The sequence below is a fragment of the Marivita sp. S2033 genome (assembly GCF_046592965.1).
In the GTDB taxonomy this organism is placed as follows: Bacteria; Pseudomonadota; Alphaproteobacteria; order Rhodobacterales; family Rhodobacteraceae; genus Marivita.
The window spans coordinates 335,022-391,014 of record NZ_JBISBV010000003.1; the positions used below are offsets into that span (position 1 = coordinate 335,022).

The following is a 55,993-nucleotide window of genomic DNA, read 5'->3' on the forward strand; positions in this document are numbered from 1 at the left end:
CTCGGAGAACTGGTTCATGATGCGGATCACGCCGCGCTCGTTGCCCGGAATGGTTTTTGACGAGAACAGGAACAGATCGCCTTCTTTCATCACCATGCCGTTATACTTGCCCCGCGCCAGCTGCGCCGAAGCGGCGCGACGCTCGCCTTGCGATCCGGTCACGATGAGCATCAGGTTCTCGCGCGGCAGTTGCGCGGCCTCCTCGGGGCTGATCGTCTGCGGGAAATCCTTCAGCACACCGGTCTTGAGCGATGCCTCGATCATTCGCCGCATCGCGCGCCCCAACAGGCAGACCGAGCGTCCGGCACGCTCACCCGCTTCGGCCAACGTCTTGACCCGCGCGACGTTGGAGGCGAACGTGGTGGCAACGACCATCCCGGCCGCGTCACGCACCAGACCCTCGATTTCGGGGCCCACGGTGGCTTCGGACCGACCCGGATGCGCCGAAAAGACGTTGGTGGAATCGCAGATCAGTGCCTTGACGCCAGGTTTCGCCAGATCCGACCACATCTCGCGATCAAACGCCTCGCCCACAAGAGGCGTCTCGTCGATCTTGAAATCGCCGGTATGCACCAGCCGTCCCTTGGGGGTGTCGATGACCAGACCCGAGCTTTCGGGAATGGAATGCGAAATCGGCACGAACCCCACCTTGAACGGTCCGGCCTCGACAGTCTCGGGCCACGCAGCGACGGTCTTGACGGTCTGTGGAGATATCCCGTGATCGTCCATCTTGAGCCGCGCGATATGGGCCGTGAACTCGCGTGCGTAAACCGGCGCGCCCAGCTCGTTCCAGTAATGGCCGATTGCGCCGACATGGTCTTCATGCGCGTGGGTGATGAAGATCGCCTCGAGCCGGTCACGCCGCTCCTTGAGCCACGCCATGTCCGGCAGGATCAGATCGACGCCCGGCGTGCTGTCCATATCCGGAAAGGTGACGCCAAGGTCCACAAGGATCAAACGCTCCTTGCCGGGTTTGCCGTAGCCATAGACATAGGCGTTCATGCCAATTTCGCCGGCCCCGCCAAGCGGCAGGTAGATGATGCGTTCGCTGCTCATGTGTTATCCATTATCTTTGTTATAGGCGTGAATGACCGTCAGACCGTGCATGGTCAGGTCACTTTCGATTGTGTCAAATAGCACCTCGCCCTGTGCGAACAAGGGTGCAAGCCCGCCGGTTCCGATCACCTTCATCGGTCGGCCATATTCATCGCGAATGCGTTGGGTGATGCCCTGGATGAGGCCGATATAGCCCCAGAACACACCTGACTGGATACAGGCGACCGTATTGGTGCCGATCACCCGCTCCGGTTGGGACACATCCACATGGGGCAATGCCGCCGCCCCCTGATGCAGTGCCTCCAGCGACAGGTTCACCCCCGGTGCGATCACCCCGCCGACATAGGCTCCGTCCTCGGACACCACGTCGAAGTTGGTCGCGGTGCCGAAGTCAACCACCACGACATCGCCGCCATGCCGATCAAAGGCACCTGCCGCATTGGCCAACCTGTCCGGTCCCACGACGACACCTTCATCGACCCGTGGCGGGTTCGGCAACAGGCATTCGGGCTTGCCCACGACCAGAGGCCGCACGCCGAAAAACCGGTCTGAAAACACCCGGAGATTGAACACCACGCGCGGCACCGTGGACGAGATGATCACATCGGTGATATTCGGCTCGATCTCGTAATGTTTGATCAGGGTCGCGAACCAGGTGAAATAGGCATCGGCCGTACGCCCGTGATGGGTCGACGTGCGCAGGGTGCACAAGAACTTCGTCCCGTCCCAGATCGAAAAGGCTGTATTGGTGTTGCCGCAATCAATCGTCAAAAGCATGGCTCTGTCACCTTCAAACTGTCGCTTTCAAAAGAAAATATCCGCCGCAGCGATGGCCTCTCGTCCATGCGCGGTTTTTAGGACGATCCGCCCGTCCGCGTCCACTGTTTCGAACGTGCCAACGACCTCGCGGTTCCCCATGCGCGCCGTGACGTCCTCACCCAAGCGCCCGGCGCGCGCCAGCCACGCCTCGCGCAGCGGCGCAAATCCGTAGGTCTGGAACGTCGCCTCGCGCGCCGCATATGCCTCGGCCAGAGCGTCCAGAAACGCCTCGGGCGCAAGTCCCACACCGGTCGATGACAGTACCGACACCGGTGCCAACGCCCCTGCCTCGACCTGCGCGCCTGTCGGCGCATGGGCCAGATTGACGCCGATCCCGATCGCCAGATGGTCGCCCAGGCTTTCAAGAAGGATGCCCGCCACCTTGCCACCGTTCAAAAGCACATCATTCGGCCACTTCAACGTGATGCCATCGACCCGCCCGGTGAGCGCTGCCAGCGCATCGAACACCGCAAGCGCCGCGACGAAACTGCGCAACGCCCGCCGCTCGGCGGGGTCTCTCGTCGGCATCACCAGGGTCGCGGCGAAATTGCCCTCGGGATTGACCCAGACCCGCCCGCGCCTGCCCCGCGCTGCGGTCTGGCGTGCCGCACATATCCAGGTCGGCCCCGACAGCCTGGCCGCCTGACGCGCGGCTTCTGCCATCGTGCTGTCGACCTCTGCCAGAACCTGACGATCATATCCCGCCGGCCAGCTCAAAAAGACAATCCGCCCGCTTCATCTTGCAAAATAAACTCGCGCCGCAGGCACCGCGACCCGCAGAGCGGGACGCAAAAAACAAAGCGACGCGCCAATGGCGCGTCACAGGAGTCAAAGCTGCCGAAATCTCTATTGAACAAGGGTCGCCGCCGCGGCCGCCGCCACTCCTTCGATGCCGAACAGGTTCACCACTCCGACAACCATGATGACCGCACTGGCCATCAACATGCCCCACAGGATCGGTGACTTGCCGCCGTCCAGGGCGTCATCCCGCTCCTGTCCGAAATACATGTAATAGACGATGCGCAGGTAATAGAATGCACCGATCACCGACGCGACAACACCCGCCACCGCAAGCCACGCCAGTCCGGCGTCATAGGCGGCGCGCAAGACATAAAGCTTGCCGAAGAAGCCGACCAGAGGCGGCACGCCCGCAAGGCTGAACAGCAGGACCAGCATCGCCAGCGCCTTGCCCGGTTCACGTTTGGAATACATGTTGAGCGACGAAATCCGCGACACCGGCTGTCCGTCGCGTTCCATCGACAGGATGAAGGCGAACGTGCCCACATTCATCGTCACATAGATCGCCATGTAGATCAGCATCGCCTGCACGCCGAAGGCGGTACCGGCCGCCAGCCCCATCAGCGCAAATCCCATATGCGCAATCGAGGAAAAGCCCATCAGCCGCTTGATATCGGTCTGGCCGATACCCGCAATCGAGCCGAGGAACATCGACAACAGCGACAGGAACGCGATGACCTGTGTCCAGTCGTCAACTGCCGCGCCGAAGGCGTCATGCAACATCCGCGCAAACAGCGCCATCGCCGCCACTTTCGGAGCGGTTGCGAAGAACGCGGTGACAGGTGTGGGCGAGCCTTCGTAGACATCCGGCGTCCACATGTGGAACGGCACCGCCGAGACCTTGAACGCCAGCCCCGAGATCAGGAACACCAAGCCGAACAACAGCCCGAGCGACAGATCGCCGTGAACCGCCGTCTGGATGATTCCCGAGAACAGCGTGGTGCCGGCATAGCCGTAGACCAGCGACGCACCATAGAGGAGCAGGCCGGACGACAGCGCGCCGAGCACGAAATACTTGAGCCCCGCCTCGGTTGATTTCAGGCTGTCGCGACGCAGCGATGCGACGACATAAAGCGCCAGCGATTGCAGCTCCAGCCCCATGTAAAGCGCCATCAGGTCCCCCGCCGAGACCATCATCATCATGCCGACCACAGCCAGCGCGATCAGCACAGGGTACTCGAACCGCAAGAGCCCGCGCCGTGCCATGTAACCTTCCGACATCAACAGCACTGCGGCCGCCGAAACGAGGATCATCACCTTTGCAAAGCGCGAGAATCCGTCGTCGATGAACATGCCGTAAAACGCCAGATTGGTGCCGGATCCGTTGATCCCGATCCACACCGCCAGGGCCAGGAACAGTCCGCTGGTCGCCCAGACCAGCACCGAGGCAGCCCCGTCCTTCACGGTATAGACCGCGCCGAGCAGCGCCAGCATGGCATAAACGGCCAGGACAATCTCCGGCAGGATAACGGTCAGATCAGCCGAGAGCATATCCGCCCCCCCTTAGTGGTTAACCGCAACCTGCGTGGCCGTTTCGGCCTGCGCAAGTGCAGTCTGATAGTTGGAAACAAGCGCTTCGACCGACGGTCCGATCATATCGAGGATCGGCGCGGGATAGACGCCAAAGAGGATCGTCGCAAACGCCAGCGGCGCAAAGATCGCACGCTCGCGGCGACTCATATCGGTGATGGTCTTGAGGCTTTCCTTGATGAGATCGCCCATCACCACCCGACGATAGAGCCAGAGCGCATAGGCCGCTGACAGGATCACACCCGATGTGGCCACCAGCGCGACCCACGTATTGACCTGGAAGACGCCGACCAGCGTCAGGAATTCACCGATGAACCCCGACGTGCCCGGCAGACCCACGTTCGCCATGGTAAACAGCATGAAGATCAGCGCATAGGCCGGCATCCGGTTCACGAGACCACCATAGGCGTCGATGTCGCGCGTGTGCATCCGGTCATAGATCACGCCGACGCACAGGAACAGCGCGCCAGATATAAAGCCGTGGCTGATCATCTGGAAGATCGCACCGTCCACGCCTTGCTGGTTCGCGGCGAAAATGCCCATCGTGACATAGCCCATGTGGGCTACCGAGGAATAGGCGATCAGTTTCTTCATGTCATCCTGCACCAGCGCCACCAGCGAAGTGTAGACAACGGCGATCGCGCTCATCCACAGGATCAGCGGCGTCAGAACCTCGGATCCGACCGGGAACATCGGTAGCGAAAAGCGCAGGAAGCCATAACCGCCCATCTTGAGCAGGATCGCCGCCAGAACCACCGAGCCAGCGGTCGGCGCCTGAACGTGCGCGTCCGGAAGCCATGTATGCACCGGCCACATCGGCATCTTGACCGCAAAGCTGGCAAAGAACGCCAGGAACAGCAGCGTCTGCAATCCTCCGACGATTTGAATGCCAAGGATGCTGAATGTCTCGGACCCGAACTGATGCACCATCAATTGCTCGATATCCGTGGTGCCCGCATTGGAGAACATCGCCACCATCGCGACCAGCATCAGCACCGATCCAAGGAAGGTATAGAGGAAGAACTTGAACGAGGCGTAAACGCGGTTCGCTCCGCCCCAAACGCCGATGATCAGGAACATCGGGATCAGACCCGCCTCGAAGAACAGGTAGAACAGCACCAGATCCAGCGCCATGAACACGCCCAGCATCAGCGTTTCCAGCAGCAGGAAGGCGATCATGTATTCCTTGACGCGCGTGTCCACGTTCCACGACGCCGCGATCACCAGCGGCATCATGAATGTGGTCAGCATCACGAACAGCACCGAGATGCCATCGACGCCCATCTTGTATTGCAGTCCCAGCAGCCAGTCGGTCTGCTCGACCATCTGGAAGCCGGTGTTTTGCGGATCGAACTGGAACAGGATGAATAGCGAAATCAGGAATGTCGCGCTTGTCGCGATCAGCGACAGCCACTTGGCATTGCGATTGGCTGCGTCGTCGTTGCCGCGCAGGAAGACCAGCAGGATCACCGCAGCCAGCGCCGGCAGGAACGTCACAATGGAAAGAAGGTTATCCATCAGTTTGCTCCTCCGCTGAGCGTCATCCACGTGATGAGCGCGGCAATGCCGATCACCATGAAGAAGGCGTAGGTAAAGATGTAGCCGGACTGCGCACGCCCCGCCGCCCGCGTCAGACGCGGGATCAGGCCCATCGCGACGCCGTTGATCGTCCCGTCAATCACATTGCCATCGCCGCGCCGCCAGAGCAGTCGCCCGACGCCCTTGGCGGGTTGAACGAAGATGAAATTGTAGACCTCGTCGAAATACCACCTGTTCAGCAGGAACTGGTAAAGCGGACGCTGGTTTTCGGCCAGCTTCTTCGGCAGCGACGGATTCACGATGTAGAACAGGTAGGACAGGCCAAAGCCGATCAGCATCGCGATGAATGGGCTGACCTTGACCCAGACGGGCGCGTGGTGTGCGTCGTCCATGACGTGATTGTTCACGCCCATGTAGATCGCACCGTCGCCGGGCGCATAGGCATGGGCAACAGCGTCTGCCTCGCCATGATCCTCGCCGACAGGCTCGGTCACGGCATCGACCGCAGCGTCCACGTCGCCCTCGGCCAATGCGCCAACTGCCGCACCGACGCCTTCGGAATGATCCGCTTCGGCCACTATGCCATTGGCACCGATGCCGAAATAGGCGTTGACGCGGTCATGATCGCCAAAGAAAGACCCGTACCAGATCATCCCCGCCAGAACCGATCCGACCGCGAGAACGCCAAGCGGGATCAGCATGACCATCGGGCTTTCATGCGCGTGCTCATGCGTGTGCTTGTCGCCGCGCGGCTTGCCGAAGAAGGTCAGGAACATCAGCCGCCAAGAATAGAAGCTCGTCATCAGTGCCGCGATCACCAGCATCCAGAAGGCATAGCCGCCCTGGCTTCCGGCCCATGCACTCTCGATCACCGCGTCCTTCGACAGGAAGCCGGCAAAGCCGATATGCGTGAGCGGAATGCCGACGCCGGTAATCGCCAGCGTGCCGATCATCATCGCCCAGAACGTATAGGGGATTTTCTTGCGCAGACCGCCATAGTTGCGCATGTCCTGCTCGTGATGCATCGCGTGGATCACAGAGCCTGCGCCAAGGAACAGCATCGCCTTGAAGAACGCGTGCGTGAAGAGGTGGAACATCGCCACCGAATAGACGCCCACACCGGCAGCGACGAACATGTAGCCCAGCTGCGAACAGGTCGAATAGGCGATCACGCGCTTGATGTCGTTCTGCACCAGACCCACGGTCGCGGCAAAGAAGGCCGTTGTGGCGCCGATGAAGACGACGAACATCTTGGCCTCGGGCGCGAATTCCATGATCGGCGACATGCGGCAGACAAGGAACACGCCCGCCGTCACCATGGTTGCCGCGTGGATGAGGGCCGATACGGGGGTCGGGCCTTCCATCGCGTCCGGCAACCATGTGTGCAGGAACAATTGCGCCGATTTGCCCATCGCACCGACGAACAGCAGGAAGGCAATCAGGTTGGCCGCGTTCCATTCGGACCACAGGAACGTCAGTTGCGTTTCCGCCAGCGTCGGGGCGGCAGCGAAGATGTCGTCAAAGCGCACCGAGTCGACCAGGAAGAACAGCGCGAAGATGCCCAGCAGGAAACCGAAGTCGCCCACGCGGTTGACGATGAACGCTTTCATCGCCGCAGCGTTGGCGCTTGGCTTGCGGTAATAGAAGCCGATCAGCAGATAGGACGCAACGCCCACGCCTTCCCAGCCAAAGAACATCTGGATCAGGTTATCGGCCGTCACCAGCATCAGCATGGTGAAGGTAAAGAACGACAGATAGGCAAAGAAACGCGGCTTGTAGGTTTCGCCCTCTTTGAACTGCGGATCGTTGTCCATGTAGCCAAAGCTGTAAAGATGCACGAGCGCCGAGACGGTGGTCACGACGATCAGCATGATTGCCGTCAGCCGGTCCAGCCGAATGGCCCACTCGGTGCTCAGCGTGCCGGATTCGATCCAGCGCAGGATGTTGTAGGTTTCGGTCACGCCGTCATGCGTCAGGAAGACGATCCACGACAGGGCGCAGGCAAAGAAGAGCAGCCCCGTGGACACCCACATGGCGGCTGTCTCGCCGATGAACTTCCAACCAAATCCGCACAGCAGCGCGCCGACCAGCGGGGAAAACAGGATAAGCGTTTCCATGTCGTCAGCCCTTCATCACGTTGACATCTTCGACCGCGATGGAGCCACGGTTGCGGAAGAAGCAGACGAGGATCGCGAGGCCAATCGCGGCCTCGGCGGCGGCGACGGTCAGCACGAACATGGTGAACACCTGCCCCACCAGATCACCCAGATGGGCCGAGAACGCGACAAAGTTGATATTCACTGCGAGCAACATCAATTCGATGCTCATCAGCAAGATGATCACGTTCTTTCGGTTCAGAAACAGCCCGAAAATGCCGGTCACGAACAGCACCGCCGCCACCGTCAGGTAATGCTCAATTCCTATCATCACGTCCCCCGGGGCCTTGAGCCCTCTGGTTCTTGGTCGAACTGGCGGTTGCCAATCCCATGTTTCACTCATGCCCCCGAAGCGGCACGTTCCACTTAACTCAGAGCCCCTGCCCCGGTTTCACGTCTTTCAGCTCCATCGCCTTGGCCGGATCGCGATACATCTGCGCCAGCACGTTCTGGCGTTTCACATCCGAGCGGTGCCGCAGCGTCAGGACGATCGCCCCGATCATCGCGACAAGCAGGATCAGACCGGCAAGCTGGAACAGCAGGAAGAACTGGTCATACATGATCAGGCCCAGAGCCTCGGTGTTGTGCCGGTCGAGCGGCACCACCTGCGTGCGCAGCCCTTCGGCCGCCGCATTGCTTTCCCAAGCGCCGAAGGCCAGCGCGAACTGCATCAGGATGATCACGCCGAACAACAAGGCCAAGGGCACATAGCGCGCCATCTCGGCCTTCAATTCAGCGAAATCCACGTCGAGCATCATTACGACGAACAAAAACAGCACCGCAACCGCGCCGACATAGACGATGATCAAAAGCATCGCGACGAACTCGGCCCCGAGCAGCACAAACAGCCCTGCCGAAGACAGGAAGGCAAGAATGAGCCAGAGCACCGAATGCACCGGATTGCGGCTGATCACCGTGAACAACCCGCCCGCGATGGTGCTGAGGGCAAAGAGGTAGAAGGCAAAGACGCTCATGTCTCGTCATCCTTTTCATCGTCTTCCATGACATCGCGCGCCAGCTCCATGGCGCGGGTCATGGCCGGGATACCGGCGAACATCGACATCTGCGCGATGGTCTCGGCAATCTCGTCCTTGGTGGCACCGGCGGCCATTGCGTGGCGCACCGTCATGCGCACCTGCGTATCGGCCTGCGCGCCCTGCATCGTCAGCCCCGCCAGCGTCAGAAGGAGCCGCGTCTTGGCATCAAGCCCGTCTTTGCTCAACCCCTTGCCGAACCACATTTCCATGGCGTCCTTGGGCATGGTCGGCCACAGCTTTTCAAACCCCTTGGGATCAAAGGACGACAGCGCCGGATTGAACGCGCGCGCCATTTCCTGCGCCTGCGCCATCATCAGCTCGAACGGGGTTTTTGCATCACTCATCGGTACGGTGCATCCATTTCGAGATTGCGCGCGATCTCGGCTTCCCAGCGGTCGCCGTTGGCGAGCAGTTTTTCCTTGTTGTAATACAGCTCTTCACGCGTTTCCGTGGCGAATTCGAAATTCGGCCCCTCGACAATCGCGTCCACCGGACAAGCCTCCTGGCAGAAGCCGCAATAGATGCATTTCGTCATGTCGATGTCATAGCGCGTCGTGCGGCGCGACCCGTCATCGCGCGGCTCGGCGTCGATGGTGATCGCCTGCGCCGGGCAGATCGCCTCGCAGAGCTTGCAGGCGATGCAGCGTTCCTCGCCATTGGGATAGCGACGCAGCGCGTGTTCGCCACGGAAGCGCGGGGACAGATAGCCCTTTTCATGCGGGTAGTTGATCGTTGCCTTCGGCCCGAAGAAATACTTCAGGCCAAGCTTCATGCCGACATAAAAATCCTGCAACAGGAAGTATTTGGCAGCGCGGCCGTAGTCGATAGTCGCCATCTCTGCTCTCCTTATGTCCAGCGCGCGAAAGCGCCCCAGAACCAGTCGAATTTCGCCGCGAACGACACGAACACCACCCAGAACAGGCTCAGCGGCAGGAACACTTTCCACCCGATCCGCATAAGCTGATCATAGCGGTAACGCGGCGTGATCGCCTTGACCATCGCAAAGAGGAAGAAGAAAAACGCCATCTTCGCAATCATCCACAACACGCCGTCCGGCAAACCCGGAATGGGCGACAGCCAACCACCGAAGAACAGCAGCGAGGTCAGCGCGCACATCAGGAAGATCGCGATGTATTCTCCGGCCATGAACAACAGGAACGGCGTTGCGGAATATTCCACCTGATAGCCCGCCACCAGTTCGGATTCCGCTTCGGGAAGGTCGAACGGCGGACGGTTGGTTTCGGCAAGGCAGGAGATGAAGAACAAGAACACCATCGGGAAATGCGGCAGCCAGTACCACGAGAAGAACCCGTAGCCACCGTCTTGCGCCCGCACGATGTCACCAAAGTTCAGCGATCCGGTGGTGATGATGACGCCGATGATGATAAGACCGAGCGAGACCTCATAGGAGATCATCTGCGCCGCAGAGCGCAGGGATCCGAGGAACGGATATTTCGAGTTGGACGCCCAGCCGCCCATGATCACGCCGTAAACCTCGAGCGAGGAGACGGCGAAGATGTAAAGCACCGCGACGTTGATGTCCGACAGCACCCATGTGTCGTTGAACGGGATCACCGCCCAGGCGATCATCGCCAATACGAAACTGGTCATCGGCGCGAGGATGAACACCGTCTTGTCGGCCCCCGCCGGCACGACCACTTCCTTGACGACATATTTCAGGGCATCGGCCACAGATTGCAGGATGCCATACGGCCCCACCACGTTCGGGCCGCGCCGCATCTGGACGGCGGCCCAGATTTTGCGATCGCCGTAAACGAGGAACAGAAGGCTGATCATCACAAAGGCCAGTACCGCAAGGCACTGCGCGACGATAATAATGCCGATCCCGGCAGTCGTGGTAAAGAATTCGGCCATCACGTCCTCAAACCATCGGTATTCCGTTTTCAACGCAGGAAGCGGTCACGACTTCGGCGTCGATCGTCCGCACCCCACGCGGCAGCGCCGGCGAGATGGTGTAAACCGCATCTCCTCGCCAGAGGCCAGCCTCTTCGTCGACATTTGTGCGCAAATGCCGCGCAAACCCGTAACCCCGGATCAGGGCATATTGCGCCGCTGCACATTCGGCGTAATCCTCGACATCGCGAGGATCGCGCGCACCGCGCATCGTCACGTCGAACTTGACCAGATTGCCGTCAAGCAATGCCGTGCTCACGCCTTCATACTTCGGCGCGAATGGAATGTTGGCAGGTTGCGGCGTTTCGCAACCCGAAAGCCCACCAACCACCGCGAGCGCAACCGGAGATATGACGGCCATTCGGCGCACCCGCCCTATTCCGCCGCCAGCTTGACGTCGGCGCGGGCGCGCGCGCCTGCGGAGAGTTCAGCCATCAGCGTACTGGCGCGGGCAATCGGGTTCGTCAGATAGAAATCCTTGATGACATTGCGGAAATCGGCGTTTCCTAGCGTGTCCAGAGGCTCGGCGCGCCACTCGTTTTCCGGCACGCGGTCAATCTTGGCCAGATGCGGCACCTCGGCCACCAACGCCTGACGCAGTTGCGCCAGGGTGTCGAATGGCAGCGTCGCGCCGAGTTCGCCCGACAAGGCCCGCAGGATGGCCCAGTTTTCCTTGGCCTCACCGGGGGCAAAGCTGGCGCGGAGCGCCAGTTGCGGGCGGCCTTCGGTGTTGACGAACAGCCCCTGTTCTTCGGTATAGGCCGCGCCCGGAAGAATGATGTCGGCGCGGTGCGCGCCGCGGTCGCCGTGGCTGCCTTGGTAAATCACGAACGCACCGTCCGAGATTTCCACCTCATCGGCACCAAGGTTGTAGATCACTTCAGCGCCGTCAATCGCGGCCTCGAACCCGCCTTCGGTGGTACATCCTACATCCATCGCGCCAACCCGACCGGCCGCCGTGTGCAGAACCAGCAGTTTGGCGCCCGAAATCTCGGCCATTTTCTGCGCTGCCGCCAGAACTGCCGCGCCGTCCGCTTCGCGCAGCGCGCCTTGGCCGACCACGACAATCGTGTTCTTTTCGTCGCGTGTCTCGTCCGACACGCCCTTGTCGATCATGTCCTGCAACGCCGCACGATCCGTGCCCGCATGGTGATAATCATATGTCAGATCAACCGGTTCCCCGATCAGCGCCACTTCGGCACCAGCCGCCCACGCCTTGCGGATGCGCGCGTTCAGCACCGGAGCCTCTTCGCGCGGATTGGTGCCGATCAGCAGAACCATGTCCGCCGTATCGAGATCCTCGATCCTTGCCGTTCCGACATAGCCCGAGCGATTCCCCGCCGGCAAACGCGCGTTGTCGGTGCGGCACTCGACGTTCCCGCCCAGCCCTTCGACCAATTGCTTGAGCGCATATGCGGCTTCGACGGGCACCAGATCGCCCACCAGACCGGCAACCTTCTTGCCTGTCATCGCCTTGGCCGCAAGCGTCAGCGCCTCGTCCCAGTTGGACGGGCGCAACTTGCCGTTCTCGCGCACATAGGGTTTGTCCAACCGCTGACGACGCAGACCATCCCAGACAAAGCGCGTCTTGTCGGAAATCCACTCCTCGTTCACGCCATCATGGTTGCGCGGCAAAAAGCGCATCACTTCGCGCCCCTTGGTGTCGACACGAATGCTGGACCCCAGAGCGTCCATCACGTCGATGGATTCGGTCTTGGTCAGCTCCCAGGGACGCGCGGTAAAGGCATAGGGTTTGGACACCAGGGCGCCCACCGGGCACAGGTCGATGATGTTGCCCTGCATGTTGGATTCGAGCGTTTTGCCTAGATAGTTGGTGATCTCGCTGTCCTCACCACGGCCAATCTGGCCAAGCTCAGGAATGCCCGCCACTTCAGTGATGAAGCGCACGCAACGGGTGCAGGAAATGCAGCGCGTCATGTGGGTTTCGACAAGCGGGCCAAGATCCATATCGACCGCCGCGCGCTTGGGTTCGCGGAAGCGGGAGAAATCCACGCCATAGGCCATCGCCTGATCCTGAAGGTCGCATTCGCCGCCCTGATCGCAGATCGGGCAATCGAGCGGATGGTTGATGAGCAGGAACTCCATCACCCCTTCGCGGGCCTTCTTGACCATCGGGCTGTTGGTGCGCACCACGGGTGGTTCGCCATCCTTGCCGGGGCGCAGGTCGCGCACCTGCATGGCGCAGCTTGCGGCCGGTTTGGGCGGACCGCCGACCACTTCGACAAGACACATCCGGCAGTTGCCGGCGATGGACAGGCGTTCGTGATAACAGAATCGCGGCACTTCGATTCCGGCCACCTCACAGGCCTGAATCAGCGTCATCGCGCCTTCTACTTCAACTTCGTTCCCATCAATGATGATCTTGCGCAAGTCAGACATGCCCGAGCCCTTTGTTCTCATTTGGCTGGCGCAGTCGATGCCGTGACAATCTGGCGATCGGCTGACGTCGCCCGCCTTCTAGCGCGGCTGACACCAATAGGCCAGATCCAGAGGCAAAAAGAAAACGGGAAAATTCGACGCGGGCCGAAGGAGTTGCGTGTTCGACCCTGCGACAAAAACGAACGTGAAAGCCAAAGCGCCGCAGCTTACTTCAGCAAGCGGCCAATCGCGGTTTCGTTGGCAATCTCGGATGCGCCGAACCGGCAGAGCGCACTGGTGTCCTCGGGCACGACGCCACGCGATTTAAGAAACTGTTCCGCCTTGTCGCGCATCCGCGCTTTTTCCGCCTTGGAGGTCACATAAGCCTCGACCTCGTCGTCGCTATAGCCAAGATCGCGCGCCCTCGATTTCAGAGCGTTGAGCGCCGAATAGGCACGGATCAGACGCGCGTTGATATTGTCGCAGCTTTTGCGGATTTCATCGGCAATCGCCACGGCCATCACGCCATTGTCGATCTCGGCCACGTCCCGCAGCGGCGGCTTGGCCAGTGCAGATGTCGCAGTCAATAGCGTGAGTCCCAAGACCGAAATCAAAATGCGCATTGCTCAATCCATGTGTGTCCTATCCCCCTGATATGGGGCGACGCACAGCGGTTATTCAATATCACGGTTGGATTCTGCCTGAATTCAGCAACTTATGGCTCAACACAGCGCCCGGACAGAACGACGGAATTGTTGTCGATCAAGAGCGCCGCATCTTCTACGTCCGGTCCGTTGATCCACGCGATGTCAGAGCTTCCCAGATAGGCGATGCAATGCTGGACTGCTTGATAATAGGCCGCCCTGCGAGCGCCCTCGAGGCTGACGGAGGCAGGCCCGCCGGTGGCGACAAACGTCGCCCGGTCGCCACGCTCGGCGCGCAGATTGCCAGTGAACTGGACGCCCTGAAACGTGATCGTGTCCAGTTCACCACGACCGCAGGCGGCCAATACCAACATTATCGCCGCACTTGCCCACGTCGCCTTCATGGTAGTCCCCTCATTGAGATCGCAGAGTCTGCGGTGTCACTCGGCAGCAACCGCGCTGACGCGTCCCGATTTCTGCGCCTTGATCCGGTCCTCGATCTCGTCGCGGAAGTTCTTGATCAGACCCTGGATCGGCCAAGCCGCCGCATCGCCAAGCGCACAGATTGTGTGACCCTCGACCTGCTTGGTGACATCGAACAGCATGTCGATTTCCTCGACCTCCGCCTCGCCGCGCACCAGGCGGTCCATGACGCGCATCATCCAGCCGGTGCCTTCGCGGCAGGGCGTGCACTGGCCACAGCTCTCGTGCTTGTAAAACGCCGACAACCGCCAGATCGCCTTGATGATGTCGGTGCTCTGGTCCATCACGATCACCGCCGCCGTGCCCAAGCCAGAGCCCAGTTCGTTGCGCAGGTAGTCAAAATCCATGACCGCGCTTTTCATGTCCTCGCCGCGCACGCACGGTACGGAAGAGCCGCCGGGGATCACCGCCTTGAGATTGTCCCAGCCGCCACGAATACCGCCGCAATGCTTGTCGATCAGTTCTTCAAAGCTGATGCTCATCGCCTCTTCGACGACGCAGGGGTTGTTCACATGACCCGAAATCGCGAACAGCTTGGTGCCCGCATTGTTCTGCCGCCCGAAGCTGGAAAACCACTCGCCCCCGCGCCGCAGGATCGTCGGCACAACGGCGATGGATTCCACGTTGTTCACCGTGGTCGGGCAGCCATAGAGCCCCGAGCCTGCCGGAAACGGCGGCTTCATCCGTGGCATGCCCTTCTTGCCCTCAAGGCTTTCGAGCAGCGCGGTTTCCTCGCCGCAGATATAGGCTCCTGCGCCGTGGTGCAGATACAGATCGAAATCCCAATCCGAGTTCGCCGCGTTCTTGCCAAGCAATCCCGCGTCATACGCTTCGTCGATCGCCGCCTGAAGAGCCTCGCGCTCGCGGATGTATTCGCCACGCAGATAGATGTAACACGCATGCGCCTGCATCGCGAACGACGCGATCAGGCAGCCTTCGATCAGCGTGTGCGGATCGTGGCGCATGATCTCGCGGTCCTTGCAGGTGCCGGGCTCGGATTCGTCGGCGTTGACCACCAGATAGGCGGGCCGCCCGTCGCTTTCCTTGGGCATGAACGACCATTTGAGACCTGTCGGGAACCCCGCGCCGCCGCGCCCGCGCAAGCCGCTGGCCTTCATCTCGTCGATGATCCAGTCGCGGCCCTTTTGCATGATGCCCGCCGTGCCATCCCAGTGGCCGCGCGCCTGCGCGCCTTTCAGGCTGCGGTCGTGCATGCCGTAGATATTGGTAAAGATCCGGTCCTGATCGGTCAGCATCGCTCAATCCTCGTCAGTCTGGCGCGCGCGCCAGAGTTGGTATGTCATCCATATGCCCAGTCCGAACCCCGCCAAGGCGATCAGGTCGAACAGGGCGCGGGTCCGCTGGCTCCAGCCATATTGCGACCCGATCATTGTTATCACGATCCAGAACACGCCCACTCCGGCGATGACCAGCGCGATCCGACGTCCCTTGCGCGCCTGTTCTGAATTGCGGTCCATTTGGTCAGCCCCAGCCTGTGTTAGTACACGCCGCCCTTGTCAACGCGTTTGGAGAAGTCGGTATCTCCGCCGGACGCCAGAATCTTCGCCTGCTCGACCCAGTTGTCGCGGCTCACACGGCCCTTGAAACCGGCCAGATTGGCGTTCACCCACGCCTCTTCCTCAGCGCTCCAATTGGCGATCTGGTCAAAGTGATAGAAACCCATGCTGTGCAAAAGCTGCTCAAGCTTTGGCCCCACGCCTTTGATTTCCTTCAGGTTATCCGGCCCGCCGTCGCGAGCCTCTGTGAGCGTTTCCGGCTTTTTGCCCTCGGACGTGCCTTCCTGAACACCGTCCCCATCGTAATCGACCGGCGTTTCGGCCTGCGGCGCAGGATCGCTTGTCTTGGCCGTGCGGGACGGTGTGACCTTGGCCTTCGGGGGAGACAATTCGTCCTGCTTGGCCGCGTCGTCTTTCACAAGTGGCGTTGCCGGTGCGACCTGTTCGCCCGCCTCTGCATCCGCCGTAGCGGACGCGGTGTGAACATCGGGCAAAGCATCGGCGGTCTCCGGTGCCTTTTCCGACGGGCTTTCGCGTTCCACTGCCGAGGACGCCACGGGCTCCGACGAAAACCGCTCGACCGGCGCTGTCGAGGATGTTGCCGCAGCGGCCGCCGCCGCACTCGGGGGCGTCACTTTGGATGGGCCGGCAGAGGCGCGTTCCGCGTTCGGCGTGTCCGTCGCTGACGTTCCCTCGGCTGCGTCATTGCACAACATTCTGACCAACAGGATACCGGCAACACCAAGCGCCACCAGTCCGGCGAGCAACGCGCCGAAGAAGCCCCAATCGATCACCAGCGCCAGAATGAACACCACGAGTCCGATGCCGGACGCGATGATCCATGATTTTCTCTCGCAGCTTATTCCGGAATTCTGTTGTGGCATGTGCGCTCTCCCTGACCGTGTTCAGACGTCATGTCGTTCAGACATCACCTTTTCTGGCACGGGAAGAAAACTCTGTCTCGCCGCCTGACGCAAGGGTCTTGGCCTGATCGACCCAATTGTCGCGCGACACGCGCCCCTTGAATCCCTGCAGATTCTCATCGACCCAGGCAATTTCCGCGGCGCTCCAGTTGGCGATCTGGTCGAAATGGTAAAAGCCCAGATCGTTGCACAAGGCTTCCAGCTTCGGGCCGACGCCCTTGATCCGCTTGAGATCATCCGCCTGCCCGTCTCTGGGTGCGCTCAACGCTGCCGGCTTGCTTTTTTTCTGGGCAGCTCCCGCATCCGAGGTCGCGCCAGCGGTGTCCTTGGTGCCTTCGGCGTACTCGTCATCGTCAAGGGCAGCGCGACGGTCCGCGTCAACATCGACTTCGGGATTGTCGTTTGCCTTGTTTCCAGCCGCGCCTTCGATCGGCGGATGGCCCTTGGCGTCCACATCCGGCGCTTCGCCTGGCGCCTCGGAATGCTTGTCCGAAGAATCGCCCACGTTGCGCGGCGCGGGTTTGTCGCCCTTGGCCCGACCACCCTGCGCCCCGTCGGGGCCTTCGGGAGGCATCATGTCGTCCGGGCCGGGCTTGGGCGGCGTCGCCTTGTTGGCGGCATCGAGCCACGGTGTCAGCAGCGGTACTTCGGTGCCGTCGATCCGCTTGACCGTATCGCCCAAATCCGTGGCCAGCGTCACCGACGCGTTATATTTGTAATCGCCGGAATTATACTCTTGCAGACTGGTCAGGCCTGATTTCGGCTCTGCCGCGAACCGTCCGTTCTGCGGGCCGGGCACCGGAACCTCACCGGCAACAAGCGCGTCGATGATTTCGCCCAGACGTTCGGCGGTCAAATCCTCGTAGTAATCCTTGCCGATCTGCGCCATCGGAGCATTGGCACAAGCGCCAAGGCATTCGACCTCTTCCCATGACAACTTGCCATCGGCAGACAACATATGCGGTTTCGGCGCGATCTTGTCGCGGCACACAGACACCAGATCCTCGGCCCCGCAAATCATGCAGGACGTGGTGCCGCAAATCTGGATATTGGCAACGGTGCCAACCGGTTGCAGCTGATACATGAAGTAGAATGACGCCACTTCAAGCGCCCGCATATACGCCAGCCCCAGCATCTCGGCGACGGATTCGATCGCCGGGCGGGTCAACCAGCCCTCCTGCTCCTGCGCGCGCCACAACAGCGGAATGATCGCGCTGGCCTGACGGCCTTCGGGATATTTGGTCATCTGCGCTTCGGCCCATTCCTGATTGGCAGGCGTAAAGGCAAAGCTCTCGGGTTGTTCAGGGTGCAGGCGTCGTAGCATATCAGATCCTATTGCGTCAGTACGCAGACTACAGGGATGTTGGGAACGGAACGGTCATCTCCACCGCCATCCAGTTCCGCCAGAAGCGCGCTTTGGCGCTGGCTTTGATCGTTCGGCGTATCGAGCAGGAAGCACAGATAGATCTCGGACCCGTCGGTCATGCCGAACAACGTATTGCCCGAGCCGCCGGTGCCGAACGGCGCATAGCCCGCAGCGCTCAGGTCAGAGACAAACTGATACTCCGACCGATCAACCTCGACAGCCATCGCCACCGGCGCGACAAAAGCCAAGAGGCCCGATATCACGCCCGCGCGGATCATGCCGGCGCGCACGGCCCGGAAATCAGGCGGATGCCACCATTGTCCAGCTGCACCGCCGCGTCTGTTGCCAGACGGAATTGCGCGGTCTCAATCACCTGCTCGCGGGTCAGCCCGGTCTGGAGTTCGACCGGCAGATAATCGCTTTCGCTGACCAGATCGCAGCCGATCGACGCCACCGCCATGTCGAAATTCGCCAGATCGTCCGGCGTCACACCTTGAGGCGGCATCTCGCACGCGGCCAAAAGGCCAACGGCAGGGATCAGGGCAAGGGAACGGCTCAACGTCATCGGTCAATCTCTCCAAACACAACATCCATCGTCCCGATGATTGCGGCCACATCGGCAAGCTGGTGGCCGGTGGCAATGTAATCCATCGCCTGCAAATGCAGGAAACCCGGCGCGCGCAGCTTGGCGCGGTAGGGTTTGTTGGTGCCATCGGCGACGAGGTAGACGCCAAACTCGCCCTTGGGCGCTTCGACAGCGGCGTAAACCTCGCCGGCTGGAACGTGGAACCCTTCGGTGTAGAGTTTGAAGTGATGGATCAACGCTTCCATCGAGGTTTTCATATCGGTCCGCTTCGGCGGCGTGATCTTGCCACGGGCCAGAATATCGCCCTGCCCCTCGGGAGCGCGCAGCTTTTCGATGGCCTGCTTGATGATATGCGTCGACTGGCGCATCTCTTCCATGCGCACCAGATAGCGGTCGAAACAATCGCCGTTTTTCCCCACGGGGATCTGGAATTCGAATTCGTCATAACATTCATAGGGTTGCGACCGGCGCAAATCCCACGCCAGCCCCGAACCGCGTACCATGACGCCGGAAAAGCCCCAGTCGAGGATCTCTTCTTCGTTCACCACACCGATATCGGCGTTGCGTTGCTTGAACACCCGGTTTTCTGTCAGCAGGCCGTCGATATCATCCAGCACCGCCGGGAACGTATCGGCCCAGGCGTCGATATCGTCGAGCAGTTCGCCGGGCAGATCCTGATGCACACCGCCGGGCCGGAAATACGCCGCGTGCAGGCGCGCACCACAGGCCCGCTCGTAAAAGATCATCAGCTTTTCGCGCTCTTCGAACCCCCAGAGCGGCGGTGTCAATGCGCCCACGTCCATCGCCTGCGTCGTCACGTTAAGCAGATGGCTCAGGATGCGCCCGATCTCGGAATAAAGCACCCGGATCAGCGACGCGCGGCGCGGCACTTCCACGCCGGTCAGCCGCTCGATTGCCAGACACCAGGCGTGCTCCTGGTTCATCGGTGCCACGTAATCGAGCCGGTCGAGATATGGCAGGTTTTGCAGATAGGTCCGGCTTTCCATCAGCTTTTCGGTGCCACGGTGCAGCAGGCCGATATGCGGATCGCAGCGCTCCACGATCTCGCCGTCCAGCTCCAGCACAAGCCGCAGAACCCCGTGCGCCGCAGGGTGTTGCGGGCCGAAGTTGATGTTGAAATTGCGAATCTTCTGTTCGCCCTGCAGCGCGTCCACGCTGCCGTCGTCAAACTTGGAGCCGTCCATCATCGTCTCTCCAACTCTTGCAGTTTCATCGCCATGACCCAGAGCAGTATCACCACTGCAAACGGAAGAAATGCGACGAATGCCCAGTTCTTGTTCACCCCGAAATGGGGCAGCAACTTCATCAGCGGGATGATCGCGGCGGCGACGACCGCCAGCCAGACAATAAATCCCATCAGCCTTTCGCCTCCTCGACCTTTTCATCGCCCGGAAGCACATATTGCGCGCCTTCCCACGGCGACATGAAATCGAATTGGCGGTATTCCTGAACCAGCTTGACCGGCTCGTAGATCACGCGCTTCTTCTCTTCGTCATAACGCACTTCGGTGTAGCCCGTGGTCGGGAAATCTTTGCGCAGCGGATAGCCGCGAAACCCGTAATCGGTAAGGATGCGCCGCAGGTCGGGATGGCCCGAGAACAGGATGCCGAACATGTCGAACACCTCGCGCTCGAACCAGTTGGCGCTTGGATGAACCTCGGTGATGGACGGAACCATCTGGTCCTCGCGAATGCTCAGCCGCAGCCGGATGCGGTGGTTCTGGTACATCGACAAGAAGTGATAGACCACGTCGAACCGCTTGGGGCGATCCGGGTAATCCACCGCCGTGATGTCGATCAGGCTCGAGAACTTGCAACTTGCGTCGGTCTTGAGGAAATCGACAAAGCCCACGATGTTCGTCGGAGCGACATCAATGTTCAATTCGCCGTAGGTCACATCCCATGCGATCACGCAATCGGTGCGCTTCATCTCGATATGCTGGCCAAGTTCGTGCAAGGCTTCGCTCATGTCGTCGTCCTAACTTCGTCGCTCAACGCACAATCGTTCCGGTGCGGCGGATCTTGCGCTGAAGCGCCATCACGCCGTAAAGCAGCGCCTCTGCCGTCGGTGGGCAGCCGGGCACATAGATATCAACCGGGACAACCCGGTCACAGCCACGCACAACCGAATAGCTGTAATGGTAGTACCCGCCCCCATTGGCGCAAGACCCCATGGAAATCACATAGCGCGGCTCTGGCATCTGGTCGTAGACCTTGCGCAACGCCGGAGCCATCTTGTTGGTCAGCGTGCCGGCCACGATCATCAGGTCGGACTGTCGCGGGCTTGCGCGCGGCGCGGTGCCAAAGCGCTCCAGATCATAGCGTGGCATCGAGGTCTGCATCATCTCGACCGCGCAACAGGCCAGACCGAATGTCATCCAGTGCAAGCTACCGGTGCGCGCCCAGTTGACGATATCTTCGGCCGAGGTCAGCAGAAAACCCTTGTCCTGAAGCTCCGCATTGAGCTTTTGCGTCGCGTATTCCTTGTCCACCTGAGCGGTGTTCGCACCCGTCATCACTCCCATTCGAGCGCTCCCTTTTTCCACTCATAGGCAAAGCCGATGGTCAAAACCGCTAGGAACACCATCATCGACCAAAATCCGACCATGCTGATATCCTTGAACGAGACCGCCCACGGAAACAGGAACGCGATTTCCAGATCGAAAATGATGAACAGAATGGCCACCAGATAGAACCGCACATCGAATTTCATGCGCGCGTCGTCAAAGGCGTTGAACCCGCATTCATAGGCCGAAACCTTTTCCGGGTCCGGGGCGCGCACCGCGATGATGACGGCGGCAAGGATCAGGACAAGGCCCAACCCGATCGCGATCACCAGAAACACAAGGATCGGCAGGTATTCCCGCAACATGTCTTCCAAGACGAGGCTCCTTTTCCTTCACACGCTCCAGACAGCCGCCAGGCGGCAAAACCGGATTTAAGGTGATGTACTCCCGACACCCGGAAGGGTCAACCGCAGGGCGTCATCTTCCAAGCGCGGCACAAGCTCCGTCCGCTCAATGGTCGGCGTCGGCGAAAACCCTTGTTTTACTGGCGTCCGCCGTTGCTGGGCGGCATGCGCGCATTCCGGCCAAGCTGTGCTCCTGCGTCAAATGGGCTGCGTCAAAAGACCGGATACCGAGCGTATGCTTAGGGCAGAGCGACTGTCCGCGCCTGAACATCCCTGATTGACAGACGTTGACCAGGCGATCCCACCAATTTGCACGGAGGAAAATCCCATGCCCATCACATCCGCATCCGACCTGAGCGTCATCATCACCGGCGGCGCGGGCGGGATCGGCAGCGCCACAGCCGAATACCTCGTCGAGCGCGGCGCGCAGGTCATGATCACCGACATGAACGATCAGGCTGGCAGCGAACTGGCGGCCCGACTGGGCGACCGAGCATTCTTTCATCGTCAGGACGTGACCAACGATGCTGCATGGCGCGACACCATCAAGACGGCCGAGGACAAGATGGGCAAAATCAACGCCCTCTTCAACAATGCCGGAATCCTTGGTTACGGCGGCGTCACTGACACCAATGCCGAAGAGTTTCGCAAAATCATCGACATCAACCTCACCGGCATCTTCCTTGGCTTGCATCATGCCGCTCCGGCCTTGAAGCGCGCCGGTGAGGGTGTGGTGGTGAACACATCCTCCACGGCAGGTTTGCAGGGCTATGCGGGTCTTGCCGCCTACACCGCGAGCAAGTTCGGCGTTCGCGGCCTGACCAAGGCGGCGGCGCTGGATCTTGCGCCCGACAATATCCGGGTGGTCTCCATTCACCCCGGCCCCATCGCCACCGACATGACCAAAGACCTCAATGAGGACGCGACGGCAGGCCAGCCGATCCCGCGAATAGGCCAGGCAAAGGAGGTCGCGCGATTGGTGCACTTCTTGATGACCGAAGCCACCTATTCGACCGGTTGCGAATTCGTCATCGACGGCGGAGCCACCGTGGGCCGCGTCGAATCCCTGACCTGAGTCTGGCTTGCCCGCGCGTCACTGCCAGCCGGGTTTGCGCTTGTCGAAAAATGCGCCCACGCCGTCGCGGGCTTCCTCCGATTGCCAGCGTGTGGCCAGCGCATCGATCGAGGCATCGACCTGTTGTTGCGTCACCGGCCCGGAGAGGTCGCGCATCAGCGATTTCGCTTCGGCAACCGCGCCGGGGGCGCACATCAGATAGGGGGCAACCTCGGCGTCAATCGCGTCGTCCAGATCGTCCGGCGCGACCGTACGGGCCAGCAGGTTCAACCGTACGGCTTCGTCGGCATCGAAAATCCGCCCCGACATGAACACCTCGGACGCCCGCGTGGCGCCCATCCGCGCCAGCACGTACGGCCCGATATTGGCCGGGATCAGACCCAGCCGCGTTTCGGTCAACCCGAGTTTCGCACCCGTCACTCCAACCGCCACGTCACAAACTGAAATCAGCCCGATTCCCCCCCCGAACGCGTTGCCCTGCACCCGCCCGATCAACGGTTGAGGCAGGTCGTACAACGCCCCGAGCACGGTTGCGATCCGTCGGCTTTCAGCCTTTCGCGTCGCACCGTCCATGTCGAACTGCGCCCGCATCCACGCCAGATCCCCACCGGCGCAGAACGACGCCCCTTCTGCACCAAGAACCACAACCCGCACCGACCGGTCCTGCGCCAGGCCGCGCGCCGCGTCCTCAAGCTCGCTCATCATGTCCGCCGACAGCGCGTTATGCTTCTCAGGGCGCGTCAGGCGCAACTGCGCCACGCCGCGCGCATCCACGTCCAAACCGATCAAACTCATCCCCGCATCCCCCGTGCCATTTCCGCCGCCTGCGCCACCACCGCCATGTCAAGGCCGTGACTGTATCCCAAGTCATCGAGCCGCGCCGCCACCGCTTCGGTTGCGACGTTGCCAGCCGCGCCGGGCGCATAGGGGCAGCCACCCAGCCCTCCAACGGCGGCGTCAAAGACCCGAAGCCCAAGACCCAGCGACGCCTCGATATTGTCACAGGCAAGACCACCGGTGTCGTGGTAATGGCCCGCCAACCGCGCCGCTGGCATTTCATCCAGCACCGCGCGCAGCATGGCTGTAATGCCCTCGGGCGTCGCCCGCCCGATCGTGTCGCCAAGCGACACCTCGTAACAGCCCATGTCGCGCAACGCCGCCACCACCCGCGCCACGTCGCCGGGGGCGACATCGCCGTCATAGGGGCACTCGACAACGCACGACACATAGCCCCGCACCGGCATCCCGACCTCGCGCGCCGCTTCCACGACAGGTGCAAAACGCTCAAGGCTTTCCGCGATGGAGGCATTGATATTGGCGCGGCTGAATCCTTCGGAAGCCGACGCAAAAATCGCCACCTCATCCGTGCGCGCCGCGACAGCCGCTTCAAAGCCGCGCATATTGGGAGTGAGCGCGGCATAGGAGACCCCAGCGACACGCGTGATGCCAGCAAGAACCGCACCGGAATCCGCCATCTGCGGCACCCATTTCGGCGACACGAAACTGGCGCATTCGATCCGGCTGAAGCCCGCACCGCTCAGGCAATCGACAAGCTCCACCTTCTCATCCACGGGAATCAGCCGCGCCTCGTTCTGCAACCCGTCGCGCGGTCCTACTTCGAAAATCTCGACCCGTTCGCCCAACTCACCGCTCCCAGCTTCTTCTTCGGACATACTCGATTACCCGCGCTAGCCGGTCTGTTCCCACGCCGGGTAGAAGTCCTGATCGTAAAGCAGCGCGCCCTCACCATCAGGCAGGGATTTCTGGAATTCCGGGCGCTCGGTAATGCGATCATACCAGTCCTGCACCGCCGGATGCCCGTCCAGCCGCGCGAAATGGCGGGCCATATAGACCGCCTGTCCGACCGAGATGTCGGCCGCCGAAAAGCCGCTGGTCAGCAGGTAGTCGCGGTTCTCGACCGGTGTGGACAGCCGCGCCTCCAGAGCGTCGTAACATTTGCGCAAACGTGCGGCCTCGAGTTTCATCACCACCGGACTGCGCATGTGATCCTCGAACAGCATGATGTGCTGCTGGGTCAGCGCGGCGGAATGCTGGCTGATGGTCTCGGCAAAATGCACCCAGACCAGCCAGGCCATCCAGTCAGGATCGTTTGGCAAGCGGCCCATTCCGGCTTCTGGGAACCGTTCACACAGATATTGCGTGATCGCTCCGGTCTCGAACATCCGTTCGCCGTCGATCTCGAGCGCGGGCACCCGACCGGCGGGTGACAGCGTCAGGTATTCGGGGCTGCGCAGCGACCGGTCAAACGCCCGCAACACAATCTCGAATTCCACCTCGAGCTCGTGCAGCAGCCACAAGGTGCGCATCGATCGGGTTTGCGGACAGTGGTGCAAGCGTATCATTCGGTGTCTTCCTCCAGCCGGATGAGCGCCGCGCCCGCATCCACCTGCGCCCCGGCTTCGGCCATGACCTCGGCCACGATCCCGTCACGCGCCGCAAGCAGCGCATGCTCCATCTTCATCGCCTCCAGAATGGCCAGTCGGTCGCCTTTTGCAACCGTGTCGCCCACCGCGACGAAAACCGAGCGCACGAGACCCGGCATCGGCGCCTCGACCAGACCGCTCCCGGCTCCTGCACCCTCAGCGCGCGCCAGCGGATCGACCCGCTCGACGACCAGCGGCTCTGCTCCAAACAGCGTTACACCGCCCCCGAGAAGATATGCCGGCCGCGCCGCCTGCCCCTGATAGCGCCAGCCATTGGCTCCGAACCGCGCGACAACGCTTGTGTCCGCCACCGTCACCTCGACCTGTCCCGGACCCTGCACGGTCAGGCGCAGATCGATGTCGTCCTCGCCGACGCGCAGAGTGATGTCCTGTGCCAACGCGTCCCAAAGCGCGAACCCGTCCAGAGGCTCGGGCGCGCGGTCCAATCCGGTCAGCATCAACGCCGCCTGCGCCAGCGCCTCGGGCGGCGGAGCAGACAGATCGGTCAGCGCATCAAGGTCGCGTCCGATCAGGCCGGTATCCACCTCGCCTGCCGAAAATCCCTCATGGCGCGCCAGAGCGCCGAGAAACGCCAGATTGGTCACGGTTCCGGCCACCTCGGTCTGCGCCAGGGCCCGACGCAACTTGCGCAACGCCACCTCTCGGGAGGGTCCATGCACGATGATCTTTGCAATCATCGGGTCGTAATGCGGCGAGATCACATCGCCGCTGCGCACCCCGGTATCGGCCCGCGCATCGGGCGGAAACGCCAGATGCGACAGCCGCCCCGTCGCCGGCAGAAACCCCGCCGGCACGTCCTCGGCATAAAGCCGCGCCTCGAAGGCGTGACCGTCAATGCCAAGCTCCTCTTGCGCACGAGGCAACGGTGCGCCTGCGGCCACCTGCAACTGCCATTCCACCAGATCAACTCCGGTGATCGCCTCGGTGACCGGATGTTCCACCTGAAGGCGGGTGTTCATCTCCATGAACCAGAACCCGTCGGTGCGCAGACCGTCCGAGCCGTCGACAATGAACTCGACCGTGCCAGCACCCTTGTAGCCGATCGCCTCGGCGGCGCGCACCGCCGCGGCACCCATCGCCGCGCGTACCTCGTCGGTCATGCCGGGTGCGGGCGCTTCCTCGATCACCTTCTGATGGCGGCGCTGCAACGAACAGTCGCGCTCGAACAGATGCACGGCCCGGGTGCCGTCCCCGAAAACCTGCACCTCGATATGACGCGGGCTGGTGATGTATTTCTCGATCAGCACATGCGCATTGCCGAATGCCGCGCGCGCCTCTGATTGCGCCGAGGCCAACGCATCGGCAAAGTCGCGGGGCTTTTCGACCAGACGCATCCCCTTGCCGCCGCCCCCGGCAACAGCCTTGATCAACACCGGATATCCGATCGCCTCGGCTTCAGCCGCCAGCGCATCGGGAGCCTGCTCGGCCCCCTGATACCCCGGCACCACCGGCACGCCGGCCTTCTGCATCAAATCCTTGGCCGCGTCCTTCAACCCCATCGCGCGGATTGCCGATGCCGACGGGCCGATAAAGACCAGCCCCGCCGCTTCGACCGCGTCAACGAAATCGGGGTTTTCCGACAGGAAGCCATACCCCGGATGGATCGCCTGCGCTCCGCTCGCACGCGCGGCGTCGATGATCGCATCGCCGCGCAAATAGCTCTCTGCTGGCGACGCGCCGCCGAGCGACACGGCGTGATCTGCCATCTCGACATGGCGCGCGGTGGCGTCCACATCCGAATGCACGGCAACCGTGCGCACCCCGAGCCGGCGACATGTGTCAATCACCCGGCAGGCAATCTCACCCCGGTTCGCAATCAGAATCGTGTCAAACATGAAGCACCACCGCTCCCTTTCATCTTGCCCGGAAAACTCCGGGGGTTTGGGGGCTGGCCCCCAATCAGACCTGCGTTTGGGGGCTGGCCCCCAATCGGGTCTTCAGGCATTGCGGACGGATGGGCCGTCACATTCGCTGCGCGAATATAGCCCTGCCCACGCGCCGTGAAAGACCTGGCGTCCACGTCGATCACATCCGGAACACCCCGAAACGCGTGTCTTCAACCGGCGCATTCAACGCCGCCTCCAGCGACAATGACAGCACATCCCGCGATTTGCGCGGATCAATCACGCCGTCATCCCAAAGCCGTGCCGAGGCGTAAAGCGGATGCGACTGGGTCTCGAACATCTCTGTCGTGGGGCGTTTGAAATCGGCCTCTTCCTGATCCGACCACGTGCCGCCAGCCCGCTTGATCGCGTCGCGTTTGACCGTTGCCAAGACGCCTGCCGCCTGTGCGCCGCCCATCACCGAGATCCGGCTGTTCGGCCAGGTCCACAGAAAGCGCGGCTGGTAGGCGCGTCCGGCCATGCCGTAATTGCCTGCTCCGAAAGAGCCCCCCACCAGCATGGTGATCTTGGGCACGCTGGTGCAGGCCACCGCCGTGACCATCTTGGCCCCATGCCGCGCGATGCCCTCGTTCTCGTATTTACGCCCGACCATGAAGCCGGTGATGTTTTGCAGGAACACCAGGGGGATTTTCCGCTGCGAGCAGAGTTCGATGAAATGTGCGCCCTTCTGGGCGGCTTCGGAAAACAGCACGCCATTGTTGGCGACGATCCCGACCGGCCACCCATCGACATGGGCGAATCCGGTCACCAATGTGTCTCCGAAGCGCGGTTTGAACTCGTCGAAATAGGAGCCATCCACCAGCCGCGCGATCACCTCGCGGATATCGTAAGGCGTGCGCAGATCCCCCGGTACGACGCCGAAGATCTCGTCCGGGTCATAGGCCGGCGGTTCCGATGACTGGCGCAGGACCGGCAATCTCTGCGCGCCAAGGCTGCCGACCGCACGCCGCGCCAGCGCCAGCGCATGCGCGTCATCCTCGGCCAGATAATCCGCAACGCCTGACAGCCGCGTGTGCACGTCGCCGCCGCCCAGATCCTCGGCGGTGACAACCTCACCGGTCGCCGCTTTTACCAAAGGCGGTCCGGCCAGAAAGATCGTGCCTTGCTCTTTCACGATGATCGTCACGTCCGACATCGCAGGCACATAGGCGCCGCCCGCCGTGCAGGAACCCATGACGACGGCGATCTGCGCGATGCCCTTGGCCGACATGCGGGCCTGATTGTAGAAGATGCGCCCGAAATGGTCGCGATCGGGGAACACCTCATCCTGATTGGGCAGGTTCGCGCCGCCCGAATCCACGAGGTAGATGCAGGGCAGATGGTTTTCCTCGGCGATCTCCTGCGCGCGCAGGTGTTTCTTGACGGTCATCGGATAATAGGTGCCGCCCTTCACGGTGGCGTCGTTGCACACCACCATGACCTGACGGCCCTTCACCTTGCCGATGCCCGCGATCACACCCGCCGCCGGAGCGGCGCCGTCATACATGCCGTGCGCGGCCACCGCGCCGACTTCAAGGAACGGGCTGCCCGGATCGAGCAGGTTCGCCACCCGGTCACGCGGCAGCATCTTGCCGCGCGACACATGCCGTTCACGGGACCGCTCTCCGCCACCCAGGGCGGCAGTCTCGGCGGCGCTGCGGATTTCCGCCAGCGCCTCGCGATGTGCAGACTGGTTGGTCTTGAACTGTTCAGACGAGGGAATCGCCTGTGATTGCAGCTTCATGTCATTGTCCTCGCATATCGCGTAATTCGAGGGCACGCTGTGCCGTCATGGTCAGGTGGCAATTGGCCCCGACGATGGTGCGCAGCGTGCCGTCTTGCCAGATCGCATATCGTGCGCCGCAATCGGCGTCGCGGAACGCGATCCACGCCCGCTGCGCATCGCGCAGGGCGTCGGTGCGGACCATCCCCGCGATGACGCCCTGGCGATCCATGTCTGCCAATGCGGATTGCGTGGCCTTGTATTCCTCATTCAGGACCGCGTCCCATTCGACCGTCTCGGCCTGAATGCACTCGGAGATGCCGATTGTCGTCGATCCGCCCGGCAGCGCCTGACAGGCGGTCGCAGCCTGTCCCAGACAGGACGGATAAATCTCGCCCACCTCGGTGGCGGCGAAGCAGCCGCGCACATAGGTCCGGTCGACGCCAAGTTCCTGCGCCAGACCAAGTTGCGGACAGGCCAGAAGCGCAGCTGCAAACAGCACTTGTCTCATGGGTTTCCCTCCTCCGTCGCACGTCGCTTGAGTTCCTTGCGGATGACCTTGCCGGTCACGGTCATGGGCAATTCATCCAGAAACGTGATTTCCCTTGGGTAAGAATAGCTTGCCAGCCGTTCCTTGACCCAATCCTGAAGATCCCTTTCGGAAACGCTAATGCCGGATTTGCGCACCACATAGGCTTTGACGATCTCGGTGCGCATCGGATCGGGCTTGCCCACAACGCCACAGGTCGCGACCGCCGGGTGGGTCAGCAGGCAATCCTCGATCTCGGCCGGGCCGATGCGATAGCCCGATGACGTGATGACGTCATCCTCGCGCCCGACGAACCGCAGCGTATCGCCGTCCTTGGTCCCGCGGTCGCCGGTCAGCAGCCAGTCGCCGTTAAACTTGGCCGCCGTTTCCTCGGGCCTACGCCAGTATTCCAGGAACATCGACGCCGATCCGCGGCGCACGGCGATATCGCCCTCGCCGTCGCAGATGCGGCCATCGGGGTCGATGATCTCGACCTGATGGCCCGGCACCGCACGGCCCATCGCGCCCGGTACCGCGTCAAAGCTCGCACCGCAGGAGGACACGATCATGTTGCATTCGGTCTGTCCGTAGAATTCGTTGATCGCCACGCCGAACGCCTTGCGGCCCCAGTCCAGCATCTCGGCACCCAGCGGTTCGCCGCCACTGGCGATGGAGCGCAGGCCGTCAATACGCGCGTCTTGCGACTTCATCATCCGCAAAGCCGTGGGCGGGAAAAACACATTGCGCACAGAGCCTTGCGCGCAAATCCTCGCGCATTCCTCGACGGTGAACTTGGCCATCCGCGCCGCCACCACAGGCACACCAATCGCCAGCCCCGGCATCAGCACGTCAAACAGCCCGCCGATCCACGCCCAGTCAGCGGGTGTCCAGAGCACGTCCTCGGGCTGGCCCAGAAAATCATGGCTCATCTCGACCCCCGGCAAATGGCCGGTCAACACCCGATGGGCGTGCAGCGCGCCTTTTGGCGATCCGGTGGTGCCGCTGGTGTAGATCAGCACGGCGGCATCCTCGGGCGAGGTCTCGACGCCGGCATGGCTGGCCGAACCGGCGCCGATCAAATCGGTGCGGGTGATCGCCTTGACCCCGAACCCGGTCAGCGCGACCGCGCCTTCCAGATCCGTCACCACCACGCCCGCGCCGCTGTCCTCGATCCGTGATCGCAGGGCGTCGCGCTTGAAGAGCTTGAACAATGGCACCGAAATCGCGCCCATGCGCCAGATCGCGATATGGGCGGCGGCGGTCAGGGGTGACTGGCTGAGCAAAACGCCAACGCGGTCGCCCCGCATGACGCCGTATTTCAGCAACGTCGCCTCGACCCGCCGCGACATGTGCCACAATTGTTCATAAGTGACTTCGCGGCGATGGTCACCGGACAGATCAATCAGAGCGACCCGATCCGGCTCGGTCGCGGCCCAACCGTCACAAACCTGATGCGCCATGTTCAGCGTCGCGGGAAGATCCCAGTCGAACCGCTTGCGCAGGGTGTCGTAGGGCGCGGGGCGCAGCATCGGGCGAGTCGTCATATGGCCGGTCCTTGCGGCATCGAGACCGAGATCAGCCTGCCAAGGCGCGAGACGTGATAGGCGGTGTCGGCACAGCGCACGGTGATCCACGCACCGTCGACCTGCCCGGCAAGCCCCACGCAGTCGCTGGCGCGCGCATCCGGTCCGCCATCCTGGGTCGCGTAGCGGTGTGCCATTGCCTCAATCACATCGGTCTCCGTTATCGTGGCCGCAATCCAACCATAGCGAAACGCCATCAACGCGCCAAACACTGTTGCAAGGCCCAATGGAACGAACCAGAGCCAGCGCGGCACCGGCTCACCCCATCGCCGCCATCATCTCGCGTCCCACCAACATACGCCGGATTTCGGAGGTGCCCGCGCCAATCTCCATCAGCTTGGCGTCGCGGAACAGCCGCGCCACCGGAGCGTCGGCCAGGAAACCCGCGCCTCCCATCGCCTGCACCGCCTGATGTGCCTGCACCATCGCCTGTTCACTGGCATAAAGGCAGCACGCTGCCGCATCCTGACGGGTCACGTCGCCGCGGTCACACGCCTTGGCAACCTCGTAGACATAAGCACGGGCCGAATTCATCGCGGTGTACATATCGGCCATCTTGCCCTGCATCAGCTGGAAGCTGCCAATCGGCTGGCCGAATTGCTTGCGTTCGGCCATGTAGGGCATGATCTCGTCCAGACAGGCCGCCATGATGCCAAGGCCAATGCCCGCGAGCACGACGCGTTCGTAATCCAGACCGGACATCAGAACACGCACGCCCTTGCCTTCTTGGCCAAGGATATTGTCGAACGGCACTTCGACGCCGTCAAAGATCAGCTCGGCCGTGTTGGAGCCGCGCATCCCCAGTTTGTCGAAATGCGGGCTGGTGCTGAAACCCGACATGCCTTTTTCGATCAGGAACGCGGTGATTCCCTTGGACCCCGCGTCCGGGTCGGTCTTGGCATACACAACCAAGGTTTCGGCATCCGGGCCGTTGGTGATCCAGTACTTGTTGCCGCTCAGCCGATAATGATCGTTGCGCTTTTCCGCGCGCAGCTTCATCGAGACAACGTCCGATCCCGATCCGGGTTCGGACATCGCCAGAGCGCCAACATGCTTGCCGGAAATGAGGTCCGGCAGATATTTGTGCTTTTGCTCTTCCGTGCCGTTCAGCTTGATCTGGTTGACGCAGAGATTCGAATGCGCGCCGTAGCTCAAGGAAACGGAAGCCGAGGCACGCGCCACTTCCTCAACCGCGACGGTGTGGGCCAGATAGCTCATCCCGGCGCCGCCATATTCCTCGTCCACGGTGATTCCGTGCAGGCCCAATTCGCCCATTTCCGTCCATAATTCCGGCGGAAATTCGTTGGTTTCGTCAATTTTGGCCGCCATCGGTTTGACGCGGTCCTGCGCCCAGCGATGCACCATCTCGCGCAGCGCGTTGACGTCTTCACCCAAATCGAATTGCATGGTCGCGGTGAACATTCGCTTCTCCCCAGAGCGGATTTATTGAACGCTTGTTCAAATCTTAACGGCAACCAATCCCATCGGTCAAGCGTTGTCAGCAACAGCCGGCGATGGAATAAGCGTCGCACCGGACATTCAGAACATCAAAAAGGAACCGCCATGCGCATCGCCCTCATCGCCGCCCTTCTGGGTCTCGCCACGCCAACCGTTGCCAAGGAAGTGGGCGAAGTCGGTGTGGATTGGGTCGGCAACGACATCATCATCGAGGCGATCAACGATCCGGAAGTCCAGGGCGTGACCTGTCACATCGCCTACTTCGAACGTGGACTCATCGACCGACTCAGCAAGGGCAACTGGTTCGAGGATCCCTCGAACGCGTCGATCTCCTGCCGTCAGACCGGGCCGATCTCGATTGGCGATATCGATCTTGGCGAAAGCGGCGAGGAGGTCTTTCGCACATCGCGATCCATCATCCTGAAATCGCTGCGCATCAAGCGAATCTTCGATGAGGAAAACCAGACGTTGATCTACCTCGCCCATGCGGCCGAGTTGACTGACGGGTCGGCCAAGGTGTCGATGTCGACCGTGCCGCTTTATCAGGCGAAATGACCTAGCCCAGCAATTGCAGCGCAACCTCGGGCAATTCATCGAAATGCCCGATTATCGCTTCAGGCTCGAGCGCCGCCATATCGCCGCCGCCGGGGCCGAACCCGACCAGGACACACGGCACCTTCGCGGCGCGCGCGGTGTCGCGGTCGGTGACCGTGTCGCCGATCAGGCAACTGCGTGTCACCATCCCGCCGGCCCGCTCGACCGCCGCCACAAAGGGCGCGGCATCGGGTTTTCGCGTCGCCAGGGTGTCCGCCCCGACCAGAGAGCCGAACGCATCGCGCACGCCGAGCCGCGTCATCAACGTCTGGGCCAGACCTTCGGGCTTGTTGGTGCAGATACCGACGCACATTCCCGACGATTTCAGCGCCTCGACCGCCGCCATCGCGCCGGGATACATCACCGTATGCACATCCAGCGCCTCGCCATAGGCACCCAGCAATTCCGGATACCATTGCTCCACCAGATCGGCCGACATGCGACCCTCGCGTTCAAGCCCGAGCGTCAGCATCGCCTTGCCGCCCTTCAGCGCCGTTCCGGCGTCGCGAGATGGATCAAGCCGCGCTGTCACTCCCATGCGCTCGAAACAATGGTTCGCCGCGGCGATCAGATCGCCGCTGGTGTCAGCCAAGGTGCCATCAAGATCGAAAATCACCGTTCGCACTGCGTCTCTCCTGTCACAACCCGCAACCATGTGTGAAGCGGTGCGCCTTGCGGCATCGGTTCAGACCGATAAAAGGAGAGCAGGCAAAACACAAAGAGAAACGTACATGAGCACAGCCCTCGTCATTCTTGCGGCAGGCAAAGGCACCCGGATGGAATCGGACCTTCCCAAAGTCCTGCACAAGATCGGCGGTGCACCGCTCTTGCACCATGCGATGTTGTCGGCCTCGGCGCTGGAGCCCGAGCGCACGGTGGTGGTCACCGGCCACGGCGCTGAACTGGTGGAAGCAGCGGCGCGCGACTTTGACGGCGACGCGGTTGCGGTGCGGCAGGAAGAGCAGCTCGGCACCGGACACGCCGTAGCCCAGTCGCGCAATGCGTTGAGCGGGTTTGAGGGCGATATCATCGTGCTATACGGCGACACGCCGTTCATCAGCACGGAAACCCTCCGCACAATGCTGGACGCGCGCAACAACCACGACGTCGTCGTTCTGGGGTTCGAGGCACCCGATCCGGGCCTCTACGGCCGGTTGATCACGGACGGCAATTCATTGTTGCGCATCGTGGAATATAAGGACGTGACAGATGAAGAACGCGGCATAACGCTCTGTAATTCAGGCGTCATTTGCGCCGACGCCAAATGCCTCTTTGATCTGGTTGCCGCGATCGGAAATAAAAATGCGTCCAAGGAATACTACCTCACCGACATTGTTGAAATCGCGCGTCAACGCGGACTGACTGCCACAGCCGTCACCTGCGACGAAGCCGAGACCATCGGCATCAATTCCCGTATCGAACTGGCCGCGGCCGAAACCACGTTTCAAACCCGCAAGCGGCAGGAGTTGATAGCAAGTGGCGTGCAGATGCAGGCGCCCGACACGGTCTTCCTGTCCTACGACACCACAATCGGACGCGACGCCGAGATCGAGCCGAACGTGATCTTCGCCCCCGGAGTCACTGTCGAATCCGGCGCGCGCATCCGCGCCTTCAGCCACCTCGAAGGTGCCCATGTCAGCCGAGGTGCCACCGTCGGCCCCTTTGCCCGTCTGCGCCCCGGTGCGGAACTGGCCGAAGACGTGCATGTCGGCAATTTTGTCGAGATCAAGAACGCAGCCATCGACGAAGGCGCCAAGGTCAATCACCTGACCTATATTGGCGACGCCGACATCGGCGCGCGCAGCAACATCGGCGCAGGCACGATCACCTGCAACTATGACGGCGTGATGAAACACCGCACGACCATCGGGCGCGACGTGTTCATCGGATCAAACACCATGCTTGTCGCGCCCGTCACCATTGGCGACGAGGCCATGACCGCCACCGCCACGACCGTCACCAAAGACGTTCCCGACGGCGCAATGGCCATCGGGCGCACCGAACAGACCAACAAACCAGGCTTTGCGCGCAAGCTCTTCAGCCTCCTACGCGCCAAGAAACAGGCAAAGGGCTAGGCATATGTGCGGAATCGTCGGCGTTCTGGGGCAACACGAAGCCGCCCCGCTTCTGGTCGAGGCGCTCAAACGGCTTGAATATCGCGGCTATGACAGCGCCGGGATCGCGACTGTCAACGACGGCCACCTCGACCGCCGCCGCGCCGTGGGCAAGCTGGTCAACCTGTCCGACCTTCTGGTGCATGATCCGCTGCCCGGAAAATCCGGCATCGGCCACACCCGCTGGGCCACCCACGGCGCCCCGAACACCGCGAACGCCCACCCGCACAAATCCGGCCCTGTCGCAGTCGTTCACAACGGAATCATCGAGAATTTCAAAGACTTGCGCGCTGAACTTGCCACTCATGGCATCACCCCGCAGACCGATACCGACACCGAAACGATTGCCCTCCTGACGCACCATTACCTGCGCGAGGGACTGCCCCACATCGAGGCCGCGCGCACCTGCCTCAACCGTCTGGAAGGCGCCTTTGCACTGGCCTTCCTGTTCGAAGGACAGGACGACCTGATCGTCGCCGCCCGCCGTGGCAGCCCTTTGGCCATCGGGCACGGAACCGGCGAGATGTATGTCGGTTCGGACGCCATCGCGTTGGCTCCTTTGACCGGCACGATCACCTATCTCGAAGAAGGCGATTGCGCCGTCCTGACACGCCAGTCCGTTGAAATATATGACGATACCGGCGCCATCGTGTCGCGACCGCAAACCCATATCAACACCGATGCCACCCGTGTCGACAAAGCCGGCCACAAGCATTTCATGGCCAAGGAGATTGCCGAACAGCCCACCGTTCTGGCCGACGCCCTGCGTGCCTATCTGGACGGCAATACCATCCTGTTCCCTGACACGCTGCCCGATTTCACCAAGGTGCACCGCCTCACCATGGTGGCCTGTGGCACGGCCTATTACGCCTGTCTGACGGCCAAATACTGGTTCGAACAGATCGCGCGTTTGCCGGTCGAGGTCGATGTCGCCTCGGAATTCCGGTATCGCGAACCGCCCGTTACGGAGGGCACCGTCGCGGTGTTTGTCTCGCAATCCGGGGAAACGGCCGACACTTTGGCTGCGCTGCGTTATTGCAGAGGCAAGGCAGACACCATCCTGTCGGTGGTCAATGTTGATCAAAGTTCGATTGCCCGCGAGAGCGACGTGGCGCTTCCCATTCACGCCGGAGTCGAGATCGGTGTCGCGTCGACCAAAGCGTTCACATGTCAGCTCAACACGCTGCTTTTGCTCGCCTTACGGGCCGCTCAGCAGCGCGGTGAATTGAGCGCATCCGCACTTGCTGACCTGCTCGGCGACTTGCGCGCCTTGCCAGGTCTCTTCAACGCAACGCTGGACCGCGAACCCGCCTTGGCCGCCGCTGCACAACAGATCGCAGAGGCACGGGATGTCTTGTTCCTGGGCCGCGGCCTGATGTTCCCTCTTGCACTTGAGGGCGCATTGAAGCTGAAGGAAATCAGCTATATACACGCCGAAGCTTATGCATCAGGTGAACTCAAGCATGGCCCGATCGCGTTGATCGACAAAACAGTTCCCGTGGTCGTCATGGCGCCTCGCGATGCCTTGTTCGACAAGACAGTGTCCAACATGCACGAGGTCATGGCGCGCGGCGGGAAAGTCTGTCTGATCACCGATTCCGCTGGGGCGGACGCGGCAGGCGCGGACGTCTGGCAGAGCGTTGTGCTCCCCACCGTGAACCCCATCCTGTCGCCTTTGCTCTATGCCTTGCCCGCACAGTTGCTGGCCTATCACGCCGCCATCGCAAAAGGCACCGATGTTGACCAACCGCGCAACCTCGCGAAGTCCGTCACGGTTGAATAAATCCATCTAACCGCCCGAAAACACGTCCACATCCACCAATCCGGTCAAGGGAACACCGATCAGCCGCATTGCCGCAAGCGACATGCGGCTCCCTGCCGTTGGCGGCCCGTCAATTGGCAGCAAGTCCACCTGAGAGGCCTTGCCGGTCGCCGGATAGACCACCCGGCCCGACCCTTCGGACGATACCAGTGGCGTCTCGATCCAGAATCCGGGGCGCGCGGGATCGCCCAGAGACACCGTGGTCGATCCCAGCGCCCGCTCGCTGCTGGCCTTCGGCGCTGCGGCCGCGGCACGCTCCTGGGCTGTCGTGGTGTCAAATTCTTCGGCAGTCCGCGCCGATGACGGCGGTTTGCGCGCCGTCATCTCCGTCACCTCGGGGCGCTGTTGCGGACGGACCTGCCCGCTGTCGCCGGATGAGGGTGACAGTCCAACCTGGGCACACCCGGCCAACGTCATGCCAAGCCCCAGTAATCCAATCGCAATTCGCATATTCGCCTCCACCCGGTGAGCCCGTGTCATTTCGTCCTGCCATACTTGCCCAGCCACAAGCGAATGACTAGGGTCATTGGCATGACACCGCTAATTGACCCGTTCCAGCGCGCCATCGACTACTTGCGTGTTTCCGTCACCGACCGCTGCGATTTCCGCTGCGTCTATTGCATGTCGGAAAACATGACGTTTCTGCCCAAGAAAGAGCTTCTCACCCTCGAGGAACTCGATCGCATGTGCTCGACCTTCGTGCGACTGGGCGTCGAGAAACTGCGCATCACCGGCGGAGAGCCGCTGGTCCGGCGCGACATCATGACGTTTTTCCGCGCCATGACGCGCCATCTCGAGGCCGGCACCCTCAAGGAATTGACCCTGACGACAAACGGTTCACAACTGACGCGGTTTGCAGACCAACTGTCTGACGCAGGCGTGCGCCGCGTCAACATCTCGCTGGATACGCTGGACGAGGGCAAATTCGCCGACGTCACGCGCTGGGGACGCTTGCCGCAGGTGCTCAAGGGCATCGATGCGGCTCAAAATGCCGGATTGCGGGTCAAGATCAACGCGGTTGCGCTCAAAGGCTTCAACGAGGATGAACTGTTCACCCTCACTGAATGGTGCGCCGCGCGAGACATGGACCTGACGTTCATCGAAGTCATGCCGATGGGCGATATCGGCAACGAGGACCGGCTTGGCCAGTACTGGAAGCTCAGCGACTTGCGCGACGATCTGCGCGCGCGATATACCCTGACCGACCTGCCCGAGCGTACAGGCGGCCCGGCCCGGTATGTGCGGATTGAGGAAACCGGCCAGAAGATCGGCTTCATCACACCGCTGACGCATAATTTCTGCGAAAGCTGCAACCGCGTGCGCCTGACATGCACGGGCGAATTGTTCATGTGTCTTGGTCAAGAAGACAACGCCGACCTGCGCAGTGCGCTGCGCAACCATCCTGACAGCGACGCGCCGTTGGAAGCCGCAATTCGCGCCGCCATTGCGCTGAAACCCAAGGGGCACGATTTCGACTATTCGCGCCAGTCGGTGGATGGCCGCGTCTCTCGCCACATGAGCCACACTGGCGGCTGAGGTGTGCGCAACCAGGGGCTCCGCCCCTCGGCCAATGGCCTCACCCCGAGGTATTTTGGCCCGAAGAAACCCTTTGTTAAGCTTAACGTGCCAGCATGACCGGTGCGGTACAGGCCGAGGGGCCGATGGCCGTGCCCGAAGAAGCCTCTGGCACACACCAGCACGCTTCATGCCCGTCACGTCACTCGCGTGGCGGGCATTCCTTTAGATCACCCCGGTTTCTTTGGGCTGCAAATACCTCCGCCGGAGGCTCCGACATGTGCAAACCGCGCAAACCATCGGCAGGCCTCACACCCTCGACACCTGCCCGCCCCCGACCGGTGCGCGCACGCCCGTGGTGCCGGGGGCCGAGGTTGGCATGCCCCGCAGGACGCGCACCGCCAGATAGGCGAAGGCTTGCGCTTCCAGCATGTCGCCATCCAGACCGACGGCTTCGACAGGCTCCACCGCGCAATCGAGGGCGGTGGCCAGCATCGCCATCATCACCTGATTGTGCCGCCCGCCGCCGGTGACAAGCAAGCGCACAGGCGGCGTCGGGCAGTGCTCCATCCCCTGCATCACCGCCGCTGCGGCCATCGCTGTCATCGTCGCCGCGGCGTCTTCGTCGCTCAACTCGCGTACAAGATCCAGCATCAGGGAGAAATCGTTCCGATCCAGAGACTTCGGTGGTATCTTGCGGAAATAGCCCTCGTCCAGAAACAGTTCCAGCGCGCCGTCCACCACCTGCCCCCTGGCGGCCAATGCGCCGTCCTTGTCAAACGCAACACCGCGCCGTTGCATCATCAGGTCATTGATCGGCGCATTCGCCGGGCCCGTATCGAACGCCACCAGCGCGCCGGATGCGTCGGGGCTTGCGGAGGTCGGGTCAACCCAGGTCAGATTGCCGACGCCACCCAGATTGAGAAACGCCACCGGAGCGGTCGCGCGGATCCATTTTGCACAGGCCCAATGAAAAAACGGCGCAAGCGGTGCGCCCTGGCCGCCCATTTCGACATCCGAGGATCTGAAATCCCAGACCACCGTGCGCCCCAGCGCCTCGGCCAGTGCAGAGCCATCACCCGCCTGATGCGTGCCGCGGCCATCGGGATCATGCGCAAGGGTCTGGCCGTGGAAGCCCACGATCTCTGCGTCAAGACCGCCGAGCGCTTCGATATGGGCACGCAGAACGACGCGTGCGGCCGCAGCCACATCCTCATCCGGCCACTTTCCCAAGGCAGCGCGGATCACTGCCTGTTCCTCGCCTGAATATGCGCGATAGGCAGATGCGCCGAATTTCGAGATCGTCACCCCGTCGGTGAGCACGCAGGCTGCATCGACACCGTCCAAGGACGTGCCCGACATCGTTCCGACGGCCCAAACCGGCTCTGCGCCCAACTTGCCCTTCACCTTTTCACCTGCCCTGCTTATAGCTGCCTGCACATTCTATAACGAGGCAATGCGATGACCTACCATCCCAAATCGGACTTCATGGCGACCATGATGCAACGTGGCTTTTTGGCCGATTGCACCGATTATCAAGGGCTCGACGAGGCGTTGAGCGAGGGCATCGTGCCGACCTATATCGGCTATGACGCGACAGCCAAATCGCTGCATGTGGGCCATCTGCTCAACATCATGATGCTGCGCTGGCTGCAAAAGACCGGGCATAAGCCGATCACTCTGATGGGCGGCGGCACCACCAAGGTGGGCGACCCGAGTTTTCGCGCCGATGAACGCCCCTTGCTGACGCCGGAGCAGATCGACGCGAATATCGACGGCATGAAGCAGGTTTTTGCCAAGTACCTGACCTATGGCGACGGTCCGACCGACGCGCTGATGCTCAACAATGCCGAGTGGCTGGACGGGTTGAACTACCTCGATTTCCTGCGCGATATCGGGCGGCATTTCAGCGTCAACCGGATGCTGTCGTTTGAATCGGTGAAATCGCGACTGGATCGCGAACAGTCTCTGTCATTCCTTGAATTCAACTACATGATTTTGCAGGCCTATGATTTCCTTGAACTGAACCGCCGCTATGGCTGCCTGTTGCAGATGGGCGGATCGGATCAATGGGGCAATATCGTCAACGGCATCGACCTGACGCGCCGGGTGCTGGATCACGAGATCTACGGCCTGACCTCGCCGCTCCTCACCACCAGCGACGGGCGCAAGATGGGTAAATCGGCGGGCGGCGCGATCTGGCTCAATGCCGATATGCTGTCACCTTACGAATTCTGGCAATTCTGGCGCAACACCACCGATGCCGATGTGGGCCGGTTCCTCAAGCTCTACACAGAGTTGCCGATCGAGGACTGCGACCGGCTCGGCGCGCTGGCCGGATCGGAGATCAATGACGCCAAGATCATTCTTGCCAATGAGGTCACGACCCTCTGCCACGGGGCCGAAGCCGCCGCCGCCGCCGAAGCGACGGCACGCGAGGTGTTCGAGAAGGGCGGCGTTGGCGACGACCTGCCCACCGTCGCATTGGAGCGCTCTGAAATCGCGGAGGGCATTTCCGTGGTGCAATTGATCGTGCGAGCGGGGTTGGCGAAATCCGGCAAGGAGGCCAAGCGCCTGATCGCCGAAAACGGCGCGCGAATGGATGATGCGCCTCTTACGGATGCCGGATTGATGATCGACGCCGACGCTCTGTCGCGCCCGATCAAGCTCAGCGCCGGCAAGAAGCGCCACGCGCTGGTCAAACTGGGCTGAAAAAACGGCGCGGCCCGGGAAAGGCCGCGCCTGATTTCAGTCGGTCACGCTGACCGATGACATCACGTCCGGCTGGCCGATCACCGCACCGTTCTGGCCAGTGCCGCGTTTGATCGCATCGACCACATCCATGCCATCGGTGACTTCGCCGACAACGGTGTATTGGCCGTTGAGGAAATAGCCCTCGTCAAACATGATGAAGAACTGGGAATTCCCCGAATCGGGGTTTTGCGACCGCGCCATGCCGATGACGCCGCGATCAAACGCCAGATCGGAGAATTCCGCCGGCAGATCCGGCAAGTCGGATGCACCGCGTCCGGCCATCGCCATGTCACCGCCGTCGAGCTTGCCGAACTCCACATCGCCGGTTTGCGCCATGAAGCCGTCAATCACGCGGTGGAACACCACGCCGTCATAGGCGCCGTCCTTGGCCAGCGTGGTGATGCGTTCCACATGAGCCGGTGCCACATCTTCGAACAGATCGATGGTGACGGTGCCATTGGCCTCGCCGGACACCTCGATCTGCAAACCTGTTGCCAGCGCCGGAGACGCCAGGACACTCAAGACGATTGCCAGTTTACGCATCGGCAGCCACCTTGACCGAAATCATCCGGTCCGGGTTCGCGGGCGGCTCGCCGCGTGTCAGCGCGTCGACATGCTCCATGCCGGACACCACACGGCCATAGACTGTGTATTGGCCATTGAGGAAATTGTTGTCGGTGAAATTGATGAAGAACTGCGAGTTGGCAGAGTTCGGGTTTTGCGATCGCGCTGCGCCCAGGGTCCCGCGATCATGCGGCAGTTTGGAAAACTCGGCCGGCAAATCCGGCAGATCGGAGCCGCCTGTGCCCGCGCGGCGGATGTTGAAATTGTCCTCCATATCGCCATGCTCCACGTCGCCGGTCTGCGCCATGAACCCGTCGATCACCCGGTGAAAGGCCACGTTGTCATAGGCACCCGCGCGCGCCAGTTCCTTCATCCGCTCGGCGTGTTTCGGGGCCACATCGGGCAGCAACTCGATCGTCACGGTGCCGCCTTTCAGCTCCATCAGAATGGTGTTCTCGGGGTCTTTGATCTCGGCCATGCCGCACTCCTTTGCTTTAGAATTCTTGGCTCAAGACTTAAGCCGCGCTTGGCCGATTGCCAAGGACCGCATTGACCATTGCCGCGCGCGCCGCCATCACTTGTGCAAGTCAACCTGGAGGACATGATGGCCTGGAAAACGCTCGACGATATGGATCTGGACGGCAAACGCGTGCTCACGCGGGTCGACATCAACGTGCCGTTCGAGGATGGCCAAGTCACCGATGACACCCGCATCCAGCGCATCGTGCCGACGATCACCGACATCCTGGCCAAGGGCGGATCGCCGATCCTGCTGGCGCATTTTGGCCGCCCCAAGGGCAAACCGAACCCCGAGATGAGTTTGCGCCTTGTCCTTCCGGCGCTGGAAACTGCGCTTGGACGCGACGTGGTGTTCATGGAACGCCCGTCACGCGAAGAGATCGACGCCTTGCCGGGCGACGCGGTTGTCTTGATCGAGAACACCCGGTTCAGCCCGATGGAGGAAGCGAACGATCCGGAAATGGCACAATTCCTGGCCTCGCTGGTGGACGTGTTCTGCAATGACGCCTTCTCGGCTGCACACCGTGCACATGCCTCGACCACCGGCGTGGCCGAGCTTTTGCCGTCCTGTGCCGGTCGGCTGATGGCAGCCGAACTGCGCGCGCTGGAAGCGGCATTGGGAGATCCGAAGCGCCCCGTCGTCGCGGTTGTGGGGGGCGCAAAAGTGTCAACCAAACTCGATCTGCTGTCGAACCTGGTGGAAAAGGTCGACATTCTGGTGATCGGCGGCGGCATGGCCAATACGTTTCTGGCCGCGCAAGGCATATCGGTGGGCAAATCGCTTTGCGAACACGATCTGGCCGAAACCGCACGTGAGATTGCCGAGAAAGCCATGACCACGGGCTGCGAATTGCTGCTGCCGCGAGACGTCGTGGTGGCGCGCGAGTTCAAGGCGGGGGCCGACGCGGAGACCGTCAAGGTGGAGGATTGTCCTGACGATGCGATGATCCTGGATGCCGGCCCCGACAGCGTCGCGCATATCACTCAAGCCTTTGACCGCGCGAAAACGCTGATCTGGAACGGACCGTTGGGGGCGTTCGAAATTCCGCCATTCGATGCCGCCACCAATGCCGCCGCGGCCTATGCGGCTGGGCTCAGCCGGTCGGGCAAGCTGGTGTCGGTCGCCGGTGGGGGCGATACGGTTGCGGCGCTGAACAAGGCCGATGCCGCCGAGAGCTTCACCTATATCTCGACCGCAGGCGGGGCGTTCCTGGAATGGATGGAAGGCAAAACCCTGCCGGGCGTCGCCGCTTTGGGCTGATCCTTGCCAGCCGGGCGCGCCCTGAAAGCCACAGTCGGGGGCGGATTTGCGCAAGTCGGGAAAAACCGGCGGCAAGGGATTTCCAACGCCGAAGCGCTTGTGCCACTGTGATCGCACGCACCCGGCAAGAGGTGCGGTTCGAGGCATGACATGACACACACCCGCACCCGCCCGGCCCTTGGTGGCCTGATGTTTTTCGCAGGCGCATTTTGCGTCGGCGCCTATTTTCTGTTCGCCGCCGTTCAGGGCGATTACGGCGTCTTCCGGCGGGCCGAGATTGTCGTCGAAACGCGCCAGCTGACAGCCGAGCTGGCAGAGCTCCAGCGCGAAGTTGCGCGGATGGAAAACCTGACACGGCGTTTGTCGGATACCTATTTGGATCTCGATCTTCTCGACGAGCGCACGCGCGACATGTTGGGCATGGTGCGCGCGAACGAGATCGTTGTGCGCTGACGATAACGCCGGCGGTGTTTTCCGATCGTTCTGCGTGCTGACCTACATGAAAAGCGCCAGCAGCCCCAGAAACGGAATCGCCGCCATCAGGTCGCCCAGACCGGCGAGATCGTCGTCCCCCTCATCCTCTTCCTCATAGGCGTCCGCCTGCTCTGCGGCCAGAAACTCATCGTCGGACGGGGTGAATGGCACCGTCGGGAATTGCAGCTCGGTGTCCTCTGCTGCGCCGTCATCGGTAAACGGGTCGATCATCGGGTCCGGCAAGGCGTCGGGTGCCTCTTGGGAAATGACGTCTTGAAAATCGCGGGACGGCGTGAATCCGAACATCCGCACCTGCATGATTTCGCCTTGCGTCATTTGCACCGACAGCATCGTGCCATCCATGACCTCTGCCGGATCCAGCATGTCGACCACCGCGTCCGAACGCGTGTCGCCAATCGCATCACCCTCGGCCACACCCAGAACCGAGATTTCGACACGACCGGCATCGCTTGCCAGGCCCGAGAAATCGACGCTGGTATCGGCACCCTGTTCTCCGGTTGCCGCGACGTAGAACAAGAGCTCATCAGGCTCCCAAAACCCGTGCACCGAAACACCGTCGTCTTCGACCTCGGTATCGGCACCGGGTTCGGGCGTCAGATCAATCGCGGTCTTGCCCGGCAGCGCGTCCTGCATCATTGCGAACATCGCACCGCCCGGCGTCAGGTCGGCCTGCCCGTCATCAACGCTCAACGCATTGGGCGTATTCTGCACCAGCGGCCAGACATGCGCTTTTTCCACGTCGTAGCGCAGAAATTCCTCCATCACGTTGAGCATCTCGTGCGATTGATGCAGTCCGTAATCGGTGCTGCGATCCAGCGAATTCGTATTGCCGGCCGTGTTCCATTCTGTCACCGCGATGCGCGCGTCGGGAATGTCCTGCCCCCAGGTCTCGTCCGTGGTGTTCAGCATGAAGCTGCGCTGGCTCTCGGTGACCTGCCCGCGTGAATAGACATGCACGGCGACCTGATCGACGCTGCCCTGCTCTGCCTCGGTGTCGAATTCCGACAGGATCATCTCGTTTGCCACATGGGTCCAGTTGACCGCACCCGAGCCGAACAGGCTCTCCTCGCCCAAATCCAGGCCATAGCTGTCGTTGAGGTCGGCCAGAATATCCGCGCCTGCCATATCCTCATCGTACTGTCCCGAGAGGCGCGCGAAATTGAAGTTGGTGCCCGATTGAACGATGATATCGGCGTCGGAGTCATGCACGCTCAATTCGTCATCGACGATCAGTGCCATTTCCGATGCCAGCCGACCGTATTCGATCGACGTCATCTGGCCGCTGCCCCAGTATTCGTTGCCCAGTTCAAACGCGTCGATCTCGGCCTCGCCATGCACGCCGGTGACCACGTCGCGCACGAAACCGCGCAACGCGTCCTCGTCGATGGTGGCGAACCGGTCGCCGTTTTCGTCCGCCATGTCGGATAACAGGTTGCGCGTCGGGATCACGATGGTGACGGCCAGCCCTTCCTGTCCGGCATAAGACAATGCCTCGTCCAGCGGGATGAAATCCCGCACCTCGCCAGTATCGCGGTCGGTGACGCTGGTGGCGTTGGGATTGGTGATGTCGAAATAGCGTTCGGTCAAAGAGCCGCCGGGATAGCGGAACGACCCAACCCCCAATTCTTCGATCAGGCGATCGTAGTCGCCCCCCTGTTCGAGAGAGGAGCGCGTGGCGAGCACGTTTGCGCCGAAAAGCCCTTGCGAGGCTTCCGATCCCATGAATCCAAACGCGGCAATCTCTGGCATGAATGTGGTTCCCGAATGAGCAGCAGCCTTAATCTCTCCTCATTTATGCCACGATGTCTTACAAATACGTGAATCCTGCCCAAATTGAGCCACATTGTCCTCCTGTGATGGACAGTTCCATGCGCCAGAGTGCCATTGTTCTGCCTTAATTCGAACGCGACCTCCGGCAAGGCAGAATCAGGCCGTGCGGTTAACCAGCCCCTTGCAATGGGCCGAGCGAAGGTCGTAGGCTTGTAAAAATGGTTGAATATTAAACCATTTATCACAGGAGGCGCGTATGGCGGCACGCAAGACAACGGCCAAGGCGACGGATTTGCCAAACGTATCGGCGGACGAGTTAACCGCCTATTACCGCGACATGCTGTTGATCCGCCGGTTCGAGGAAAAGGCCGGACAATTATACGGCATGGGGCTGATCGGCGGCTTCTGTCACCTATACATCGGTCAGGAAGCGGTCGTCGTCGGGCTCGAGGCTGCGGCCGAAGAGGGCGACAAGCGCATCACCTCTTACCGCGATCACGGGCACATGCTGGCCTGTGGCATGGACCCGAACGGCGTCATGGCCGAACTCACCGGGCGCGAGGGCGGCTATTCCAAGGGCAAGGGTGGCTCCATGCACATGTTCTCCAAGGAGAAGGATTTCTACGGCGGCCACGGCATCGTCGGCGCGCAGGTGCCCATCGGGGCAGGATTGGCCTTTGCAGACAAATACAGGGGCACCGACCGGGTGACGTTCACCTATTTCGGCGACGGCGCGGCCAACCAGGGACAGGTTTACGAGACCTTCAACATGGCCGCGCTTTGGCAGCTTCCGGTGATTTTTGTCATCGAAAACAACCAGTACGCCATGGGCACGGCACAAAAACGCTCCACCTCGACGCCCGATCTGCACACCCGCGGAGAAGCCTTCGGCATCCTCGGCGAAGCGGTGGACGGCATGGATGTGCTGGCAGTCAAGGCGGCGGGCGACAAGGCCGTGGCACACTGCCGCTCCGGCAAGGGGCCCTATATCCTCGAAGTGAAAACCTACCGCTATCGCGGCCATTCCATGTCGGACCCCGCCAAGTACCGCACCCGCGAAGAGGTGCAGAAGATGCGCGAGGAACGCGACGCCATCGAACATGTCCGCGAGATGCTGCTCACCGGCAAACACGCGACCGAAGACGATCTCAAGGCCATCGACAAGGAGATCAAGTCCATCGTCAACGCCAGCGCCGATTTCGCCCGCGAAAGCCCGGAACCTTCGCTCGACGAGCTTTGGACAGACATCTACGCAGAGGAGGCGGTATGAGCAGAATGCGCTGCGCTGCGATAGCCGCAGTTACATCTGCCCTAGTTATTGGTACCGCGGCATACGCCGAAACTCCGGCAGACGTGCTCGAACGGCTCATCCCTCAAAGTGACGCGGGTGAAGATGTCCATTACTTTGTTCCTGACGTGGATTTAAAAGTCACAGGTTGCGAGCTGGCTTATATAACATTCGGCCGCGACGAAAATTTTGGTTTTGATTTTGCATCGGTGCAAACCGTCAATGCAGGCCACGTGCAGGTATCGCATGCGATGCTTGATTACTTTCAGGGTGATATAATCATGCCAATGCGCAGTGGGTTTAGAGTCATCGATGTGTCGACATACAGCAACGTATCTCCAAAGGCGCGAGAAAAGCTGGCAGCTATGTATAATATGCGATGCGAAGATACTGGCTGCATGCTCCGGCGCGAATACTCGACACTGAAAATGACGATCTACCCAGAACATCGAAAAGGCAAACCAGCGCCCCTAAACGATATTTTCGTCGCAATGAGTCAATTGGCCGAAACCTGCAGAGAGGATAGCTGATATGGCGACCGAAGTTCTCATGCCCGCCCTCTCACCCACCATGGAAGAAGGCACGCTGGCCAAATGGCTGGTCAAGGAAGGCGACACCGTTTCGGCGGGTGACATCATGGCCGAGATCGAAACCGACAAGGCGACGATGGAGTTCGAGGCGGTGGACGAAGGGATCATCGGCAAACTGCTGGTCGCCGAGGGGTCAGAGGCGGTGCGCGTCAACACGCCGATCGCGATCCTCGTGGATGAGGGCGAGAGCGTCGAGGATGCGGACGTCACCGGCCCGGCCCAGCAACCTGCCCCTGCGGACAAGGCACAAAGCTCCGAAGACCAGAAGGCGGCGGGCATGGATCACCCCGACCCTGCCCCGGCCATCGCGCGTGCAGAAGCACCCTGGCCCGACGGCACCAAGACCCGCGAAATGACCGTCCGCGAAGCCCTGCGCGACGCCATGGCCGAAGAGATGCGCCGCGATGAGGACGTGTTCCTCATGGGTGAGGAAGTCGGCGAATATCAGGGGGCCTACAAGATCAGCCAAGGCCTGCTGGACGAGTTCGGCGCGCGCCGGGTGATCGACACGCCGATCACTGAGCATGGCTTCACCGGCATCGCGGTGGGCGCGGCCTTTGGCGGCTTGCGCCCTATTGTCGAGTTCATGACGTTCAACTTCGCCATGCAGGCGATGGACCAGATCGTCAATTCCGCGGCAAAGACGCTCTACATGTCGGGCGGCCAAATGGGCGCGCCGATGGTATTTCGCGGCCCCAACGGCGCAGCGGCGCGTGTCGCGGCGCAGCATTCCCAGGATTACGCCGCGTGGTACAGCCACGTTCCGGGTTTGAAGGTGGTGATGCCCTACTCGGCCTCCGACGCCAAGGGGCTGTTGAAAACCGCGATCCGCGATCCCAATCCGGTGATCTTTCTGGAAAACGAGATCCTCTATGGCAAGACGTTCGAGGTGCCCGAAGGCGACGATTACACCGTTCCGTTCGGGCGTGCTCGCATCTGGCGCGAAGGCGCGGATGTTACCATCGTCAGCTTTGGAATCGGCATGACATATGCGCTACAAGCCGCTGAAATGCTTGCGAAAGACGGCATCGACGCGGAAGTCATCGACCTGCGCACCCTGCGCCCGATCGACTATGACACGGTGATTGCCAGCGTCCAGAAAACCAACCGCTGCATCACCGTCGAGGAAGGCTGGCCGGTCGGCGCCATCGGCAATCACCTGTCGGCCATCATCATGCAACGTGCATTCGATTATCTTGACGCGCCGGTTCTGAACCTGACGGGCAAGGACGTGCCCATGCCATACGCGGCCAACCTCGAGAAACTGGCTCTGGTCACGACCGACGAAGTGGTCGAGGCGGCAAAGCAGGTGTGCTACAAATGACGAGGTTCGCAACGTCCAAACAGCGCGATGCCGGACGCAATCCGCACGCGCCCGAAGTTCTCATCTTCCCGATCCGAGAGACCTGACATGCCCATCAACATCCTCATGCCCGCCCTCAGCCCGACGATGGAAGACGGCACTTTGGCCAAATGGCTGGTCAAAGAGGGTGACAGCGTGTCATCGGGCGACATTCTGGCCGAGATCGAAACCGACAAGGCGACAATGGAATTCGAGGCCGTGGATGACGGTGTGATCGGCAAGATCCTGATTGCCGAAGGCACCGAAGGCGTGAAGGTCAACGATCCGATCGCGGTCCTGCTCGAAGAGGGTGAAACGGCGGAGGATATCGATAGCGCCGCCCCTGCGCCCGCTGCTCCGGACTCGTCCCATGTCGCTCCGGCAGAGGCGTCCGAGGCCACGGCCCCCACCAAAGGCTACGGGCGTGGCGCTCCGCCGCAGACGCCACCTGAAGCGCCGAAGGATCGCATCTTTGCCTCTCCCCTTGCGCGCCGGATTGCCAAGGACAAAGGTCTCGACCTGAGCCAGATTGCCGGCTCCGGCCCGCGCGGACGGATCGTCAAGGCGGACGTTGAAAACGCCGTCCCGCAAGACAAGGCACCCACCGCCGCCCCTGCGATGTCCCCGGCCGCCCCTGCCGCTCCCAAGGCGCAACCTGTCGATGCATCCGCCATCGCGCGTATGTACGAGGGCCGCACTTACACAGAGGTTCCTCTCGACGGCATGCGCAAAACCATCGCCGCGCGGCTGACCGAGGCCAAGCAGACCATCCCGCATTTCTATCTGCGCCGATCGGTCAATCTTGACGCGCTTCTTTCGTTCCGCGCGCAGATCAACACCCAACTCGCCTCTCGTGACGTAAAGCTCAGCGTCAACGACTTTCTGATCAAAGCCTGCGCTCTGGCGCTGCAACAGGTTCCTGCCGCCAACGCGGTCTGGGCTGGCGATCGCATTCTGCAACTGGAGCCCTCCGACGTAGCGGTCGCAGTCGCCATCGAGGGCGGGCTGTTCACCCCGGTGCTCAAGGATGCACACCAGAAATCACTCTCGGCGCTGTCGGGCGAGATGAAAGACCTCGCGGCGCGCGCACGCGAACGCAAGCTGGCACCGCACGAATATCAGGGCGGCAGCTTCGCGATCTCCAACCTCGGCATGTTCGGAATCGAGAATTTCGACGCGGTGATCAATCCGCCGCACGGCGCGATCCTGGCTGTTGGCGCAGGAATCAAGAAACCTGTGGTCAACGACGACGGCGCTGTCGCGATTGCGACGATGATGTCGATGACGCTCTCGGTGGATCACCGCGTCATCGACGGCGCGCTCGGAGCGGAATTGCTGCAAGTCATTGTCGAAAATCTGGAAAACCCGATGGCCATGTTGGCCTAACCCGGCGTCTTCTCTGTCGAAACACGTCGGGGGAGTCGCGCGCGGCGCCCCCCAACCCTGTCCGCCTTATGCGCCGGAGCGCAAGATCTGATCCATGCTGATGGAGGGCTGATCGCACCCCGCCTCGCCGACGATCCGCGCCGGCACGCCTGCAACGGTCTTGCACGGCGGCACGTCCTCAAGCACGACAGACCCTGCCGCGACGCGCGAGCAATTGCCGACACGGATATTGCCAAGCACCTTGGCCCCCGCCCCGATCAGCACGCCGTCACCGATCTTGGGATGACGGTCTTCCTCTTCCTTGCCGGTCCCGCCGAGCGTTACGGAATGAAGCATGGAGACATTGTCACCAACAACGGCGGTCTCGCCAATCACGATGGAATGAGCGTGGTCGATCATGATCCCCTGACCGATCTTCGCCGCGGGATGGATGTCCACGCCGAACGTCTCGGAACAGCGCATTTGCACGAAATAGGCCAGATCACGTCGTCCTTGCCGCCACAGCCAGTTGCCAACGCGGTAGCATTGAATGGCCTGAAATCCCTTGAAAAAGAGCAACGGTTGCAAAAACCTGAGACAGGCTGGATCACGCTCGTACACCGCAGCGATATCAGCGCGCGCGGCCATGGCAAGCTCGGGGTCTGACGCAAACGCCTCGTCGCAAATCTCGCGCAGAATTTGCTCGGTCATCTCTCCGTTGGCCAGCTTGAGCGAAATCCGGTAGCTCAGGGCGCGATCAAGGCTTGGATGATGAAGCACAGAATAATGAATCATGCCGCCCAACAACGGCTCGTTCGCGACGGCTTCCTCCGCCTCTTTCACGATTCGCCCCCAAACCGGGTCGACAGATGCGAGCTTTGCGCGGGTTTCAGCCATTCCATGTCTCCTTTGACCCGAAGTGTATAACAGATAGGGTCGATGGGGAAAATGCAAAGCTCACGGGATCACGTCTATGAACGAGACCGAACGCGCAAGATTCCGCGCGGACATTTTGGCGCGGCTTGAAGACCTCGCCGCCGAAGACACGTTAGGGCGCGGCGCGCAATCGGTTGTGTCACTCGACCAACAGTCGGTCGGACGGCTGTCCCGGCAGGATGCATTGCTCAACCAGTCGATGGCAAAAGCCAGCCAATCGCGTCGGGACCGGTTGCGCACCGCACTTCACGCAGCCTTGGACCGCTTGAATCATGGCACATTCGGAGAATGCGAAGATTGCGGCGAGGAGATTGCGCACAAACGGCTGGAGCTCGATCCAACCGCGACCCGCTGCATTGAGTGTGCCTTCGGCTGAACAAGCCGATGTTGCAACGCGGTCAACACACATATCCACGCAGAAACTGCGTCTGGCGAAGCGAAACCCGTGCCGCCATTGCGGCTGTGCGCCAACGCCGCTGTCATCAGGCTGCCATCGCCGAACTCCGGATGCGACGCACCATGATCACGCCGGAAACGCTCCGCGGCATCCGCCTCGCTAAACAAGCGCTCGACGGCCTGCGACCGCTCGCGGGGTTCATGGCTGGCGGCATATGACACCGCCGCCAGCACATCATTGTAGATCACCGGCCTCACGCGGCGACCACGACACGCGCCACCGGCCCCGGCCCGAACCGCGCCGACACCTGCGCGACGGTGATTTCGCCCTGCCCTGTGAAGCCGTCGATGGCCTGCATCGCCGCACTGTAAACCCATGCAGACTGATCCACCTCCGCCTCCCGCAAGAGTCCCGCCGATCCGAAGACCCGCACAAGATAGGATTCCCGCTCTTCCCCAAGCGGGATATCGGGCAGTTCCCACCCGTCTGCTTCCAGACGCGCGCGCCTGACCCATGACAGGTTCAAATCGCCCTCACTGACACGGGCCTCCAGATGCACCGGACTGTAGGGTCGCAACCCGTTGCCCGCGAACGCATATTCGAGATGCCTGTAGGATGCGTGATCGAAAGGCTTGCGTGCCGGTCCGATCCGGAAATGTCGCAATTGATGACGCAGGCCGCTCGGCAGACCGATCTGGCGCGGCGTGCCGTCCAGCAACACAAACCACGCACCGGCCTCCAGGAGATCGGGCGCAAGCGCGTCCGTGCCCAATTGCCCGCGCAACAACCCGGTCAGCCGCCATGTTCGCGGCGCGGTCAATGTCGCGGTTTGGAACTGGATGACCTCCCAACTGTCGGGCGCGCCTGTCCCGATTGCTGCGAGGTTCGCACCGCTCAAAAACGCTGAATGGCTCACCGATTCCAACGCTCCCGTGGTCAAAGTCACCTCGAATCCTGCGCCGTGGTCCAGAACACCGGCCTGCCCCCGCGCCACCGGCGTCGTTGTGACCCCAACGGTCGAAGCCACCGGAACCAATGTGTTCAACGCATAGCCGTCATCCTGCGCTGAATCGAACACCGCGACGTCGCCCGGCCACGGATCGGCCGTCACTGCCAGATGCGGAGCATGGGCCACCTCATCCCCGTTCATCAGTGGCAAATCCAGAAAAAGCGGCAGGACCGGGCCGGTCGGCACAAATGGCACCGATGGTACCGGATCGTCAGGATACGCAGCAGGCCGGTAGACGTCCGGTTCGATGCGCACCGCGTCGATCAACTGGTGGGTCGTCTGCTCGACCCGGTCGATGCGCGCCGTCATCATGCCGATCTTGACCGGCACACGCACCACATCACCCGCTCCGAGTTGCTGTTGCGACAAAGGCAGCGCAAACCGCAGCGTATCGCGCGACACGCGCGCCTCGCTCAACCACCGCTCAACCGATTGCCGCCCCTCCGAGCGCGACAGCAGGATCGGAACCTCGCTTTCGGCAACGGCATGGGTTTCCTCGTCCGGCAGCACCGACTCCTCGGCGATATTGCGATAATCTCCATCCGCTTCGACAAAATTCAGGCGCACGCGCCCCGACATTTCTGCCTCCGAACTGCGCGTCTCGACGCTCTCGGTGCCAATATCGTTGTGCAACGCAAGTTGATCAGCATCGAGCGTGACGGCTCTGGCGCCATCGCGATTGCGAAACACCAAAGCGCCATCCCGCTCGATCGCATCAAACCCGAACGCAATCATCAACGGCTGCAAGGCGCGGCGCGCATCGGCCACATCCGGCACGAGATATCCGCGCACAAAGCCGAACAACGCGCTTACATCATACTCGATCAGTCCGGCCCGTTCGCAAATTTCCGCCACGACAGACGCAAGTGTGCGCCCTGATACGCGCCCGTTCAGCCAATGCCCGCGCCGGTAATTCGGCCCGTCCGACCACACGTCCTGCGCGTTGGGAAACCACGGATAAGGCCGCGCATCCCAGGCCCAGACAAAGACCCGCCCCATGTCGATCATCGGACCGCCATAAAGATCCGACACGGGATTGTTCTCCGGATCGCTCCAATACCCGATCACCGCGCGCAGGTACTGCCGCTGAATCAACTCATCTCGCAAGCCATTGGAATAACGCGGCAATGTGCTTTCCGAACTTTTCGGATCGAGAAACTTGTTCGGCTGGTTCGTCGCCTTGTCCACCGCCGCGCAGCCGATCTCGGTGAACCAGATCGGCTTTGATCCGGGCACCCATTCGGTCGGAATTTCCTGCCGCACACCGCCGATGCGCTCGTGATGCGGCTGGCCCCACCAGTTGCCGATGTCCTTGTAGCGGTAGACCCACGGCTCCCCATGCGCGCCGTCGCTGATCGGCGCGCGCTCCTGCGCATCCCGCGCCGCTTCGGACGGGTAATACCAATCATACCCCTCGCCGCCCGCCACGTTGGCACGCAGGTAATCGAGGTTGTAGATTGAACCCCAATCCGCATCCGCATGGCCCTCGCCATCGCGCCAGTCCGACAGGCTCATGTAATTGTCGATGCCGATGAAATCGATATTTGCATCCGCCCAGAGCGGGTCGAGATGGAAATACACATCCCCCGATCCGTCCTGCGGCTGATAGCCGAAATATTCCGACCAATCCGCCGCATAGCCGATCTTCACATCCGGCCCCAGAATGGCCCGGCACTCCGCTGCCAGCGCGATCAGTGCCGCCACCGCCGGAAACCCCGACGCCCCGCGCAACTGCGTCAGGCTGCGCATCTCCGAACCGATGCAAAACCCCGCGACGCCCCCCGCCAGCGCGCACAGATGTGCCTGATGAAGGATGAACCGCCGGTAGCCCCACTCCTGCGGCCCCGAATAGACGATCTGCCCATCCTCGACCGCGAAATCCCCCGCCGAGGCCGTCCCGAAAAACGCCGCAACCTCATCATCCACCGCCTGCGTGCCGCTGATATCGCCCGCCTGCCCCGGTGCCACACTCGCCGTAATCCGCCCGCGCCAGGGCAGTTTCGGCTGTTCATCGCCGCCCGTCCACGGATCGGGCAAGCCATTGCCCGGCATCTGCTCCATCAGGATGAATGGATAGTAAAGAACATCCAGCCCCTTGGCCTGCATCTCCGCAATCGACTGCAAAACGGAACGATCGCAGGGCGTTCCGCCATAAACGGGGCGTCCCTCCTCGCGCGGAACGACACCAGCCTCGGCGCGCGCCAGCCCGCCCACAAACCACGGCATTGCCTCGCTATCGAGCGTCGTCTGCTCCACCTTCGGCCTGATCTCGCACGACCCACAGCGCAGATCGCTGCCAAACCAGCTCACCACCAGCGACGCCGCGCTGCAATCGGGCACCTCCTCCACCAGATGTTTAAGCGACGTGGTGAAATCGGGCCGGTCAGACGGGCTGTTGACGTTCACAACCTTCGACTGCCCCGGCCCCGCGTTCAGCGCCACAAGCTCCGTGGCCAGCGAATACTCCCCCGTTCCGGGGATCATCGCCACACCGCGCACCGCGAACGGCACGTCCTCCGGCGCATCCTGCACCGGTCGCGTCACCTCGAAACTGAACTGAGGCACCCGGTTGCCGAACCGCTCCAGGTCCAGATCCTCAAACACGACATAGGCCGTCCCGCGATAGGCCGGCACCGCGCCGATCCCCTCGACCGCCTCCATCGTGGAGTCCGGCATCTGATCGCGAGAGCCGGGATGAACCACCATATTCAGATCGAAGACCGACACTTCGGCCCCATCCGCCCAGACCCTGTTCACCGATGTGATCTCGCCTTCGCATAGCGAGACGGCAAGGCTCACGGAATAGCTGTATTCCTTGATCGTCGGCTGTTTGCTCAGCCCCTTGCCGCCGCCGGATTTCGACACGGTCTCTTTGAATTGCGTCGCCCAGATGATGTGCCCACCGACCCGCATCCGCCCGTAAACCTGCGCAATGGGCTGGCCCTCTCCGGCAGTGCTCAGCCGCAGACGGTCGAGCCGCCCGGTCTCGATGGTCTGCCCGCCGCCGCCCAGAATGCGCTGGTCGATCGCCCGCCCCAACGTGGCGCCCGCAAATCGCCCGACAGCTGTCATGGACAGCCCGAGAACGGACCCACCGACGCTTCCGCCCAACGCCGCGCCCGCTGCAGATAATACCAGTGTCGCCATCAGTCTTGCCTCTCTCGTTGATGCGGAAACGCAAAGCGCGCCACGATACGTCGCTGCCACGGTCGGCTGAGCGATGTCTCCAGAACGCCATGCCCGCTATAGGCGTGTACGAAACTG

General features: G+C 61.7%; 57 protein-coding genes (2 of these 57 only partly in view). 13 read left to right on the forward strand and 44 right to left on the reverse strand.

Going from position 1 to position 55,993, the window contains the following annotated elements; all coding sequences use genetic code 11:
* The 26 genes from ACGKZZ_RS08390 to ACGKZZ_RS08515 all read right to left on the reverse strand — a co-directional run.
* Positions 1–1,056: the 5' portion of a ribonuclease J gene (locus ACGKZZ_RS08390; RefSeq protein ID WP_411223070.1), read on the reverse strand. 612 nt of this gene lie to the left of the window's left edge; only the first 1,056 of its 1,668 coding nucleotides appear in the window; the start codon lies at positions 1,054–1,056; the stop codon falls past the left edge of the window.
* A gap of 3 nt (positions 1,057–1,059) precedes the next feature.
* Complete coding sequence (locus ACGKZZ_RS08395; RefSeq protein ID WP_411223071.1) at positions 1,060–1,833, reverse strand: type III pantothenate kinase; 774 nt, start codon at positions 1,831–1,833, stop codon at positions 1,060–1,062.
* A 27-nt stretch (positions 1,834–1,860) separates the two neighbouring features.
* Positions 1,861–2,592: a biotin--[acetyl-CoA-carboxylase] ligase gene (locus ACGKZZ_RS08400; RefSeq protein ID WP_411223072.1), complete on the reverse strand. Its 732-nt coding sequence runs from the start codon at positions 2,590–2,592 to the stop codon at positions 1,861–1,863.
* A 129-nt stretch (positions 2,593–2,721) separates the two neighbouring features.
* Positions 2,722–4,164: an NADH-quinone oxidoreductase subunit NuoN gene (gene nuoN / locus ACGKZZ_RS08405; protein WP_411223074.1), complete on the reverse strand. Its 1,443-nt coding sequence runs from the start codon at positions 4,162–4,164 to the stop codon at positions 2,722–2,724.
* A gap of 12 nt (positions 4,165–4,176) precedes the next feature.
* Positions 4,177–5,721 carry an NADH-quinone oxidoreductase subunit M gene (locus ACGKZZ_RS08410; RefSeq protein WP_411223075.1) on the reverse strand — a complete coding sequence of 515 codons (1,545 nt, stop codon included), beginning with the start codon at positions 5,719–5,721 and terminating at the stop codon, positions 4,177–4,179.
* Positions 5,721–7,859 (reverse strand): NADH-quinone oxidoreductase subunit L, encoded by a 2,139-nt coding sequence (gene nuoL / locus ACGKZZ_RS08415; protein WP_411223076.1) that lies wholly within the window; start codon positions 7,857–7,859, stop codon positions 5,721–5,723. Before nuoL ends, ACGKZZ_RS08410 begins: the two co-directional genes overlap by 1 nt.
* 4 nt (positions 7,860–7,863) lie before the next feature.
* A complete protein-coding gene (gene nuoK / locus ACGKZZ_RS08420) occupies positions 7,864–8,169 on the reverse strand; it encodes an NADH-quinone oxidoreductase subunit NuoK (RefSeq protein WP_249501733.1) in 306 nt (101 codons plus the stop codon).
* Between the two features lie 100 nt (positions 8,170–8,269).
* Positions 8,270–8,872 carry an NADH-quinone oxidoreductase subunit J gene (locus tag ACGKZZ_RS08425; protein ID WP_411223077.1) on the reverse strand — a complete coding sequence of 201 codons (603 nt, stop codon included), beginning with the start codon at positions 8,870–8,872 and terminating at the stop codon, positions 8,270–8,272.
* Complete coding sequence (locus ACGKZZ_RS08430) at positions 8,869–9,279, reverse strand: carboxymuconolactone decarboxylase family protein (RefSeq protein ID WP_411223078.1); 411 nt, start codon at positions 9,277–9,279, stop codon at positions 8,869–8,871. The genes ACGKZZ_RS08425 and ACGKZZ_RS08430 overlap by 4 nt, the downstream gene beginning before the upstream one ends.
* The gene (nuoI, locus tag ACGKZZ_RS08435; RefSeq protein WP_411223079.1) at positions 9,276–9,770 is read right to left on the reverse strand and encodes an NADH-quinone oxidoreductase subunit NuoI; all 495 of its coding nucleotides are present in this window, start codon (positions 9,768–9,770) and stop codon (positions 9,276–9,278) included. Before nuoI ends, ACGKZZ_RS08430 begins: the two co-directional genes overlap by 4 nt.
* An 11-nt stretch (positions 9,771–9,781) precedes the next feature.
* Complete coding sequence (gene nuoH, locus ACGKZZ_RS08440; protein WP_411223080.1) at positions 9,782–10,810, reverse strand: NADH-quinone oxidoreductase subunit NuoH; 1,029 nt, start codon at positions 10,808–10,810, stop codon at positions 9,782–9,784.
* A 7-nt stretch (positions 10,811–10,817) separates the two neighbouring features.
* Entirely contained in the window at positions 10,818–11,210 is a 393-nt protein-coding gene (locus ACGKZZ_RS08445; RefSeq protein ID WP_411223081.1) for a hypothetical protein, read from the reverse strand.
* 14 nt (positions 11,211–11,224) lie between these two features.
* Positions 11,225–13,249: an NADH-quinone oxidoreductase subunit NuoG gene (gene nuoG, locus ACGKZZ_RS08450; RefSeq protein WP_411223082.1), complete on the reverse strand. Its 2,025-nt coding sequence runs from the start codon at positions 13,247–13,249 to the stop codon at positions 11,225–11,227.
* A gap of 206 nt (positions 13,250–13,455) precedes the next feature.
* Positions 13,456–13,851: a DUF5333 domain-containing protein gene (locus ACGKZZ_RS08455; protein WP_411223083.1), complete on the reverse strand. Its 396-nt coding sequence runs from the start codon at positions 13,849–13,851 to the stop codon at positions 13,456–13,458.
* Positions 13,852–13,943: 92 nt separating this feature from the next.
* Entirely contained in the window at positions 13,944–14,276 is a 333-nt protein-coding gene (locus ACGKZZ_RS08460) for a hypothetical protein (protein WP_411223084.1), read from the reverse strand.
* 36 nt (positions 14,277–14,312) lie between these two features.
* Positions 14,313–15,611 carry an NADH-quinone oxidoreductase subunit NuoF gene (gene nuoF / locus ACGKZZ_RS08465; protein WP_411223085.1) on the reverse strand — a complete coding sequence of 433 codons (1,299 nt, stop codon included), beginning with the start codon at positions 15,609–15,611 and terminating at the stop codon, positions 14,313–14,315.
* 3 nt (positions 15,612–15,614) lie between these two features.
* Positions 15,615–15,833 carry a DUF5337 domain-containing protein gene (locus tag ACGKZZ_RS08470; RefSeq protein WP_411223086.1) on the reverse strand — a complete coding sequence of 73 codons (219 nt, stop codon included), beginning with the start codon at positions 15,831–15,833 and terminating at the stop codon, positions 15,615–15,617.
* 20 nt (positions 15,834–15,853) lie between these two features.
* On the reverse strand, positions 15,854–16,756 hold the full coding sequence (locus ACGKZZ_RS08475; RefSeq protein WP_411223087.1) for a hypothetical protein: 903 nt from the start codon (positions 16,754–16,756) through the stop codon (positions 15,854–15,856).
* Between the two features lie 37 nt (positions 16,757–16,793).
* Positions 16,794–18,119, reverse strand: a complete 1,326-nt coding sequence (locus ACGKZZ_RS08480) for an NADH-quinone oxidoreductase subunit E (RefSeq protein ID WP_411223088.1) — start codon at positions 18,117–18,119, stop codon at positions 16,794–16,796.
* Positions 18,120–18,127: 8 nt separating this feature from the next.
* Positions 18,128–18,439 (reverse strand): hypothetical protein, encoded by a 312-nt coding sequence (locus ACGKZZ_RS08485; RefSeq protein ID WP_411223089.1) that lies wholly within the window; start codon positions 18,437–18,439, stop codon positions 18,128–18,130.
* Positions 18,436–18,726: a hypothetical protein gene (locus ACGKZZ_RS08490; RefSeq protein ID WP_411223090.1), complete on the reverse strand. Its 291-nt coding sequence runs from the start codon at positions 18,724–18,726 to the stop codon at positions 18,436–18,438. Before ACGKZZ_RS08490 ends, ACGKZZ_RS08485 begins: the two co-directional genes overlap by 4 nt.
* On the reverse strand, positions 18,723–19,952 hold the full coding sequence (locus ACGKZZ_RS08495) for an NADH-quinone oxidoreductase subunit D (RefSeq protein ID WP_411223163.1): 1,230 nt from the start codon (positions 19,950–19,952) through the stop codon (positions 18,723–18,725). Before ACGKZZ_RS08495 ends, ACGKZZ_RS08490 begins: the two co-directional genes overlap by 4 nt.
* Positions 19,952–20,125, reverse strand: coding sequence for a hypothetical protein (locus ACGKZZ_RS08500; protein WP_411223091.1), 174 nt, complete (start codon positions 20,123–20,125; stop codon positions 19,952–19,954). The genes ACGKZZ_RS08495 and ACGKZZ_RS08500 overlap by 1 nt, the downstream gene beginning before the upstream one ends.
* On the reverse strand, positions 20,125–20,736 hold the full coding sequence (locus tag ACGKZZ_RS08505) for an NADH-quinone oxidoreductase subunit C (protein WP_411223092.1): 612 nt from the start codon (positions 20,734–20,736) through the stop codon (positions 20,125–20,127). The genes ACGKZZ_RS08500 and ACGKZZ_RS08505 overlap by 1 nt, the downstream gene beginning before the upstream one ends.
* A gap of 22 nt (positions 20,737–20,758) precedes the next feature.
* On the reverse strand, positions 20,759–21,292 hold the full coding sequence (locus ACGKZZ_RS08510) for a NuoB/complex I 20 kDa subunit family protein (RefSeq protein WP_411223093.1): 534 nt from the start codon (positions 21,290–21,292) through the stop codon (positions 20,759–20,761).
* On the reverse strand, positions 21,283–21,648 hold the full coding sequence (locus tag ACGKZZ_RS08515) for an NADH-quinone oxidoreductase subunit A (protein ID WP_411223094.1): 366 nt from the start codon (positions 21,646–21,648) through the stop codon (positions 21,283–21,285). The genes ACGKZZ_RS08510 and ACGKZZ_RS08515 overlap by 10 nt, the downstream gene beginning before the upstream one ends.
* A 358-nt stretch (positions 21,649–22,006) precedes the next feature.
* Between ACGKZZ_RS08515 and ACGKZZ_RS08520 the strand changes: the two genes are divergently transcribed.
* Entirely contained in the window at positions 22,007–22,753 is a 747-nt protein-coding gene (locus tag ACGKZZ_RS08520) for an SDR family NAD(P)-dependent oxidoreductase (protein ID WP_411223095.1), read from the forward strand.
* Between the two features lie 18 nt (positions 22,754–22,771).
* Here the strand turns inward: ACGKZZ_RS08520 and ACGKZZ_RS08525 are convergent, their stop codons facing one another.
* The 9 genes from ACGKZZ_RS08525 to ACGKZZ_RS08565 form a co-directional block, all read right to left on the reverse strand.
* The gene (locus tag ACGKZZ_RS08525; RefSeq protein ID WP_411223096.1) at positions 22,772–23,548 is read right to left on the reverse strand and encodes a crotonase/enoyl-CoA hydratase family protein; all 777 of its coding nucleotides are present in this window, start codon (positions 23,546–23,548) and stop codon (positions 22,772–22,774) included.
* Positions 23,545–24,396 (reverse strand): hydroxymethylglutaryl-CoA lyase, encoded by an 852-nt coding sequence (locus ACGKZZ_RS08530; protein ID WP_411223164.1) that lies wholly within the window; start codon positions 24,394–24,396, stop codon positions 23,545–23,547. The genes ACGKZZ_RS08525 and ACGKZZ_RS08530 overlap by 4 nt, the downstream gene beginning before the upstream one ends.
* Before the next feature lie 45 nt (positions 24,397–24,441).
* Positions 24,442–25,116: a glutathione S-transferase family protein gene (locus ACGKZZ_RS08535; RefSeq protein ID WP_411223097.1), complete on the reverse strand. Its 675-nt coding sequence runs from the start codon at positions 25,114–25,116 to the stop codon at positions 24,442–24,444.
* Positions 25,113–27,053 carry an acetyl/propionyl/methylcrotonyl-CoA carboxylase subunit alpha gene (locus ACGKZZ_RS08540; protein WP_411223098.1) on the reverse strand — a complete coding sequence of 647 codons (1,941 nt, stop codon included), beginning with the start codon at positions 27,051–27,053 and terminating at the stop codon, positions 25,113–25,115. Before ACGKZZ_RS08540 ends, ACGKZZ_RS08535 begins: the two co-directional genes overlap by 4 nt.
* A gap of 190 nt (positions 27,054–27,243) precedes the next feature.
* Positions 27,244–28,845 carry a carboxyl transferase domain-containing protein gene (locus ACGKZZ_RS08545; RefSeq protein WP_411223099.1) on the reverse strand — a complete coding sequence of 534 codons (1,602 nt, stop codon included), beginning with the start codon at positions 28,843–28,845 and terminating at the stop codon, positions 27,244–27,246.
* Position 28,846: 1 nt separating this feature from the next.
* Positions 28,847–29,335, reverse strand: a complete 489-nt coding sequence (locus ACGKZZ_RS08550) for a lysozyme inhibitor LprI family protein (protein ID WP_411223100.1) — start codon at positions 29,333–29,335, stop codon at positions 28,847–28,849.
* Positions 29,332–30,897, reverse strand: a complete 1,566-nt coding sequence (locus ACGKZZ_RS08555) for an AMP-binding protein (protein ID WP_411223101.1) — start codon at positions 30,895–30,897, stop codon at positions 29,332–29,334. Before ACGKZZ_RS08555 ends, ACGKZZ_RS08550 begins: the two co-directional genes overlap by 4 nt.
* Entirely contained in the window at positions 30,894–31,190 is a 297-nt protein-coding gene (locus ACGKZZ_RS08560) for a hypothetical protein (protein ID WP_411223102.1), read from the reverse strand. Before ACGKZZ_RS08560 ends, ACGKZZ_RS08555 begins: the two co-directional genes overlap by 4 nt.
* 4 nt (positions 31,191–31,194) lie before the next feature.
* Positions 31,195–32,358: an isovaleryl-CoA dehydrogenase gene (locus ACGKZZ_RS08565; protein ID WP_411223103.1), complete on the reverse strand. Its 1,164-nt coding sequence runs from the start codon at positions 32,356–32,358 to the stop codon at positions 31,195–31,197.
* Positions 32,359–32,499: 141 nt separating this feature from the next.
* Here ACGKZZ_RS08565 and ACGKZZ_RS08570 point away from each other — a divergent pair, with 141 nt between their 5' ends.
* The gene (locus tag ACGKZZ_RS08570; RefSeq protein ID WP_411223104.1) at positions 32,500–32,949 is read left to right on the forward strand and encodes a CreA family protein; all 450 of its coding nucleotides are present in this window, start codon (positions 32,500–32,502) and stop codon (positions 32,947–32,949) included.
* 1 nt (position 32,950) lies between these two features.
* Here the strand turns inward: ACGKZZ_RS08570 and ACGKZZ_RS08575 are convergent, their stop codons facing one another.
* Entirely contained in the window at positions 32,951–33,613 is a 663-nt protein-coding gene (locus ACGKZZ_RS08575) for an HAD hydrolase-like protein (RefSeq protein WP_411223105.1), read from the reverse strand.
* 106 nt (positions 33,614–33,719) lie between these two features.
* Between ACGKZZ_RS08575 and glmU the strand changes: the two genes are divergently transcribed.
* Together glmU and glmS are read left to right on the forward strand one after the other, a co-directional pair.
* Complete coding sequence (gene glmU, locus ACGKZZ_RS08580; RefSeq protein WP_411223106.1) at positions 33,720–35,063, forward strand: bifunctional UDP-N-acetylglucosamine diphosphorylase/glucosamine-1-phosphate N-acetyltransferase GlmU; 1,344 nt, start codon at positions 33,720–33,722, stop codon at positions 35,061–35,063.
* Positions 35,064–35,067: 4 nt separating this feature from the next.
* The gene (gene glmS, locus ACGKZZ_RS08585; protein WP_411223107.1) at positions 35,068–36,885 is read left to right on the forward strand and encodes a glutamine--fructose-6-phosphate transaminase (isomerizing); all 1,818 of its coding nucleotides are present in this window, start codon (positions 35,068–35,070) and stop codon (positions 36,883–36,885) included.
* 6 nt (positions 36,886–36,891) lie between these two features.
* Here the strand turns inward: glmS and ACGKZZ_RS08590 are convergent, their stop codons facing one another.
* The gene (locus ACGKZZ_RS08590; protein WP_411223108.1) at positions 36,892–37,374 is read right to left on the reverse strand and encodes a hypothetical protein; all 483 of its coding nucleotides are present in this window, start codon (positions 37,372–37,374) and stop codon (positions 36,892–36,894) included.
* Positions 37,375–37,455: 81 nt separating this feature from the next.
* On the opposite strand from ACGKZZ_RS08590, the gene moaA reads away from it, so the two are divergent.
* Complete coding sequence (gene moaA, locus ACGKZZ_RS08595) at positions 37,456–38,460, forward strand: GTP 3',8-cyclase MoaA (protein ID WP_411223109.1); 1,005 nt, start codon at positions 37,456–37,458, stop codon at positions 38,458–38,460.
* Between the two features lie 288 nt (positions 38,461–38,748).
* Here moaA and ACGKZZ_RS08600 read toward each other — a convergent pair whose 3' ends face one another.
* The gene (locus ACGKZZ_RS08600; RefSeq protein WP_411223110.1) at positions 38,749–39,846 is read right to left on the reverse strand and encodes an anhydro-N-acetylmuramic acid kinase; all 1,098 of its coding nucleotides are present in this window, start codon (positions 39,844–39,846) and stop codon (positions 38,749–38,751) included.
* 54 nt (positions 39,847–39,900) lie between these two features.
* On the opposite strand from ACGKZZ_RS08600, the gene tyrS reads away from it, so the two are divergent.
* Positions 39,901–41,151, forward strand: coding sequence for a tyrosine--tRNA ligase (gene tyrS, locus ACGKZZ_RS08605; protein WP_411223111.1), 1,251 nt, complete (start codon positions 39,901–39,903; stop codon positions 41,149–41,151).
* A 36-nt stretch (positions 41,152–41,187) separates the two neighbouring features.
* On the opposite strand, the gene ACGKZZ_RS08610 is transcribed toward tyrS, so the two are convergent.
* Both ACGKZZ_RS08610 and ACGKZZ_RS08615 read right to left on the reverse strand, forming a co-directional pair.
* A complete protein-coding gene (locus ACGKZZ_RS08610; protein ID WP_411223112.1) occupies positions 41,188–41,736 on the reverse strand; it encodes a peptidylprolyl isomerase in 549 nt (182 codons plus the stop codon).
* The gene (locus tag ACGKZZ_RS08615) at positions 41,729–42,235 is read right to left on the reverse strand and encodes a peptidylprolyl isomerase (RefSeq protein WP_411223114.1); all 507 of its coding nucleotides are present in this window, start codon (positions 42,233–42,235) and stop codon (positions 41,729–41,731) included. Before ACGKZZ_RS08615 ends, ACGKZZ_RS08610 begins: the two co-directional genes overlap by 8 nt.
* Positions 42,236–42,361: 126 nt before the next feature.
* Between ACGKZZ_RS08615 and ACGKZZ_RS08620 the strand changes: the two genes are divergently transcribed.
* A complete protein-coding gene (locus tag ACGKZZ_RS08620; protein WP_411223165.1) occupies positions 42,362–43,537 on the forward strand; it encodes a phosphoglycerate kinase in 1,176 nt (391 codons plus the stop codon).
* 150 nt (positions 43,538–43,687) lie between these two features.
* Positions 43,688–43,990: an FtsB family cell division protein gene (locus ACGKZZ_RS08625; RefSeq protein WP_411223115.1), complete on the forward strand. Its 303-nt coding sequence runs from the start codon at positions 43,688–43,690 to the stop codon at positions 43,988–43,990.
* A gap of 42 nt (positions 43,991–44,032) precedes the next feature.
* On the opposite strand, the gene ACGKZZ_RS08630 is transcribed toward ACGKZZ_RS08625, so the two are convergent.
* Positions 44,033–45,781, reverse strand: coding sequence for a hypothetical protein (locus tag ACGKZZ_RS08630; protein ID WP_411223117.1), 1,749 nt, complete (start codon positions 45,779–45,781; stop codon positions 44,033–44,035).
* Between the two features lie 277 nt (positions 45,782–46,058).
* Here ACGKZZ_RS08630 and pdhA point away from each other — a divergent pair, with 277 nt between their 5' ends.
* The 4 genes from pdhA (at position 46,059) to ACGKZZ_RS08650 (ending at position 50,408) form a co-directional block, all read left to right on the forward strand.
* A complete protein-coding gene (pdhA, locus tag ACGKZZ_RS08635; protein WP_411223119.1) occupies positions 46,059–47,072 on the forward strand; it encodes a pyruvate dehydrogenase (acetyl-transferring) E1 component subunit alpha in 1,014 nt (337 codons plus the stop codon).
* Entirely contained in the window at positions 47,069–47,620 is a 552-nt protein-coding gene (locus ACGKZZ_RS08640; RefSeq protein WP_411223120.1) for a hypothetical protein, read from the forward strand. Before pdhA ends, ACGKZZ_RS08640 begins: the two co-directional genes overlap by 4 nt.
* Position 47,621: 1 nt before the next feature.
* The gene (locus ACGKZZ_RS08645; RefSeq protein ID WP_411223121.1) at positions 47,622–49,004 is read left to right on the forward strand and encodes a pyruvate dehydrogenase complex E1 component subunit beta; all 1,383 of its coding nucleotides are present in this window, start codon (positions 47,622–47,624) and stop codon (positions 49,002–49,004) included.
* A gap of 87 nt (positions 49,005–49,091) precedes the next feature.
* Entirely contained in the window at positions 49,092–50,408 is a 1,317-nt protein-coding gene (locus ACGKZZ_RS08650; protein WP_411223122.1) for a pyruvate dehydrogenase complex dihydrolipoamide acetyltransferase, read from the forward strand.
* A 66-nt stretch (positions 50,409–50,474) separates the two neighbouring features.
* Here the strand turns inward: ACGKZZ_RS08650 and cysE are convergent, their stop codons facing one another.
* Entirely contained in the window at positions 50,475–51,284 is an 810-nt protein-coding gene (cysE, locus tag ACGKZZ_RS08655) for a serine O-acetyltransferase (protein WP_411223124.1), read from the reverse strand.
* Between the two features lie 76 nt (positions 51,285–51,360).
* Between cysE and ACGKZZ_RS08660 the strand changes: the two genes are divergently transcribed.
* A complete protein-coding gene (locus ACGKZZ_RS08660) occupies positions 51,361–51,699 on the forward strand; it encodes a TraR/DksA family transcriptional regulator (protein WP_411223125.1) in 339 nt (112 codons plus the stop codon).
* 274 nt (positions 51,700–51,973) lie between these two features.
* Here ACGKZZ_RS08660 and ACGKZZ_RS08665 read toward each other — a convergent pair whose 3' ends face one another.
* Entirely contained in the window at positions 51,974–55,876 is a 3,903-nt protein-coding gene (locus tag ACGKZZ_RS08665) for a glycoside hydrolase/phage tail family protein (protein ID WP_411223127.1), read from the reverse strand.
* On the reverse strand, positions 55,876–55,993 hold the end of the coding sequence (locus ACGKZZ_RS08670; protein ID WP_411223128.1) for a peptidase. Its footprint extends 332 nt past the window's final position; 118 of the gene's 450 nt are visible here — the last part of the coding sequence; its start codon lies off the right edge, out of view — the gene reads right to left on this strand; the stop codon is at positions 55,876–55,878. Before ACGKZZ_RS08670 ends, ACGKZZ_RS08665 begins: the two co-directional genes overlap by 1 nt.

Bases quoted from the DNA above. Each gene is read 5' to 3' on its own strand.
- ACGKZZ_RS08395 (WP_411223071.1), bottom strand. From the start codon at position 1,833: ATGCTTTTGACGATTGATTGCGGCAACACCAATACAGCCTTTTCGATC.
- nuoN (WP_411223074.1), bottom strand. From the start codon at position 4,164: ATGCTCTCGGCTGATCTGACCGTTATCCTGCCGGAGATTGTCCTGGCC.
- ACGKZZ_RS08410 (WP_411223075.1), bottom strand. From the start codon at position 5,721: ATGGATAACCTTCTTTCCATTGTGACGTTCCTGCCGGCGCTGGCTGCG.
- nuoL (WP_411223076.1), bottom strand. From the start codon at position 7,859: ATGGAAACGCTTATCCTGTTTTCCCCGCTGGTCGGCGCGCTGCTGTGC.
- nuoK (WP_249501733.1), bottom strand. From the start codon at position 8,169: ATGATAGGAATTGAGCATTACCTGACGGTGGCGGCGGTGCTGTTCGTG.
- ACGKZZ_RS08425 (WP_411223077.1), bottom strand. From the start codon at position 8,872: ATGAGCGTCTTTGCCTTCTACCTCTTTGCCCTCAGCACCATCGCGGGC.
- ACGKZZ_RS08430 (WP_411223078.1), bottom strand. From the start codon at position 9,279: ATGAGTGATGCAAAAACCCCGTTCGAGCTGATGATGGCGCAGGCGCAG.
- nuoI (WP_411223079.1), bottom strand. From the start codon at position 9,770: ATGGCGACTATCGACTACGGCCGCGCTGCCAAATACTTCCTGTTGCAG.
- nuoH (WP_411223080.1), bottom strand. From the start codon at position 10,810: ATGGCCGAATTCTTTACCACGACTGCCGGGATCGGCATTATTATCGTC.
- ACGKZZ_RS08445 (WP_411223081.1), bottom strand. From the start codon at position 11,210: ATGGCCGTCATATCTCCGGTTGCGCTCGCGGTGGTTGGTGGGCTTTCG.
- nuoG (WP_411223082.1), bottom strand. From the start codon at position 13,249: ATGTCTGACTTGCGCAAGATCATCATTGATGGGAACGAAGTTGAAGTA.
- ACGKZZ_RS08455 (WP_411223083.1), bottom strand. From the start codon at position 13,851: ATGCGCATTTTGATTTCGGTCTTGGGACTCACGCTATTGACTGCGACA.
- ACGKZZ_RS08460 (WP_411223084.1), bottom strand. From the start codon at position 14,276: ATGAAGGCGACGTGGGCAAGTGCGGCGATAATGTTGGTATTGGCCGCC.
- nuoF (WP_411223085.1), bottom strand. From the start codon at position 15,611: ATGCTGACCGATCAGGACCGGATCTTTACCAATATCTACGGCATGCAC.
- ACGKZZ_RS08470 (WP_411223086.1), bottom strand. From the start codon at position 15,833: ATGGACCGCAATTCAGAACAGGCGCGCAAGGGACGTCGGATCGCGCTG.
- ACGKZZ_RS08475 (WP_411223087.1), bottom strand. From the start codon at position 16,756: ATGCCACAACAGAATTCCGGAATAAGCTGCGAGAGAAAATCATGGATC.
- ACGKZZ_RS08480 (WP_411223088.1), bottom strand. From the start codon at position 18,119: ATGCTACGACGCCTGCACCCTGAACAACCCGAGAGCTTTGCCTTTACG.
- ACGKZZ_RS08485 (WP_411223089.1), bottom strand. From the start codon at position 18,439: ATGATCCGCGCGGGCGTGATATCGGGCCTCTTGGCTTTTGTCGCGCCG.
- ACGKZZ_RS08490 (WP_411223090.1), bottom strand. From the start codon at position 18,726: ATGACGTTGAGCCGTTCCCTTGCCCTGATCCCTGCCGTTGGCCTTTTG.
- ACGKZZ_RS08495 (WP_411223163.1), bottom strand. From the start codon at position 19,952: ATGGACGGCTCCAAGTTTGACGACGGCAGCGTGGACGCGCTGCAGGGC.
- ACGKZZ_RS08500 (WP_411223091.1), bottom strand. From the start codon at position 20,125: ATGGGATTTATTGTCTGGCTGGCGGTCGTCGCCGCCGCGATCATCCCG.
- ACGKZZ_RS08505 (WP_411223092.1), bottom strand. From the start codon at position 20,736: ATGAGCGAAGCCTTGCACGAACTTGGCCAGCATATCGAGATGAAGCGC.
- ACGKZZ_RS08510 (WP_411223093.1), bottom strand. From the start codon at position 21,292: ATGGGAGTGATGACGGGTGCGAACACCGCTCAGGTGGACAAGGAATAC.
- ACGKZZ_RS08520 (WP_411223095.1), top strand. From the start codon at position 22,007: ATGCCCATCACATCCGCATCCGACCTGAGCGTCATCATCACCGGCGGC.
- ACGKZZ_RS08525 (WP_411223096.1), bottom strand. From the start codon at position 23,548: ATGAGTTTGATCGGTTTGGACGTGGATGCGCGCGGCGTGGCGCAGTTG.
- ACGKZZ_RS08535 (WP_411223097.1), bottom strand. From the start codon at position 25,116: ATGATACGCTTGCACCACTGTCCGCAAACCCGATCGATGCGCACCTTG.
- ACGKZZ_RS08540 (WP_411223098.1), bottom strand. From the start codon at position 27,053: ATGTTTGACACGATTCTGATTGCGAACCGGGGTGAGATTGCCTGCCGG.
- ACGKZZ_RS08545 (WP_411223099.1), bottom strand. From the start codon at position 28,845: ATGAAGCTGCAATCACAGGCGATTCCCTCGTCTGAACAGTTCAAGACC.
- ACGKZZ_RS08550 (WP_411223100.1), bottom strand. From the start codon at position 29,335: ATGAGACAAGTGCTGTTTGCAGCTGCGCTTCTGGCCTGTCCGCAACTT.
- ACGKZZ_RS08555 (WP_411223101.1), bottom strand. From the start codon at position 30,897: ATGACGACTCGCCCGATGCTGCGCCCCGCGCCCTACGACACCCTGCGC.
- ACGKZZ_RS08565 (WP_411223103.1), bottom strand. From the start codon at position 32,358: ATGTTCACCGCGACCATGCAATTCGATTTGGGTGAAGACGTCAACGCG.
- ACGKZZ_RS08570 (WP_411223104.1), top strand. From the start codon at position 32,500: ATGCGCATCGCCCTCATCGCCGCCCTTCTGGGTCTCGCCACGCCAACC.
- glmU (WP_411223106.1), top strand. From the start codon at position 33,720: ATGAGCACAGCCCTCGTCATTCTTGCGGCAGGCAAAGGCACCCGGATG.
- glmS (WP_411223107.1), top strand. From the start codon at position 35,068: ATGTGCGGAATCGTCGGCGTTCTGGGGCAACACGAAGCCGCCCCGCTT.
- ACGKZZ_RS08590 (WP_411223108.1), bottom strand. From the start codon at position 37,374: ATGCGAATTGCGATTGGATTACTGGGGCTTGGCATGACGTTGGCCGGG.
- moaA (WP_411223109.1), top strand. From the start codon at position 37,456: ATGACACCGCTAATTGACCCGTTCCAGCGCGCCATCGACTACTTGCGT.
- tyrS (WP_411223111.1), top strand. From the start codon at position 39,901: ATGACCTACCATCCCAAATCGGACTTCATGGCGACCATGATGCAACGT.
- ACGKZZ_RS08610 (WP_411223112.1), bottom strand. From the start codon at position 41,736: ATGCGTAAACTGGCAATCGTCTTGAGTGTCCTGGCGTCTCCGGCGCTG.
- ACGKZZ_RS08615 (WP_411223114.1), bottom strand. From the start codon at position 42,235: ATGGCCGAGATCAAAGACCCCGAGAACACCATTCTGATGGAGCTGAAA.
- ACGKZZ_RS08620 (WP_411223165.1), top strand. From the start codon at position 42,362: ATGGCCTGGAAAACGCTCGACGATATGGATCTGGACGGCAAACGCGTG.
- ACGKZZ_RS08625 (WP_411223115.1), top strand. From the start codon at position 43,688: ATGACACACACCCGCACCCGCCCGGCCCTTGGTGGCCTGATGTTTTTC.
- ACGKZZ_RS08630 (WP_411223117.1), bottom strand. From the start codon at position 45,781: ATGCCAGAGATTGCCGCGTTTGGATTCATGGGATCGGAAGCCTCGCAA.
- pdhA (WP_411223119.1), top strand. From the start codon at position 46,059: ATGGCGGCACGCAAGACAACGGCCAAGGCGACGGATTTGCCAAACGTA.
- ACGKZZ_RS08640 (WP_411223120.1), top strand. From the start codon at position 47,069: ATGAGCAGAATGCGCTGCGCTGCGATAGCCGCAGTTACATCTGCCCTA.
- ACGKZZ_RS08645 (WP_411223121.1), top strand. From the start codon at position 47,622: ATGGCGACCGAAGTTCTCATGCCCGCCCTCTCACCCACCATGGAAGAA.
- ACGKZZ_RS08650 (WP_411223122.1), top strand. From the start codon at position 49,092: ATGCCCATCAACATCCTCATGCCCGCCCTCAGCCCGACGATGGAAGAC.
- cysE (WP_411223124.1), bottom strand. From the start codon at position 51,284: ATGGCTGAAACCCGCGCAAAGCTCGCATCTGTCGACCCGGTTTGGGGG.
- ACGKZZ_RS08660 (WP_411223125.1), top strand. From the start codon at position 51,361: ATGAACGAGACCGAACGCGCAAGATTCCGCGCGGACATTTTGGCGCGG.
- ACGKZZ_RS08665 (WP_411223127.1), bottom strand. From the start codon at position 55,876: ATGGCGACACTGGTATTATCTGCAGCGGGCGCGGCGTTGGGCGGAAGC.